At 57.2% G+C, this 55,651-nt stretch carries 54 protein-coding genes (2 of these 54 running past the window's edge); 27 read left to right on the forward strand and 27 right to left on the reverse strand.

What is annotated here, in order from left to right; genetic code table 11:
* Window positions 1-345, forward strand: the 3' portion of a protein-coding gene (locus KGD89_RS04660) for an FKBP-type peptidyl-prolyl cis-trans isomerase (RefSeq protein ID WP_025258650.1). Its footprint begins 141 nt before the window's first position; the window shows 345 of its 486 coding nt (coding positions 142-486); its start codon lies off the left edge, out of view; it ends in the stop codon at window positions 343-345.
* Between the two features lie 125 nt (window positions 346-470).
* Window positions 471-953 (forward strand): glutathione peroxidase, encoded by a 483-nt coding sequence (locus KGD89_RS04665; RefSeq protein WP_025258651.1) that lies wholly within the window; start codon window positions 471-473, stop codon window positions 951-953.
* A 36-nt stretch (window positions 954-989) separates the two neighbouring features.
* Here the strand turns inward: KGD89_RS04665 and KGD89_RS04670 are convergent, their stop codons facing one another.
* The 3 genes from KGD89_RS04670 to cysZ form a co-directional block, all read right to left on the reverse strand.
* A complete protein-coding gene (locus KGD89_RS04670) occupies window positions 990-2,165 on the reverse strand; it encodes a glycosyltransferase family 4 protein (protein WP_025258652.1) in 1,176 nt (391 codons plus the stop codon).
* Between the two features lie 365 nt (window positions 2,166-2,530).
* A complete protein-coding gene (locus tag KGD89_RS04675; protein ID WP_025258653.1) occupies window positions 2,531-2,854 on the reverse strand; it encodes a hypothetical protein in 324 nt (107 codons plus the stop codon).
* Window positions 2,855-3,144: 290 nt separating this feature from the next.
* Window positions 3,145-3,870: a sulfate transporter CysZ gene (cysZ, locus tag KGD89_RS04680; RefSeq protein WP_025258654.1), complete on the reverse strand. Its 726-nt coding sequence runs from the start codon at window positions 3,868-3,870 to the stop codon at window positions 3,145-3,147.
* A 396-nt stretch (window positions 3,871-4,266) separates the two neighbouring features.
* On the opposite strand from cysZ, the gene trxB reads away from it, so the two are divergent.
* Window positions 4,267-5,229, forward strand: a complete 963-nt coding sequence (gene trxB, locus KGD89_RS04685; protein ID WP_025258655.1) for a thioredoxin-disulfide reductase — start codon at window positions 4,267-4,269, stop codon at window positions 5,227-5,229.
* A 74-nt stretch (window positions 5,230-5,303) separates the two neighbouring features.
* Here trxB and KGD89_RS04690 read toward each other — a convergent pair whose 3' ends face one another.
* The 5 genes from KGD89_RS04690 to KGD89_RS04710 form a co-directional block, all read right to left on the reverse strand.
* Window positions 5,304-5,645, reverse strand: coding sequence for a HopJ type III effector protein (locus KGD89_RS04690; protein ID WP_025258656.1), 342 nt, complete (start codon window positions 5,643-5,645; stop codon window positions 5,304-5,306).
* Complete coding sequence (locus KGD89_RS04695; RefSeq protein ID WP_025258657.1) at window positions 5,638-5,934, reverse strand: DUF1244 domain-containing protein; 297 nt, start codon at window positions 5,932-5,934, stop codon at window positions 5,638-5,640. Before KGD89_RS04695 ends, KGD89_RS04690 begins: the two co-directional genes overlap by 8 nt.
* Window positions 5,935-5,974: 40 nt before the next feature.
* Window positions 5,975-6,673 carry a dihydromonapterin reductase gene (folM, locus tag KGD89_RS04700; RefSeq protein WP_025258658.1) on the reverse strand — a complete coding sequence of 233 codons (699 nt, stop codon included), beginning with the start codon at window positions 6,671-6,673 and terminating at the stop codon, window positions 5,975-5,977.
* Window positions 6,674-6,788: 115 nt separating this feature from the next.
* Window positions 6,789-7,358, reverse strand: coding sequence for an antibiotic biosynthesis monooxygenase (locus KGD89_RS04705; protein ID WP_025258659.1), 570 nt, complete (start codon window positions 7,356-7,358; stop codon window positions 6,789-6,791).
* Between the two features lie 149 nt (window positions 7,359-7,507).
* Window positions 7,508-8,113 (reverse strand): hypothetical protein, encoded by a 606-nt coding sequence (locus tag KGD89_RS04710; protein ID WP_025258660.1) that lies wholly within the window; start codon window positions 8,111-8,113, stop codon window positions 7,508-7,510.
* A 204-nt stretch (window positions 8,114-8,317) separates the two neighbouring features.
* Here KGD89_RS04710 and KGD89_RS04715 point away from each other — a divergent pair, with 204 nt between their 5' ends.
* Both KGD89_RS04715 and KGD89_RS04720 read left to right on the forward strand, forming a co-directional pair.
* Window positions 8,318-8,770, forward strand: coding sequence for a flavodoxin (locus KGD89_RS04715; RefSeq protein ID WP_025258661.1), 453 nt, complete (start codon window positions 8,318-8,320; stop codon window positions 8,768-8,770).
* A gap of 198 nt (window positions 8,771-8,968) precedes the next feature.
* Window positions 8,969-9,529 (forward strand): hypothetical protein, encoded by a 561-nt coding sequence (locus tag KGD89_RS04720; RefSeq protein WP_038399752.1) that lies wholly within the window; start codon window positions 8,969-8,971, stop codon window positions 9,527-9,529.
* 18 nt (window positions 9,530-9,547) lie between these two features.
* Here KGD89_RS04720 and KGD89_RS04725 read toward each other — a convergent pair whose 3' ends face one another.
* Complete coding sequence (locus KGD89_RS04725) at window positions 9,548-10,351, reverse strand: SirB1 family protein (protein ID WP_025258663.1); 804 nt, start codon at window positions 10,349-10,351, stop codon at window positions 9,548-9,550.
* Between the two features lie 167 nt (window positions 10,352-10,518).
* Between KGD89_RS04725 and KGD89_RS04730 the strand changes: the two genes are divergently transcribed.
* From KGD89_RS04730 to KGD89_RS04745, 4 genes are all read left to right on the forward strand, one after another.
* Window positions 10,519-11,541, forward strand: a complete 1,023-nt coding sequence (locus tag KGD89_RS04730; RefSeq protein WP_025258664.1) for a Leu/Phe/Val dehydrogenase — start codon at window positions 10,519-10,521, stop codon at window positions 11,539-11,541.
* 94 nt (window positions 11,542-11,635) lie between these two features.
* Entirely contained in the window at window positions 11,636-12,733 is a 1,098-nt protein-coding gene (gene pdhA, locus KGD89_RS04735; RefSeq protein WP_025258665.1) for a pyruvate dehydrogenase (acetyl-transferring) E1 component subunit alpha, read from the forward strand.
* On the forward strand, window positions 12,723-13,709 hold the full coding sequence (locus KGD89_RS04740) for an alpha-ketoacid dehydrogenase subunit beta (RefSeq protein ID WP_025258666.1): 987 nt from the start codon (window positions 12,723-12,725) through the stop codon (window positions 13,707-13,709). Before pdhA ends, KGD89_RS04740 begins: the two co-directional genes overlap by 11 nt.
* An 18-nt stretch (window positions 13,710-13,727) precedes the next feature.
* Window positions 13,728-14,831: a dihydrolipoamide acetyltransferase family protein gene (locus KGD89_RS04745; protein WP_025258667.1), complete on the forward strand. Its 1,104-nt coding sequence runs from the start codon at window positions 13,728-13,730 to the stop codon at window positions 14,829-14,831.
* Window positions 14,832-14,905: 74 nt separating this feature from the next.
* Here KGD89_RS04745 and KGD89_RS04750 read toward each other — a convergent pair whose 3' ends face one another.
* Window positions 14,906-15,175, reverse strand: coding sequence for a YebG family protein (locus KGD89_RS04750; RefSeq protein ID WP_025258668.1), 270 nt, complete (start codon window positions 15,173-15,175; stop codon window positions 14,906-14,908).
* A 258-nt stretch (window positions 15,176-15,433) separates the two neighbouring features.
* Between KGD89_RS04750 and KGD89_RS04755 the strand changes: the two genes are divergently transcribed.
* The 4 genes from KGD89_RS04755 to KGD89_RS04770 all read left to right on the forward strand — a co-directional run bounded on the left by KGD89_RS04755 (window position 15,434) and on the right by KGD89_RS04770 (window position 18,857).
* Entirely contained in the window at window positions 15,434-15,922 is a 489-nt protein-coding gene (locus KGD89_RS04755; protein ID WP_025258669.1) for a phosphate-starvation-inducible protein PsiE, read from the forward strand.
* Between the two features lie 510 nt (window positions 15,923-16,432).
* Window positions 16,433-17,191 carry an HNH endonuclease gene (locus tag KGD89_RS04760; RefSeq protein WP_025258670.1) on the forward strand — a complete coding sequence of 253 codons (759 nt, stop codon included), beginning with the start codon at window positions 16,433-16,435 and terminating at the stop codon, window positions 17,189-17,191.
* A 29-nt stretch (window positions 17,192-17,220) separates the two neighbouring features.
* Window positions 17,221-17,691, forward strand: coding sequence for a hypothetical protein (locus KGD89_RS04765; protein ID WP_025258671.1), 471 nt, complete (start codon window positions 17,221-17,223; stop codon window positions 17,689-17,691).
* A gap of 176 nt (window positions 17,692-17,867) precedes the next feature.
* Window positions 17,868-18,857 carry a DUF2971 domain-containing protein gene (locus tag KGD89_RS04770; RefSeq protein ID WP_025258672.1) on the forward strand — a complete coding sequence of 330 codons (990 nt, stop codon included), beginning with the start codon at window positions 17,868-17,870 and terminating at the stop codon, window positions 18,855-18,857.
* Window positions 18,858-18,998: 141 nt separating this feature from the next.
* Here KGD89_RS04770 and KGD89_RS04775 read toward each other — a convergent pair whose 3' ends face one another.
* Together KGD89_RS04775 and KGD89_RS04780 are read right to left on the reverse strand one after the other, a co-directional pair.
* Window positions 18,999-20,897 (reverse strand): UvrD-helicase domain-containing protein, encoded by a 1,899-nt coding sequence (locus tag KGD89_RS04775; RefSeq protein WP_025258673.1) that lies wholly within the window; start codon window positions 20,895-20,897, stop codon window positions 18,999-19,001.
* On the reverse strand, window positions 20,894-23,230 hold the full coding sequence (locus KGD89_RS04780; RefSeq protein WP_025258674.1) for an ATP-dependent nuclease: 2,337 nt from the start codon (window positions 23,228-23,230) through the stop codon (window positions 20,894-20,896). The genes KGD89_RS04775 and KGD89_RS04780 overlap by 4 nt, the downstream gene beginning before the upstream one ends.
* 688 nt (window positions 23,231-23,918) lie before the next feature.
* Between KGD89_RS04780 and KGD89_RS04785 the strand changes: the two genes are divergently transcribed.
* A complete protein-coding gene (locus tag KGD89_RS04785; RefSeq protein WP_025258675.1) occupies window positions 23,919-24,956 on the forward strand; it encodes a nucleoside hydrolase in 1,038 nt (345 codons plus the stop codon).
* 354 nt (window positions 24,957-25,310) lie between these two features.
* Here KGD89_RS04785 and KGD89_RS04790 read toward each other — a convergent pair whose 3' ends face one another.
* Together KGD89_RS04790 and KGD89_RS04795 are read right to left on the reverse strand one after the other, a co-directional pair.
* Window positions 25,311-25,523, reverse strand: a complete 213-nt coding sequence (locus KGD89_RS04790) for a DUF6124 family protein (RefSeq protein ID WP_025258676.1) — start codon at window positions 25,521-25,523, stop codon at window positions 25,311-25,313.
* 333 nt (window positions 25,524-25,856) lie between these two features.
* Window positions 25,857-26,189, reverse strand: coding sequence for a DUF3509 domain-containing protein (locus KGD89_RS04795; protein ID WP_025258677.1), 333 nt, complete (start codon window positions 26,187-26,189; stop codon window positions 25,857-25,859).
* Window positions 26,190-26,352: 163 nt separating this feature from the next.
* Here KGD89_RS04795 and KGD89_RS04800 point away from each other — a divergent pair, with 163 nt between their 5' ends.
* Window positions 26,353-26,901: a sigma-70 family RNA polymerase sigma factor gene (locus KGD89_RS04800; RefSeq protein ID WP_025258678.1), complete on the forward strand. Its 549-nt coding sequence runs from the start codon at window positions 26,353-26,355 to the stop codon at window positions 26,899-26,901.
* Window positions 26,898-27,857: a FecR family protein gene (locus tag KGD89_RS04805; RefSeq protein ID WP_025258679.1), complete on the forward strand. Its 960-nt coding sequence runs from the start codon at window positions 26,898-26,900 to the stop codon at window positions 27,855-27,857. The genes KGD89_RS04800 and KGD89_RS04805 overlap by 4 nt, the downstream gene beginning before the upstream one ends.
* A gap of 67 nt (window positions 27,858-27,924) precedes the next feature.
* Here KGD89_RS04805 and KGD89_RS04810 read toward each other — a convergent pair whose 3' ends face one another.
* From KGD89_RS04810 to KGD89_RS04825, 4 genes are all read right to left on the reverse strand, one after another.
* Window positions 27,925-28,353 (reverse strand): HPF/RaiA family ribosome-associated protein, encoded by a 429-nt coding sequence (locus KGD89_RS04810; protein WP_025258680.1) that lies wholly within the window; start codon window positions 28,351-28,353, stop codon window positions 27,925-27,927.
* A 301-nt stretch (window positions 28,354-28,654) separates the two neighbouring features.
* Entirely contained in the window at window positions 28,655-31,003 is a 2,349-nt protein-coding gene (gene fecA / locus KGD89_RS04815) for a TonB-dependent Fe(3+) dicitrate receptor FecA (protein WP_025258681.1), read from the reverse strand.
* A 204-nt stretch (window positions 31,004-31,207) separates the two neighbouring features.
* Window positions 31,208-32,185 (reverse strand): FecR domain-containing protein, encoded by a 978-nt coding sequence (locus KGD89_RS04820; RefSeq protein ID WP_025258682.1) that lies wholly within the window; start codon window positions 32,183-32,185, stop codon window positions 31,208-31,210.
* Complete coding sequence (locus tag KGD89_RS04825; protein ID WP_025258683.1) at window positions 32,182-32,685, reverse strand: sigma-70 family RNA polymerase sigma factor; 504 nt, start codon at window positions 32,683-32,685, stop codon at window positions 32,182-32,184. Before KGD89_RS04825 ends, KGD89_RS04820 begins: the two co-directional genes overlap by 4 nt.
* A gap of 200 nt (window positions 32,686-32,885) precedes the next feature.
* Here KGD89_RS04825 and KGD89_RS04830 point away from each other — a divergent pair, with 200 nt between their 5' ends.
* From KGD89_RS04830 to KGD89_RS04855, 6 genes are read left to right on the forward strand one after another with little or no spacing between them, the layout of a single operon-like run.
* A complete protein-coding gene (locus KGD89_RS04830) occupies window positions 32,886-33,224 on the forward strand; it encodes a DUF3649 domain-containing protein (protein WP_025258684.1) in 339 nt (112 codons plus the stop codon).
* A gap of 20 nt (window positions 33,225-33,244) precedes the next feature.
* Window positions 33,245-34,801 carry a PepSY-associated TM helix domain-containing protein gene (locus tag KGD89_RS04835; protein ID WP_025258685.1) on the forward strand — a complete coding sequence of 519 codons (1,557 nt, stop codon included), beginning with the start codon at window positions 33,245-33,247 and terminating at the stop codon, window positions 34,799-34,801.
* On the forward strand, window positions 34,801-35,133 hold the full coding sequence (locus KGD89_RS04840; protein ID WP_025258686.1) for a DUF3325 domain-containing protein: 333 nt from the start codon (window positions 34,801-34,803) through the stop codon (window positions 35,131-35,133). Before KGD89_RS04835 ends, KGD89_RS04840 begins: the two co-directional genes overlap by 1 nt.
* Window positions 35,134-35,145: 12 nt before the next feature.
* A complete protein-coding gene (locus tag KGD89_RS04845) occupies window positions 35,146-35,739 on the forward strand; it encodes an RNA polymerase sigma factor (RefSeq protein ID WP_074569143.1) in 594 nt (197 codons plus the stop codon).
* Window positions 35,736-36,728 carry a FecR family protein gene (locus tag KGD89_RS04850; RefSeq protein WP_025258688.1) on the forward strand — a complete coding sequence of 331 codons (993 nt, stop codon included), beginning with the start codon at window positions 35,736-35,738 and terminating at the stop codon, window positions 36,726-36,728. The genes KGD89_RS04845 and KGD89_RS04850 overlap by 4 nt, the downstream gene beginning before the upstream one ends.
* Window positions 36,729-36,788: 60 nt before the next feature.
* Entirely contained in the window at window positions 36,789-39,170 is a 2,382-nt protein-coding gene (locus KGD89_RS04855; protein WP_236250104.1) for a TonB-dependent siderophore receptor, read from the forward strand.
* Between the two features lie 58 nt (window positions 39,171-39,228).
* Here the strand turns inward: KGD89_RS04855 and KGD89_RS04860 are convergent, their stop codons facing one another.
* Window positions 39,229-40,104, reverse strand: a complete 876-nt coding sequence (locus KGD89_RS04860; protein WP_025258690.1) for a helix-turn-helix domain-containing protein — start codon at window positions 40,102-40,104, stop codon at window positions 39,229-39,231.
* A gap of 134 nt (window positions 40,105-40,238) precedes the next feature.
* Between KGD89_RS04860 and KGD89_RS04865 the strand changes: the two genes are divergently transcribed.
* Window positions 40,239-41,159: a DMT family transporter gene (locus KGD89_RS04865; protein WP_025258691.1), complete on the forward strand. Its 921-nt coding sequence runs from the start codon at window positions 40,239-40,241 to the stop codon at window positions 41,157-41,159.
* A 43-nt stretch (window positions 41,160-41,202) separates the two neighbouring features.
* On the opposite strand, the gene KGD89_RS04870 is transcribed toward KGD89_RS04865, so the two are convergent.
* Together KGD89_RS04870 and KGD89_RS04875 are read right to left on the reverse strand one after the other, a co-directional pair.
* Window positions 41,203-42,177, reverse strand: coding sequence for a 2-hydroxyacid dehydrogenase (locus tag KGD89_RS04870; protein ID WP_025258692.1), 975 nt, complete (start codon window positions 42,175-42,177; stop codon window positions 41,203-41,205).
* A gap of 68 nt (window positions 42,178-42,245) precedes the next feature.
* Window positions 42,246-43,193 carry a LysR family transcriptional regulator gene (locus tag KGD89_RS04875; protein ID WP_025258693.1) on the reverse strand — a complete coding sequence of 316 codons (948 nt, stop codon included), beginning with the start codon at window positions 43,191-43,193 and terminating at the stop codon, window positions 42,246-42,248.
* A gap of 175 nt (window positions 43,194-43,368) precedes the next feature.
* Between KGD89_RS04875 and KGD89_RS04880 the strand changes: the two genes are divergently transcribed.
* The 4 genes from KGD89_RS04880 (at window position 43,369) to KGD89_RS04895 (ending at window position 48,144) form a co-directional block, all read left to right on the forward strand.
* Entirely contained in the window at window positions 43,369-44,811 is a 1,443-nt protein-coding gene (locus KGD89_RS04880) for an efflux transporter outer membrane subunit (RefSeq protein ID WP_038399753.1), read from the forward strand.
* A gap of 100 nt (window positions 44,812-44,911) precedes the next feature.
* The gene (locus KGD89_RS04885) at window positions 44,912-47,074 is read left to right on the forward strand and encodes an FUSC family protein (RefSeq protein WP_025258694.1); all 2,163 of its coding nucleotides are present in this window, start codon (window positions 44,912-44,914) and stop codon (window positions 47,072-47,074) included.
* A complete protein-coding gene (locus KGD89_RS04890) occupies window positions 47,064-47,264 on the forward strand; it encodes a DUF1656 domain-containing protein (RefSeq protein WP_025258695.1) in 201 nt (66 codons plus the stop codon). The genes KGD89_RS04885 and KGD89_RS04890 overlap by 11 nt, the downstream gene beginning before the upstream one ends.
* Window positions 47,265-47,286: 22 nt before the next feature.
* Window positions 47,287-48,144 carry an efflux RND transporter periplasmic adaptor subunit gene (locus tag KGD89_RS04895; RefSeq protein ID WP_025258696.1) on the forward strand — a complete coding sequence of 286 codons (858 nt, stop codon included), beginning with the start codon at window positions 47,287-47,289 and terminating at the stop codon, window positions 48,142-48,144.
* 87 nt (window positions 48,145-48,231) lie between these two features.
* On the opposite strand, the gene KGD89_RS04900 is transcribed toward KGD89_RS04895, so the two are convergent.
* The 6 genes from KGD89_RS04900 to KGD89_RS04925 form a co-directional block, all read right to left on the reverse strand.
* Window positions 48,232-48,954, reverse strand: a complete 723-nt coding sequence (locus tag KGD89_RS04900) for a DUF6708 domain-containing protein (RefSeq protein ID WP_319025682.1) — start codon at window positions 48,952-48,954, stop codon at window positions 48,232-48,234.
* Window positions 48,955-49,316: 362 nt separating this feature from the next.
* Window positions 49,317-50,852 (reverse strand): IS66 family transposase, encoded by a 1,536-nt coding sequence (tnpC, locus tag KGD89_RS04905; RefSeq protein ID WP_025258071.1) that lies wholly within the window; start codon window positions 50,850-50,852, stop codon window positions 49,317-49,319.
* Window positions 50,853-50,913: 61 nt separating this feature from the next.
* The gene (tnpB, locus tag KGD89_RS25945; RefSeq protein ID WP_244165752.1) at window positions 50,914-51,303 is read right to left on the reverse strand and encodes an IS66 family insertion sequence element accessory protein TnpB; all 390 of its coding nucleotides are present in this window, start codon (window positions 51,301-51,303) and stop codon (window positions 50,914-50,916) included.
* Complete coding sequence (gene tnpA / locus KGD89_RS04915; protein ID WP_081741908.1) at window positions 51,246-51,569, reverse strand: IS66-like element accessory protein TnpA; 324 nt, start codon at window positions 51,567-51,569, stop codon at window positions 51,246-51,248. Before tnpA ends, tnpB begins: the two co-directional genes overlap by 58 nt.
* 281 nt (window positions 51,570-51,850) lie before the next feature.
* Window positions 51,851-52,945 (reverse strand): DUF6708 domain-containing protein, encoded by a 1,095-nt coding sequence (locus KGD89_RS04920; RefSeq protein WP_319025683.1) that lies wholly within the window; start codon window positions 52,943-52,945, stop codon window positions 51,851-51,853.
* A gap of 32 nt (window positions 52,946-52,977) precedes the next feature.
* Window positions 52,978-55,651, reverse strand: the 3' portion of a protein-coding gene (locus KGD89_RS04925; protein ID WP_025258699.1) for a toxin VasX. Its footprint extends 647 nt past the window's final position; the window shows 2,674 of its 3,321 coding nt (coding positions 648-3,321); its start codon lies off the right edge, out of view; the stop codon is at window positions 52,978-52,980.

Here is a 55,651-nt window from a genome sequence, read left to right on the forward strand (position 1 = left end):
GCACTGGTCGGCAAAGACGTCGGTGACGAGCTGAAAGTTGCCATCGAGCCTGAAGATGCCTACGGCGAATACTCCGCCGAGCTGGTCAGCACCCTGAACCGCAGCATGTTCGAAGGTGTCGACGAACTGGAAGTCGGCATGCAGTTCCACGCTTCCGGCCCGGACGGCAGCATGCAGATCGTGACCATTCGCGACCTGGATGGCGACGATGTCACCGTCGACGGCAACCACCCACTGGCGGGTCAGCGCCTGAACTTCGAAGTCAAGATCGTGAACATTCGCGATGCCAGCCAAGAAGAAATGGCTCATGGCCACATTCATGGTGAAGGCGGTCATCAGCACTGATTTGTGCTGCTAAGCTCAGGTAACTGACAAAGGCGCCCTGGCTGTTCTGCGATGACGACTTTCGTTACGCGGGTCTGCCACGGCGCCTTTTTGGTTCGCTCGGGCTTCAAGGGGGAGAGGATTTCATGAGTGCTTTTCACGACATTACATTGAAGGCGCTGAACGGGCAGGAGCTGCCTCTGGCGCCTTTGAAGAACACAGTGGTCCTGGTCGTCAACGTGGCCTCCAAATGCGGGCTCACGCCACAATATGCAGCGCTTGAAAGCCTTTACCAGCAGTACAAGGACAAGGGCTTCAGCGTTCTGGGGCTGCCGTGCAATCAGTTTGCCGGACAGGAGCCTGGTTCCGAGCAGGAAATCCAGGAGTTCTGCAAACTCAATTATGGCGTGACCTTCGCACTGGGCGAAAAGCTCGAGGTCAACGGAGCGCAACGCCATCCGCTGTATCGTCTGCTGGCCGGAGAGGGCGCCGAGTTTCCTGGCGATATCACCTGGAACTTCGAGAAGTTTCTGGTCGGTCGCAACGGTGCCGTGATTGCCCGATTCTCGCCACGCATGGCGCCGGATGATCCTGTGGTTATCCAGGCCATCGAAAAGGCCCTGGCCTGACGCCGTCTGCCGGGTGGCCTTGCGCTTGCCCGGCAATCAGCCTGAAACGGGTTTGACGCTCCGTTCCCTGGCCTCGCTGTCGTTGACGCTCAACAACTGCTGCTCGAACTGATCGATAATCGTCGTCCAGCCCTGACGACTGGCATGCTTGCGGGCATTGAGCCTTACCCTGCGCAGGGCTTCACTGTCTTCCACCAGCCAGCGTGCAGCATCAATGAATGCCTCTTCGTCACCGGGCATGGCCAGCGCGCCATTGTGACCGTGACGAATATGCTGCCCGGCAGCCGCTTCATCATAGGCCACCACGCCAAGCCCTGAGGCCAGAGCCTCAAGCACGACATTGCCGAATGTCTCGGTCAGGCTTGGAAAAAGAAACAGATCGCCGGATGCGTAATGCGCTGCCAGTGCCTCGCCGCGCTGCGTCCCGCAGAAAATCGCATCGGGTATCTGCTGTTCCAGAGGGGCACGTTGCGGCCCGTCTCCGACCACAATCAGTTTCAGAGTGCGCCGTGGATAGCTCGCTTTCAGCGTTTCAAAGCACGTTTTGAGCAAGCCCAGGTTCTTTTCCGGTGCCAGCCTGCCGACATGCAGGATGGCGGTATCACCCACCTGCAACCCCCAATTTTCGCGTAGTGCCTGCGAGCGTCTTGAAGGGTGAAACAACTGGCTGTCCACGCCGCGAGACAACAACTCGATCCGCTCGAAACCACGCCGTTCCAGCTCCATCTTCTGGCTGATACTGGGGACAAGCGTCATGCGCGAGCGATTGTGGAACCAGCGCAGGTAATGAGTCAGCAAGCGAGTAATGAACCCCATGCCGTATTGCTGGGTGTACTGCGGGAAATTGGTATGAAAGCCACTGATCACCGCAATCCCCAGCCGTCTGGCCGCTCGCAACGCAGAAAGCCCCAACGGCCCTTCGGTCGCGATATACAACACATCCGGACGTCGCCGCTGCCAACGACGCAACAGCTTGTGCATCGAAGATTGACCCCATTGCAAACCCGGATAACCCGGTATCGGCCACCCACGGCACAGCATCAAGTCGTCGGCAGCAAAACCTGCCTCCTCACCCTGACGCGGCCGAATCAACTCGACCTGATGCCCGCGCAAACGCAACCCGTCACACAGCCGCCCCAACGTATTGGCGACGCCATTGATCTCGGGAGTGAAGGTTTCAGTGATAAGCGTGACATGCAGAATTTTGCTCATGGGAGCAGTCTCGACCTGTTGCATGTCGGTTATGTGGCTGTTGGGTGATGGATTTGTGACGGGTCCCATAAAGCTGGATCTGCGTGTAGGACCGGATTTATCCGGGAAGAGGCCCGCCCATTCATTACATCTTTCTTGGTAGATATAACGCCTTCCCGGATAAATCCGGTCCTACATGAGTAGCGTTTTATATAAGTTCTGTGGAGAGCAAATTACCAATGGGCCATGTCTTTGAACTTCTGAGGAAGACAGTCATTGAAATCCAGGGTTTGCGCAGTCGCCATTGTTTTTGATCGCGGCCCCAGGCTTGTGACATTGATAAATGGTGAATCGGTATGAGTGTGCATTTTTCGACTCCATTCAGACTAAACAGCATCGTGCGTGAGTTGACGGCTCTGCGGGCTAGCCACTCTTTCCAGCGCTGCTGGCCTGGGCTCGAAGTCTTTGTCGTTGACGGCGGACTTCCTTTGTTCCGGGGTCATGCTTTGCAGGAAGAAGGTGGATCGTGGCTGTACCAGACGGGTCAGCGTTGCGGCTGCCGGGATGATTGCGGTGCCGGGGCCTGATGCCGCTTTTTTAGCGTTACTGAAAATCTGGGCAAAACGGCTGGAGCGCGGTTCAGGAATTCTTTCCAGTGCGGCAGGTTTGTAAGCGGTTTGTGCAGCGGCAGTTTTTGTTTTGACTTCCATGGTGTTGCATCCTGTGGGTTTATTGCAGGAGAGCAAAGAGGGTGCCAGCTTTTATAATTTGTTTTTAACGGAAGGTGATGCTTAGTGTTTAAGGGGTTTTAACAAGTGTCCTACATGAAGATCCTACAGCTTGTTTTGTTTTGATATCACTGCAAGGTTTTGCCCGTGCCGGTAATGTATTGCCAGTGTTTTTAAGTTGTTTTATAGAGGCGTAAAAGAGTGCTCTTTTTGTTGCGTGGGATGTTTCTTTTTATAAGTTTCAGGAGCGCCTCCATGCGCTCCTGTAAAAATCAGCGTTCTCTCACCCAGAACAACGTCGCACCGGCCACCGCCGCTGGCATCATCAGGATATTGAGCATCGGCACCAGCAACGCCAGATAAACGATGCCGCCGAAGCTTAGGCTTTGCCAGCGTTTGCTTTTCAGCCAGTCGAGCATTTCGTTCCAGCCCAGCTTGTGGTTGTCCGCCGGGTAGTCGATGTACTGGATAGCCATCATCCAGATCCCGAACAGCAGCCAGAGCGGGGCGGCGATCAGGTTGACCACAGGGATAAACGACAGAATGAAAAGCCCGAGCATGCGCGGCAGCATGTAACCCAGTTTGCGGGCCTCGCGTGCCAGGGTTCGGGGGATCATGGCGGCGAGCTCTGACCAACTGAAGTCAGGCGATTCATCCTTGCCCCGAATCACGGCTTCGACTTTCTCGGACAGAAAGCCATTGAAGGGCGCAGCGATGATATTGGCCAGCATGGTGAAGGTGAAAAACACCATCAGCAGCACCAGCGTCACGAACAGTGGCCAGAGAATGTAGTTCAGAAAGCTCAGCCAGTGCGGCAACGTCGGCATGAAGGCATCGACCCAGATACCGAACTGATGCAGGGCCAGATAGATCAGGCCACCGAACAGCACCAGGTTGATGCTCAGCGGCAGCAGGACGAACAGACGCAGGCTGGGACTGAGGATCAGTTTCAGGCCTTCTTTCAGGTATTGCGGGCCTGTCAGGGCAGGGGCGGGCATGGCAGCCTCCGAAAAATGGAAAACGCCCGACCTTACCGACTTTGCCGGGCGCTTGAAAGAGCTGTCATCGGCTCATGATGAGGGGCGTTGTGCATAGAAGTGGCCTATTAGGTGGATTGTGAATCGATATTTCCTTACCCTTCTTCACCCCGATAGGCTTTGCACCAATTTCATGACCTATCCTTTTCAACTTTCGATGGAGTCATCAATGAGTGTACTGGTAAAAAGGCATGACGGCTGACGCCTTGAGCGTGTAATGCATTGTTGCGGCACGAGTCGCAGCTCCAGAACTTTCAGGATTGTCGAGTTACAAAGCACTTCCCCAAGTGTTTCGGCAGTCCTTTTTTATCCAGCCGTTCCGACCGCGGCAAACCGGTCGGTCGATAGGAGTGTGTCATGTCCGACGTACGTCATTCCCGAGTGATTATTCTCGGCTCCGGCCCTGCCGGTTACAGCGCTGCGGTGTATGCCGCACGCGCCAACCTCAAGCCTTTGCTGATCACCGGCATGCAGGCTGGCGGTCAATTGACCACCACTACCGAAGTCGATAACTGGCCGGGCGACCCCCATGGCCTGACCGGTCCTGCGCTGATGGAGCGTATGCGCGAGCATGCCGAGCGTTTCGAAACCGAAATCGTGTTCGACCACATCAACTCCGTGGATCTGGCCGGCAAGCCATTCAGCCTCACCGGCGACAGCGCCGTTTACACCTGTGATGCCCTGATCATTGCCACTGGCGCCAGCGCTCGCTACCTGGGTCTGCCTTCTGAAGAAGCGTTCATGGGCAAGGGCGTTTCCGCTTGTGCCACCTGCGATGGTTTCTTCTACCGCAACCGTGAAGTGGCTGTGGTGGGTGGTGGCAACACCGCTGTGGAAGAGGCGCTGTATCTGGCCAATATCGCCAGCAAGGTGACTCTGGTTCACCGCCGCGAGACGTTCCGCGCCGAGAAGATCCTGATCGACAAGCTTCACGCACGTGTGGCCGAAGGCAAGATCGAGCTCAAGCTGAACGCGACCCTGGATGAGGTGCTGGGCGACGACATGGGTGTGACCGGTGCTCGCCTGAAGAACAACGACGGCACCAGCGATGAGCTGAAAGTCGACGGCGTGTTCATCGCGATCGGCCATACCCCGAACACTTCGCTGTTTGAAGGTCAACTGGCCTTGAAAGACGGCTACATGGTTGTGCACGGTGGTCGTGAAGGCAATGCCACTGCGACCAGCGTGGAAGGTGTGTTTGCAGCGGGCGATGTGGCTGACCACGTTTACCGTCAGGCCATCACCTCTGCCGGTGCGGGCTGCATGGCGGCACTGGATGTCGAGCGTTACCTGGACGGTCTGGCGAACGCTTCGTTCTGATCTGCAAACCCCCTGGGAACGTATTCATTCGCGAAGACTTCACGGATGAATCCGTTCCCACGGGGGTATGCGTTTCAACCCTTGCGCTTAAGCGGCTCACCTTCAAACTTCACACCGGCCAGGCCATGGGCGATCAGTGCCCGGATATTGCCGTGGTCCGTACCTTCTGGCGTGGCTTGTACCGAGCGGTAATGCTCGCCGAAAGCCAGCAGGGCTTCTTCGTCGCTCAAGCCTTCCAGCAAAGCCAGGCCCAGTGTCTTGCACGAGCCTTCGTTCTGACCGGCTGCGTTTTCGACGCTACCGTTCTTGAACGCTTGAGGCTGATAGTCATAGCCTGCCGCAATGAATGCCAGGGTGTCGGCAAAGGCGTGTTCGCCGCTCTTGAGGCTGGTACGCAGGGTATTCAGATCAGTCATGCTTGGTTTCCTTGGCGAACGCCGCTTTCTGTTCGGCGCTGGCTTCTTTCTGGTATTGGGCTTTCCACTCGTTGTACGGCATGCCGTAAACCACTTCGCGTGCCTCGTCGAGGCTGACATCGATCTGCTTCTCGTCGGCTGCGGCCTTGTACCATTTGGACAGGCAATTGCGGCAGAAGCCTGAGAGGTTCATCAGGTCGATGTTCTGGACGTCCTTGCGGCTGTCCAGGTGCGCGACCAGGCGGCGGAAGGCGGCTGCTTCAAGTTCGAGGCGTTGTTGCTCGGTCATGATGGGCTCTGTTGGCTAGGGATTGAGGGGAGGCAATGAATCATTCACCGGATCTCCCTTTCTTCAGGTGTCGACCACCATTGATGACGACACTGCTTCCTGTGGTGTAGCGGGCTTCCAGCAGATAGAAGACGGCTTCGATCAAGGGCTCTGCGCCAGGCTCGAATTGCAGCAGCGCCTTTTTCAGCGTCTGGCGGCGATAGTCTTCGTCGCTGTCCGGCTTGAGGATCAGCAGCCCCGGCAGGATCGCGTTCACGCGAATGTCGGGTGCATATTTCTCGGCGAACGACAGCACCATGTTCTGCAGGGCGGCCTTGGTGGCTGCATAGGCGATGTGGCTCTTGCTGCCGCGAGACGAGGTGTCATCGCAGATATGAATGATGTCGGTTTTTTCCGGCCCGGCCAGCAACTCACCCAGTGCCAGGTTCAAATGGTAAGGCGCTTCGACATGGAGCCTGAACATGATGTTCAGGTTTTCCAGACTGTCGTCCAGCCACAACGAAGCGTTGTGGATGATTGCACGCAGGCCATCGTAGTTGGAGGTGATGTAGTCGATCAGCGCCAGGCGATCCTGCTCCACGCCCAGATCAGCCTGAAATTGCACGATATTGGGGTGAGGCGAATTCTCTAGCAGGGTGCGGCTGACACTGATGACGTTATAGCCTGCCTGTGCCAACTGGATGGCCAGTTCCAGGCCGACTCGCTGGCTGGCGCCGGTTACAAGGATTGTCTTATTCATTCGGTGCAGTTGGCTTCAAGGTTTTTCGAGCATGAGACCTGCCCGACTCAAAGGCTCCAGCATAACTGAAGTTGTGCCGAGAGTGCGGGCAAGCTCTTGAAACCGCTGTTTTACATCAATTGCCGCCGACCGATTTACCTGCTGCTTCAGGCTCGCACGGCAACTTGTTCAACCAGTCGGCCAGCAGGTATGTGGACAGTGGAATGAACCAGTAAACCATCAGCGGCGTGAGAATCAGGGTGCTGATCATGATGCGCGGGACCAGCTCCAGATGACTGAGCAACGGCCCCAGCAGGAAATTGAATATCAGCGAGACAGGAAAGAACGCCAGCCAGATGGCCGCCGCTTGTTTCCAGCGGGGCGGGCGTTGATTGGCCGCTCCAAACCAGCCATCGATGCCGCTGACCCGGCGCTCTTGTGGCTGGGCAAAAAGTCCGCTGCCGCGCACCAACCATGAGCGTCGAGAGGCCGAATGCTCCCAGGCGTGCATGGTTTCAGAGTCGGCGAAGCGAAAAATGATCTGGAATTCATCATCTCCCGGCGGAGGCGCCAGGACACCGGAGCCCAGATATCCGGGAAAATCGGTAGCAAGTTGTTCGCCTTCGTGCAGCCAGGTCATGAGTTCCTGGTAACGACCATGGGCAACGCGGCGTGCAACCATCAAGGTGACGGGAGGGGTAGACATTGTGTATCTCCGATAGACGAGTGAGATTCCCGGATAGGGAAGTCACATGACACGGCTCCGGGGTGGTGGGGCGGTGTCAGCTTCGCTTTGAAACAAGCAAGGATTGTTCCTGAAAACGCGGCGAGAAGCTATCGGTGCAGTGCGAGGTCTTAACGGTGCATGGCGGGGTGCAGGCGTTGATGTTGTTTGTGCAGGTAGCGCAGCAAGCGTTCGGAGTCTTCCTTGCTGTCCTGATTCAATCGATAAGCGCCAAAGCCATTGGTGGTCATGCGCACCAGTGTTCCTTTCAGGGGGATCGGAGTGTTGCCAGACGGGCTGAACCAGGCGCTGAACTGCCTGGGCGGTTTTTTCGGTTTGCGGTATTCGAGCAGCACACCCTTGGACGAAACCTCATGAACCCAAAGCGAGGTCAGTGCGCCTTTTTCGGTCTCCAGCGCAATGGGCTCGGGCAGTATCAGGCGCCAGGGGCGAACCTGCGGGCCTTCTTCAAAAATGGTCGGGGTGCCCAGTTCCAGATGCAGAGCATGAAATTCATCCTCGACCAGATGCAGAGGGAAATTCATCTGCTGATCTTCAAACTGGGCGTGGAGCGTCACTTGTTCATGGGCTGCCAGGCGAGTCAGCAGGTTCTGTATCTGCACGCCACCATTCACAATCAGGCTGCGCGTGCTGTCACGCACGTTGAGCCTGGGGTTGTGCTGCATGCTCTGGATAAAATCCAGCTCAGCCTGGGTGAGGATTGAGTCGGGTTGCATGATGAACTCGAACGGAACAGTGGACGATAAGAAAAAAGACCGTAAATTCCTTTTTCTGTTCTGACCGTTCGTCAGTTTCTTCAGAATCGCTCCCGAAAATTTTGCAGGAGACCTGGGGATAGACTACCGCTGCAAAATGCAAAGTCAGTCGCAGGATCGATAAGGCATAATGTCCGACTCTTTTACTCTGCCACAGGATTTGTCATGAGAGTCGCTATCATTTCCGGCTCGGTCTATGGATCGGCCGAAGAGGTTGCCCGTCATGCTGGCGCGCTTCTGCGCAATGCGGGTCATGAAACCGTGTACAACTCGCGCATCACACTGGCCGAGTTGCAGGCCTTCGAGCCCCAGGCCTTGCTGGCCGTGACCTCGACCACAGGAATGGGCGAACTGCCTGACAATCTCCTGCCTCTTTATTCACAGCTTCGCGATGTCCTGCCGGCCTTCCTGAGAGGCTTGCCCGCCGGTGTAATTGCCTTGGGCGATGCCAGTTATGGCGATACTTTCTGTGGCGGCGGCGAACAGATACGCGAGTTGTTCGCCGAGCTGGGCGCAGTTGAGGTGCAGGAAATGCTGCGGCTGGATGCGAGCGAAAGCGTTACGCCGGAAAGCGATGCCGAGCCCTGGCTGGCAGAGTTCATCAAGCACCTGGGGTAAACCGTTGTATTGAATAGGGCGCTGGAGTGCTCATGCATTTCAGTGTCTTTTATAGTGCAAGAGAGGTTTTTTCTTTTTAATTTGTAAGATAGAGGTATTCAATAAGTAGGATGTGGATGGATTTTTATCCGGCTATTAATTGATTCTCCTCTGCTCCGATATTCAAAGAGTGCCCACTCGATGAATAAGGAGTATCAAATGCCAAAGTCTATTGTTGGCAACTTGCCACAGTTTTCTATAAAAGCGCCTCCCAAGAAAGAAGCCGCCAAGATAAACGCGCCCCAGATCAGCCAGATACTGCAAGAGGCCAGCAGCACTAATTTTGGTGCCATCAGCCTGCTGGTGATGGAAAAAAGAAGCATGAAGCCGCTCTTCAAGGGCTTTAATCCGGAGCAGATCACGCCCAAGGAACTGACCAGAGCGGGCATGCGGCTTTATAACGGCGGGTTTATCGATAATCACACGGCAGAACTCTTGAGCCGTACCGGAGACGAGTTCGACAAGAAGGGCAAAGCTGTAAACCCGGACAAGCAAATAAATGCCCTGGAGTTTTTCGCCGAGCGAATTGCCGAGATGAAAAACAAGGCTTTGATGGGCGACCCTTATGCGAAGATTCTATTGCCCGATTACGTCAAGGCCATTCATGTCATCCAGAACCTGTACACCTTTGCTACCACCGGCACCAGCATGGAGATGATGAAAATCAAGGAAGCAGAGAAAACCGGAAGGCCTCCCTTGATTCCGAGGCCTGACAAGTAAAAATATCAGACTCTGCCGTCAATGAAATGCACTGCTGGGCGGTAACTGACTCAGCCTCTCCACCACCTTGAGGCGTTGTACAGGGTCGTTACTCAGCAGCAGTGCATGTTCCAGATCGAAGCGTTCTGCCTGCGGGCATTCGAGGGTTTGATACAGGCTGGCGCGGGCCAGGTGATCGTGACTGGTGGCCTGGCCCAGTTCGACGATCCGGTCGGCATCCTTGAGTGATGCCATGAAGTCGTCATTGACCAGATGCAGATGCCGCAGGTTGCGTGACATGCGCTGCAACATACCCAGTGGCGTGGCCTTTACCATGTGCTCGACTTGCAATTGCATGTCTGGCCCGAATTGGCGCACCAGCAGTTCGCGGCAATCCTTGGGGTACAGCCGACGTCCACTGCAAGGGTCCAGCAGGTGATCGGCGCCGGGTACGCGCAGCAGGAAATGCCCGGGGAAGTTGACGCCTTCCAGTGTGATGCCCAGGCGCCTGGCCAGTTCCATGGCGATCAATGCAATGCCCAGCGGCTGGCCCTGGCGACGTTGCAGGATCCTGTGCAGCAGGGCCGACTCCGGTTTGGGAGGGTTCCAGTCGTCCTGCTTGAAACCCAGACTGTTGAGCTGGCGCAGCAAGGGCTGAGCCAGTTCACTGGCAGGCAAGACCGGCAGCGCCGTATTGAGTTGGCGCTGCAACTGATCGACCTCTTCTGTTACCTGATGAGGCAGAAACCGTGAGTCATGTTCGGCCGAAATCCATAACGCGGCCTCGAACACCGAGGGCGGTGTACGCTGCAGGCACGCCAGGCAGTTCTGTCGTGGAGTCATTGGCCACTCCGTGTGGGCTCGTTCGTCTTAAACACTCACAACCATGATTCTTTTAAACCTGGCTGCGGGTTTCGTCCAGCGGTGCTTGCATATGCCTGAATGGTCAGTTGCTTTCCTCGGTAGCGCCTATACTCGCTTTATTAACAAGAACCGGGGAGCACTATTCAATGTTTGCTCTCATGCAACGGTCACGTACCGAAGCTCTTCATCTGGTCTGCGATCCGCAGACAGGTCTCAAGGCTGTCATCGCGATTCATAGCAGCCGCCTGGGGCCAGCTCTGGGTGGATGTCGTTATATGGCCTATCCAGATGAAGATAGCGCCATCGAAGATGCTATTCATTTGGCAAGAAGTATGAGCTACAAGGCGGTTCTTGCCGGTTTGCCGCTGGGGGGCGGCAAGGCGGTGATCATGCGGCCTTCACACATTTACAGCCGCGCTGCCATCTTTGAATCCTTTGGCCGTTTTATTGAAACCCTGGATGGTCGCTATATCACGGCAGTGGATAGCGGCACTTCCAGCGAAGACATGGATTGCGTGGCCATGCACACCCGGCATGTCACCAGCACCAGCGAATCCGGAGATCCATCACCCTATACCGCCATGGGCGTTTTCGCCGGTATTCGCACCACGGCCATGGCGCGTCTGGGCAGCGACAATCTTGAAGGCCTGCGCGTGGCGATTCAGGGCCTGGGCCATGTGGGTTATGCGCTGGCGGAAATGCTGCATGCAGCAGGTGCCGATCTGCTGGTCAGCGATATGGACAGCGGCAAGGTGCAACTGGCCATGGAACAGTTCGGTGCCCATCCCATCGCGTGCGAGGCCTTGATGAGCACGCCTTGCGACATTCTGGCGCCTTGCGCCCTTGGCAACGCTCTCAATTGCCAGAGTGTGCCGCAACTGCGCTGCGCGGCAGTGGCTGGTGCCGCCAATAACCAATTGAGCAGCTTGCAGGTCGCCGAGCAACTGGAAGCTCGCGGCATTCTTTATGCGCCGGACTATGTCATCAACTCCGGCGGCCTCATTTATGTAGCCCTCAAACATAAAGGAGAAAATCAGAACGCTATCACCGCGCATCTTTTACGAATCGGGCTACGATTGACGGAGGTGTATGCCCATTCACAGGCCGAAAAACGCTCACCCGCGTGTATCGCCGATGCGTTGGCAGAGCGCCTGCTGAATGTCGAATGATGGCCCACCATCCCGGAGCCGTTCGACCTGATCTTCGCCGCCAAAAGCAGCGATTCATGATCACCACGCATACCCCGCGTGACTGGAGTAGCGAATGTCTAACAAGATCAAGCTTGCGTATACCCGTTACCTGGCCCCCGACGGTCGCTTGACCGGAGAGCTTCCCCCTTGGGCCGATGACTTCAACCTGCTGACACGCCTTTATCGGCAAATGGTCCTTACCCGTCTGTTCGACCAGAAAGCCGTCGCCCTGCAACGCACCGGCCGTATCGGCACTTACGCGCCGACCCTTGGCCAGGAAGCCATCGGTGTCGCCATTGGCAGCCTGATGCATCCCGAAGACGTACTGGTTCCCTATTACCGTGACACCGCCGTACAACTGATGCGTGGCGTGCGCATGGAAGAAATCCTTCTTTACTGGGGCGGAGACGAGCGAGGCAGTGCCTATGCCGAGCCTGCTGTGGCCCAGGACTTTCCCCTGTGCGTGCCGATTGCGACCCAGGCCCTGCATGCCTGCGGCGTGGCCAGCGCGTTCAAGATCCGGGGCGAGCATCGCGTGGCCGTCACCACCTGTGGCGATGGCGCGACCAGCAAGGGCGACTTTCTCGAAGCCCTCAATGTCGCGGGCGCCTGGCAATTGCCGGTGGTGTTTGTCGTCAACAATAACCAATGGGCGATTTCCGTTCCCCGGCGCATCCAGTGCGGCGCGCCGACCCTGGCTCAGAAGGCCATCGGAGCGGGTTTCCATGGCGAACAAGTCGACGGCAACGACATAGTCGCTGTCTACGACCGCATGCAGATTGCCCTCGAACGGGCACGCAAAGGTAAAGGTCCGGTGTTGCTCGAATGCCTGAGCTATCGACTGGGCGACCACACCACCGCCGACGATGCGACTCGCTACCGTTCCGGCGAAGAGGTCAAGCAGGCCTGGCTGGAAGAGCCCGTCAAACGGCTGCAATCCTATATGGTCAGCCAGGGTGTGTGGGATGAAGGACGCGAGCAGACGCTGATCAGCGAGTGCCAGGGCCTGGTGCAAATCGCGGTGGACGTGTTTGAAAGCACCGGCACTCAGTCTCCCGAGTCCGTCATGCAACATGTCTACGCCAAATGGCCTGACGCGCTGGCGGAGCAGCATGAGTGGTTCATGGAGCGTGCTGCACGTCGTGCCGGAGGTGATCATCATGGCCAATGAAAAAGTCAGCTTGCTGGAAGCCGTGAACCTGGCGATGCACCGGGCCATGGCCGAAGACGAAAACGTCGTGGTGCTGGGCGAAGACGTCGGCGTGAATGGCGGTGTGTTCCGCGCGACTCAGGGGCTGCGTGACAGCTTCGGCTTCAAGCGGGTGATCGATTCGCCTCTGGCGGAAACCATGCTCGGCGGTCTGGTGGTCGGCATGGCGGCACAGGGTTTGAAGCCAGTGGTGGAAATCCAGTTCATGGGTTTCATCTATGCTGCCATGGAGCATCTGGTTTCCCATGCCAGCCGCATCCGCAATCGCACCCGTGGGCGCCTTTCCTGCCCGATGGTGCTGCGCACGCCCATGGGCGCGGGGATTCGTGCTCCCGAGCATCACAGCGAAAGCACCGAAGCCATGTTCGCTCACGTACCAGGCTTGCGAGTCGTCATCCCTTCCTCACCCGCCCGCGCCTATGGATTGTTGCTGGCGGCCATCGACGATCCCGATCCGGTGATCTTCCTGGAGCCGACCCGGCTCTATCGCATGAATCCGCAACCCTTGATCGACGACGGCAAGCGTTTGCCGCTCGATAGCTGTTTCACCTTGCGTGAAGGCAGCGACATTACCCTGATCAGTTGGGGCGCCAGTGTGCATGAAACCCTGCAGGCAGCCAGTGCGCTGGCCGAGCGCGGTGTTTCGGCAGAAGTCATCGATGTGGCCTGCGTCAAACCCCTGGACCTCGACACCCTTGAAGCCTCCGTACGCAAGACCGGGCGCTGCGTGATCATCCACGAAGCACCGCGTTCATGTGCCGTCGGTTCTGAAATCGCCGCCAGCCTTTATGAGCGGGCCTTCATGGATCTGCAGGCACCCATCCAGCGTGTCACCGCCCCGGATATTCCACCGCCGTTGTACCGGCTGGAGCAGCTCTATATCCCGGCAGTGGAAGACATTCTGCATGCCTGCGACACCGTGCTCGATTTCGCCTGACGCCCAAGGAGGCTTGCGATGAAATATTTCAAACTGCCCGATCTGGGCGAAGGTCTGCAAGAAGCGGAAGTGGTCCAGTGGCACGTCAAGGAAGGTGACACCGTGCGTGCCGATCAACTGGTGGTTTCGGTCGAAACCGCCAAGGCCATCGTCGATATCCCCGCACCTTATGACGGCGTGGTCGCCAAACTGTTTGGCGGCGACGGCGATGTCCTGCATGTGGGCGAACCCCTGATGGCCTTTGAAGGCGAGGGCGATGCCGGCACTGTAGTCGGACGCCTTGAAGGTGGCGGCAGCCAGGATGATCAGTTCTGTGTCGGTGCAGCGCCTTCGACCCGTGAACACCTGTCCATAAAAGCCACGCCTGCTGTGCGCCAACTGGCCCGGCAACTGGGTGTGGAATTGAACGCTCTGGCGGGCTCAGGCAATAACGGCCTGATCACTCGCGCCGATGTCGAGCGGGCGGCACAGATCGAGCGCGACCGTTTTGGCGGCCAGCGCTTGCGCGGTGTGCGGCGCAGCATGGCGCTGAACATGGCCAAGTCCCATGCTGAAGTGGTGCCGGTAACAATCTTTGGTGATGCCGACTTGCATCGCTGGGCGCAGGCCCGTGATCCATTGATTCGTCTGGGCAAGGCCATGGCCGAAGCCTGCAAGGTGGAGCCGGTGCTCAATAGCTGGTTCGACGGCAAATCCCTGTCGATCAAGCAGCATGAAACCCTCAACCTGGGCATCGCCGTCGACACGCCGGATGGCTTGTTCGTACCGGTGCTGCGTGATGTGGGCAACCGAACGGCGGCTGACCTGAAAGAAGGCATGAGTCGCTTGCGCGCCGACGTCAAAGCCCGCTCCATCCCGCCGCAGGAAATGATGGGCGCAACCATCACCCTGTCCAACTTCGGCACCTTGTTCGGGCGTTACGCCAACCCGATTGTCGTACCGCCGCAAGTGGCAATCATTGGTGCAGGAGGGATTCGTGAAGAGCCTGTGGCCATGAATGGAGAGGTGGTTATTCACCCGATCCTGCCGCTGTCACTGACCTTCGATCATCGAGCTGTAACGGGAGGCGAAGCAGCGCGATTCTTCAAGGCGCTGGTGGATGAGCTGGAGAAGCCGGAATGATGGAGGTGTAACAGGTTGCATCTTTCGCGAATGAATTCGCTCCCACGGAGCGAATTCATTCGCGAACCCCCGATTCACTCGGTTTCAGCTTCGGTTTCACTCAACAACTCATTCAAGGCATCCGGCTGGCTCTTGAAGGCGCGGGCGAAGATGTCGCGATTTTTTGCCATGTAAATCCCGGCTTCTTCAACCTGGGCTTCCGTCAGCGACGGCACGGCCTTGTTCAACACTGTTGCCAGCAACTCGGCGAGTTCAAGCATCTTGTCATGACGATCAGCTTCGGCTTTATCCATGAACAAACGCTCCAGATCTCGGCTGCTGCGGTATACCACTTCGACGGCCATTCACTACCTCACATGCCCTTGCGATAAATTTAATGAATACTGTATTTTTGTACAGTGTTTAGCATAAGCCAATCCGCTTCCCTTGAATAGTGGCCTGAAAACACATTTTTTGTCTGCCCGGTGTGCCTTGCGACAACCCGTCGCGCTCTCAACCATAGCCTATGGCCCTGTTCCTGCTTTAAAAAGCAGCAGTGCAGAGTGTCATGTGCATACAGCATCATCCGGTTGGTAAAAATTCAGGTTTAGAGGTAGAGCGTCATGGGAAACAAATGGGCAGAAAAGATGCGGCAAAAAGTGCATTCGCAGGCCGAATCGCTGGGGAATCTCTGTGTGGAGAGCTTCCACTTTCTGGCACTGTTCGCCATCGGCGCCATCACTGCCTGGGCATCGGTCGTCGCCTTTCTGGGCATGGTCGAAAAAGGCAACATCACGGTCGATGACATCCTGCTGCTGTTCATCTACCTGGAACTGGGTGCGATGACGGGGATTTACTTCAAGACCAACCACATGCCCGTCCGCTTCCTGATCTACGTCGCCATCACGGCACTGACCCGGTTGCTGATCTCGGACGTCTCCCACCACAACCCGCCAAGTATCGGGATCATCTACCTGTGCGGCGGCATCCTGCTGCTGGCGATTTCGATTCTGGTGGTGCGTTATGCGTCGTACAAATACCCGTCGGCGAAGATTCCGGACCCGTTCAGTAATGTGAAAGGGGCGGTGACGGAGGAGAAGGGCGAGGTTTGATGGTTTGGGGCCGGAGCGGGTGCTCCGGCTTTACTGGGTTTGGTGTGTTTCAGCTTTTGGCCGTTCTCTGCCCGTCGCCAGACGGCAGAAAACGGCCGATTCTGTTGAAAAAGTCGACCTTGGTTTCCACGGCAGAAAAGTACGCGTCTGAGATTGAAATCCTTACTTTTGACTGAGGCTTCCGGGCTCAGATTTCACGTAGCAACGTGCAAAAGTTGCATTTTCCCCGGTCAATATACGGGCAGTTTGAGCGGAGCGACTTTTTCAACACAATCGGCCAGAAGCAGACGTAGGCATCAGCTCCGCATTTGACGGCTGGCAGCCGCCTTCCCTCATTTTCACTTTTTTAGATCTTCGTGCCATAGGTACTGTGCAGCAATTGCTCGCTTTTTCAATCTCCGACTAGCGGCCCAAGCAGCTAAATCCCACCAACCTCGACCACAGGCCTTTACAAGGTACTCTGCAATGTTGATATCGTTGCATATCGATTCTGCGCGAAGGACTGCTCACATGTCTTCCATTACTGCTCTTGATGCTCAGGGCCAGCGGCTGTTGGCGCTCCTAGTAGCCAAACTACCCTCTGCAAGGCCTACAAACCCGCAAACCTTCATCGGTTACAAGGAAGCGCACGACCGTCTCGGCCTACCTCAGCTGCGAGAAAAATTTGGCGAGAGCCTCAAGGCGCAAGGACTCCATTCTCTTGCTGAGTGGACGCATGAAACTGGCAAACCAGCGATCACCGGCTTGGTGATTGATCGCAACTCATTGATGCCGGGCAAAGGCTACTTTGAGTTGTTTGGCCGACAGCCAGAGGACTTTGCCTGGTGGAGGGAGGAAATCGAAAAATCGAAAAGCTTCGATTGGTTGCCATTTCTCCCGCAGGAGACTGTTCCAAAGTCGCCTGCGGCCGTTGATATTGAAGGTTCAACTGATCGCGCAGAAGTAACAACTTATCGGATCATTCGCGACACATTGCTGGCGCGGCGAGTCAAGCAACTACACAACTACCAATGCCAGCTCTGCGGTCACACGATCGTACTACCTGATGGGAGCCGGTACGCTGAAGCCCATCATGTTCAGCCACTGGGAGCCCCCCATAACGGACCGGACATATTGGAGAACATCGTCTGCGTGTGCCCGAATCACCACGCCGAGCTTGATTACGGCGCACGCACTCTCAACCAAGCCGACCTCCGACCAGTAGAGGGACACTCCCTTGGCGGCCGCTATGTGGCATACCACAATACGAACGTCCACAAGGTGCCTTAGGCACCCGCAAACAGCGAGGACTCCGTAACATGACCACGCCTACCGAATTGGATCGCCTTGCCTTTTCGTTTTTTCGCGAATTCGCACGCTGCGAGTATTGCCTCAAGACTGTTGGGCTTCTGGAGGGTTCCCCAAGCAAACCACAGGCCGACTGGGGCACCTTTGCAGCACAGGTGATCGCAGTTTTTGACGTGCCACCGAATGCCGAAACTGAAGGAGCGATCCAGTACTACCTTACTCATCCCCCTAAAAAACAAGTGCTTTTAGACGGAGTCCTCAGTTGGTCGACGACGCTTCCCAGTCATCAGAGCCAAGCAGAACTTGTTCTGCGCCTCGTATGCAGAGTGAGGAACAACTTGTTCCATGGGGGGAAATTCAACGGCCATTGGTTTGAGCCACAAAGGAGCAAGGAATTACTTCATCGAGGGCTGGTAATCCTACGAGCGGTAGTCTCAGGCCACTCCAAGGTTCGCGAAGCCTATGCGAATCGGGCTTACTGATCGGCTCTGATGACCGTCCACTCTTGGCCGAAGACAATCAGTCGGCGTCTACGGATACACCTAGGCTTGCCTGAACGGCTTTTTTTGGAGAGTTTTAAAAACTCGGCAATATCGGGCATTTTATTCGACCAACAAGCAGCACACGCCCCCAACCAAACCCCACAACCAAGAGACATATGAATAGATTCCTATACAAATACATGCCTTTAAGACCGGACTTCTTTAAAAATCCAATGATCCGGGCAACTCCGGCCTTGGATCTGAACGATCCTTTTGAAGGACACTTCAACAAAAACCAAGTGCGCGACGCAGATCGAAACCAAAGAGAATATTACAAAAAAAATGGTAAAGAGGTCTACGAAATTGACGACGCAGCAATCAATGACAGCATGGGAGTAATCCAAAGCGAGCTATTCGACCTAGGCATTCTTTCTTTTACTGAAGACTACAACAACCCACTCATGTGGGCTCACTATGCCGACAACCATAAAGGAGTAGTAGTCGAGTTCGACTTTAGCGTTCCATTTTTCACGGACTCGCTGAAAGAGGTTAATGGCCGCAAGAGTCGATTCGGAGAAAGCTATCTTGCTGACTTCTTTGAGTTCCCAGAGAAAGTTGATTATCGCAGAGAAATGCCAAGCTTTGAGAGATCGGAGCTTTCAGCACCGGATTCAATGAATGAATTCCACTGGAATAAATTCAATCGCACGATATTATTCACCAAAGCAAATGATTGGATTTACGAGAAAGAACAGCGATCTATTGTCCAGCTAAAAGACGCCGATTCAATAATATGCAACGACAACCCGTACATTAGAAAACAATGCACTCTCGATCCTAGCATTGAGCTGGTAGAATTAGGGAATAACAAAATACAAATAATCTACCCTAACGAGTACGAGATGCACGAAGAAATGGGGGATCAAAGCATAAAAACTGAGATTCATTTTTTAGCCACAGACTACAAGGAGCCAGCCATTCATTTGTTTAGAATTAACCCTATAGCCATTAGCGGAGTGTATTTCGGGTGCAACGCCACTGAGTCTCTATCTTTGGAAAATATAGAAAAAAACTCATCCCTGAAGCATCTCACCAATATTTATAAAATGCGCATCAATGACACGCAGTACCAGTTAAACCCCTCCAAACTAATAAAAAATATCTAGGCGACACCTACGGCGCACCTGATTTTGGCGATGGCAGACTGACTGCCTAGGGGCGACATGAATCAGTCGCCGTAGGCGGCAGTCTACCGATACCAGTCAGTCATGAAAGGAAGAAGCAGTGAACGCGGAAATATGCCAGCGCTAAGTTAGAGCGGCTTCCAAAGCCTCCTCATCCACAATGTCGTCAGACTCGAAGATGCCGGTCTCGGCAATTTTTTCTCGAGCGTTTTCGATGTCCTGCACGAACATGACCACAGCGAGATCCCTAGTCGCTCGGGAGCAACACACGTAGAAAAGCCTTCTGGTGCGATCCATCACGCTATCCTTGCCCTGTGCAAGGTTTTCCAGATCAGTATCTGAGGGCTCCACAATGCCGAAGTATTTTTCGTAGGAGAACTGCCTTTGTCCTCTACCTTCTTCGTCATCTATGAGCACCAAAACGCGTTCGAATTCCGCCCCCTTCACTCCCTGCTGGGTCGCAAACGGTGAAAGATCTTCGAGGTAGTGACGATAGCCAGCCAATTCACCGACACCGCAACGTAGGAAAGCCGACACGGCGGGGATCTCAGGATCATCATCGTCGGCTGTGCGGTCTGGGCCCAAGTATTTTGTCCACGCTTCGTCCAGTTGTAGCAGACCTGCTGCCTGGGAGTGAACGAGCACGTCCTGCAGCAATGCATCGCTCGAAAAAATGAGTCTGGCCAACTCTGTTGTGGATGCTTGCAATGCCCGAAGCACCGCTACCGGATCGCTACCGACCAGAGCCGTTGGCTGCAGTAACGGACATTCCGAACGCAGAAAAGTCATGACGTCGAGCTTTCGGTTTTCTGAAACCGCCGTTGCCAAGGGGAGCAAGTAATTCAGAAACGGCCGCAGCGGCCATGCGGTGCCGTCCTTAAGGCCCTCCTTGATGGACGGTGGTGCATCGTTGTCATTCAAAGCAGCGTAAAGATTCGGAAAGCCGAGCCTCGCTGCCGCCATCCGATGCACGACAACCAAAACCCTGAAGTCAGCGGCAGGATCATCACTCACCCAATGATCGTCATCGTTCGTACGCCGCATCCATTCACGAACTTTAGCTAGCTTCATAGAGCGATGGTCATCTGCTCTCAGTAGGAAGAATCGAACAGATCCCATAACAGGTTCAGGATTGCCGTCGACCCAGTTCATCCGGCCTCGTGTTTGAGACAAACCGTCATCGGGCTCCCGGATAGCATTCACTACCTGGAGCACTCGCTGCGGACACCTGAAATTTTCTGGCTTGGTGATTTGCTCCCAGCCTGCGGCCGTCTCAATGACTCCAGCACCTTCAAGGTAGATTTTTTGCATCGGATCGCCAAAAAATCCGAGGCAGAACTCCACAGGAGTCGTCTCGGCGATCCTTCTAAATGCAGCCACTACTTCCGGACGCGTGTCTTGGCTTTCATCAATGAAAAGGACTGGATACCTGCTGGCGATGACATCACGAAGCAACTGGCTCTGCTCGATTAGCTCGACCGCCGCCGAAATAACGTCGAAGTGCCCGAGTACACCTCGCCCGAAATCGCTTCCGGCACCGTAGTTAAAATGAGTCAAATGCCTTACGGCCTCAAGGTGACGCTGGTAACGCGCGATATCTTTCACGAGCCGCTCACGAGTTGCTGCCCGAGTCCTAGGCTTGTCGTGATGCTGCTGCGCCTCGGCGATTTTCTCGTGGATCCTTGCGATGACCCAAGCCTTCAAGTTCACTTGGAATGGCCTGATTGCCGTCCACAGAAAACTATGAATCGTCGAGACATGGAACAGCGGATCGTTACCTACGTCCCCCCAGATCTCCTTGACCGCTACTTCAGTGTAGGTAATGCAAGCGACTCTCTGACCACGCATGTTGAGCTTTAGTCTTCGCGTCTGGCCGAGGTGCGCAAGGGCCTTTACCAGCGACGTCGTCTTCCCAGAACCCGCGCCAGCAACCATGACAAAGCTGCGTTGAGGACGCTGGTCCAAGCACAACCTTAGTTCGATATCTGCTTGAGTATCCGGCTGACCGATACGCGCAGTCATACCTCACCCCCGTTGAGAGGCGCCTCCGCCTCAGCTACTGCGGGCGGTGGCGGGGCGACCAGATCCTCCAACCAACGAAGACCGTCCGAAATGTAATTTGGCACCGTCCATGCCGACGGCTCTTGAGCCAGCAGCCCGAGAGCGAAATCAGTTTTACGAAAACTTGAGCTTTTGACCTTACGGTAAAGGCGCTCCGCAATACCTGCGATTTCCAGATTGTTGGAACCCTTGATACGTAGGCCGAGATCCTTGCGGTCCAGATGCTGCGTCCAGGTTAGATTTTGCAGTGCAAACGCTTCCTCCAACGTCCTGCCTGTCCTCACCTGAGTCGCTCCGCCCCACACCACCGCTACTGGTGTCTGGTAAGCAACGCGTACAAGGGCGCCGCCTTCTTCGTCTCGGAGTTGAGTGCGCTGTTCGGCAGTCGCAGCCAGCAGATCGTCAATCGTGGTGTGCCCAGGCAGCCACTTGATCAACGTCTGGTTTGAAGTAAGAGCCCCGGCTTCATGAACCATGCACGCCTTGCGCCCTTTACGTCTCGCTTCAGCCTCCTCCGCGTCCTCATTGTCGTCAGGCTCTGCATCCGCTGGATCCTCATCAACCGGCAACTCGCCGTTTGCGGCTAAAGCGCCCGCTGCAGGCGGAGAAACACTGTCAATGTCGGTCACGATCAGAGAAGTGAGCCCCAAGAAATCAATGAGGCCTTTGAATCGATGTCCGAACGCGCCACCCACATCTAAAACGCTCAAATAGTTCGACTGAAGTCGAGGTGCAGCTTTAGCAATCATTTGCGGCATCAGCAGCCGCTCGACGTTCCCTTCAACCAAAATGGCCGCATCAGCGAAGAACATGTCGCAGTGCGTTAGCCTGAGATATCGCTCAAGAAAATCCCTAGTGCGGTCATTTGGGTCGTTAGGATCTACGGCCGCCTCATAAAAAGCTGCCATGCTGAGCACTTGAGATTGCTGTATGCCGGCATCCGCTACTCGCCGAAAATATCGAATAGGTTTAAAGCCTCGCTCGTAAAGGACGTGAGGCGAGTGCGTCGAGACTACAAGCTGGCTGGTGCAATATGGGCTGTCTTCCTCGGGCACGGCGAGGATGTCTAACACTTTCCGAATGAAAACCTGCTGCAACTGAGCATGAAGATGCGCCTCCGGCTCTTCTATGAATATCAGGTGGAGCGGTGGGCGGTTTTCCTCAATGTCCAACCATCGACCGTGAACATCGAGCAGTTCAACAACCATATAAATCAGGTTCTTGAAACCTAGGCCGTTGTACCTATCAGGCAAGGTTGCCGTGACCTCTGCTGCTCCGAGAGCGCCGAGCGCGTAGTGCACACGTGCCCCTTCATGGCTACTCAGAATGGTCGCAGGGTTCAATGCAGTCTTGATCAGCAGCCGAGGATTGTTGACCCCGGGATAGCCCAGATCGGCCAAACGCTCCAAAGTGGGACCGAAGACACGTTCCAGGTGGTCATTCAGCAGACTCTCGGACTGGTATAGTGCGCGCTGAGCGTCATAATCCTCGCCGCGCTTCTCAAGGTTCCGTTCATAGAAACGACTCAAACAGCGGGAGAGATCTTCGGATCGAGATCCAGCATTGGAGTCGGACAGGTGACGCTGGGCATGTAAACAGTCGACCTTTACCAAGCTACCCAGCACATCCCTGCCACTGCGACCCTTATCAGGAACCAAGCGTAGAGGCACGTAACCATCAAGCTGTTTAAACTCAGTGTCAAATCCGGCGCTATCGAGTATGTAGTACCGCAATTCGAAATCACGCCGTAGTCTGTCACCTACGGTGTCTGCAATGAAGTCACAAAGGTCACGCGGTCGCGGGTTGTACCCGTCTTGCGCAATGGCTGGCTCCATGTCTTCCTGTGCCACGCCTTCCCCTGCAGGCTGCAACTGAGCATGCCGTGCGCTGGCCCGTGCTTCTTGGAAACTGCTTCTCAGAAGGCCGGCATCTGCTGCTGCGAGCTCCACTCGAATACCAACCCGGCTACCTTGCCAATCTAGGCTAGGTAGCAGATCTACAACTCGATGCAGATCGGCTGGCGTGACGCAAAACCAGATGTCGAGGGAGATGGTTGGCAGTTCGACTCCGTCCGCCCCTTCTCCGAAAGCGTTGATGGCATCCCAGCACTCTGAGCTGAAATCATGGAGGGTAAATCGATCCTTCGAAGCTGAGGTAAAAAGCTGCAAAGCGTGCGCCGCAGATGTTTTACCGCTGTTGTTGGCCCCGACGAATATTGAAATATCGGACGCCAGATCGATGCGAGTGTCCTTCAGACGACGGAAATTACGCACCCAAACGGTCTCAATATGCATATCACTTCGTTCCCTGAAAATAGTTTTTGAATACTGAATGAGTCGCTTCCACTTTCCCAGACACGCCAAGTAATTTAGTTGGGTGCACAGGCCCTCTGAACAATGTCCGCTTCTGGCCGATTCTGTTGAAAAAGTCGACCTTGGTTTCCACGGCAGAAAAGTACGCGTCTGAGATTGAAATCCTTACTTTTGGCTGAGGCTTCCGGGCTCAGATTTCACGTAGCAACGTGCAAAAGTTGCATTTTCCCCGGTCAATATACGGGCAGTTTGAGCGGAGCGACTTTTTCAACAGAATCGGCCGATTGGAGCCTTTCGCGACAGGCAGGAATCGGTCGATTTTGTTGAAAAAGTAGCTCCCCGAAACTATTGATGTCGCCGCAATTCGCGGTGGCTGTTTTCAAACCAAGCGGCATTCGTCTTTTTTGCAAAGCATGGAGCATTGTGGCCCGGGTTTTGCGGTTTTCTTGTATGGACGTTTGGAACGTTTCGGGACGCTCAAACCACAGGGCTACTGTGTCGCAGTCGTTGCTGCTGGTGACCGAGCTGCGGTAAATCGTTCACTGGCCGATATTAAACAGGCGTTTATTCAGGGCGATGTTACTGTTACATTTGTACCTGCGGCGGGAGGCGACCGCTGACGGAAATTTATATCGGACGTAAACTCTTCATTAGCCAGGAGGCTAGCAATATGTCGGCACAACCCCTCACGCACCTGCTTATAGATACCGATGTCGATTTCGACGACTACATGGCCATCTCGTATTTGCTCAAGCATCATGCGGTAAAGGTCGAAGGCATCACAGTGACAGGGGTGGGCGCTGTTCACTTGAGTCACGGTGTTGAAAACGTCAGTAACTTCCTCACGCTGTTCGATGACCCAGAGATAGAGCGCATCCCCGTTGTCACTGGTTTTCAGCGGCCCATGGTGTACAGCAATACCTTTCCTTTTGAAACACGCCAGGCATCGGATCAACATTACGACGCTCCGTTTCCGCGGAAAAACCTGAATCCCACACGGACCGATGCGGTCGCGTTCTTAAGGGATACATTGAAAAACGCCGAGCATAAATTTACCGTATTAATGATCGGTGGCGGCACGACCTGGGGGCATATGTTTCAGCAGGCTCAAAACGATAACGCATTACAAGATTTGTTGCGTAGCAAAATAGATCGCATCGTGATGATGGGGGGTAATTTGTTGCCGCAATACGTCCAGCCTGGCGCGGGCGGTAATATTATCGACGCCTTGGGCGACACGCCCTACTACACCAATAAAGTTGCCGAATGGAACATCTTCCTGGATCCGCTTGCTAGCCAATATGTCTTTAATGGCGGGATTCCAGTGCAATTGGTTGCGCTGAACGCTTGTAACCAGATCCTCATTGATCGGGATTTCCTGCGAGGGCTTTCCAGCATTCACGACCCGGTTGCTCAATTCCTCACAAACGTGCTGCAAAGCTCGACCATAGCCCCCGGTATAGGCACCTATCTGTATTTTTGGGACCCCTTGGCGGCCATTGCGATAACCGACCCTCGGTTTCTCCAATTTACCCGCTATGGCCTGTTGGTCGAGCAAGATCTGAACGAAGAACAGGATACCAGCGGGAAGTTGATTCCGGATGACTCTGGCGCTCCAGTCGACGTAGCCCTAGGAACGTCACCAGGGTTCGTCTTGTCGCTTTATCTGGACACCCTTGCCGGGAAGTCGGCCGAGGCCACGGCTTAAAATGTGGTCAATGCAACGGGGAGGACGGTCGATGAGTAGAGTGTTCTGTGTTCTTGCAACGGGCTTGGTCTTCCTGGCGGGTTTTACGTAGCGACGCGGGTTTCAAAACGGGGGAAATGCACTCTGGCCCCTGGCAGACCGCTATGGGCCGATTTCTGCCGATCACAACTACCAAAGTATCAGCCAAATGCTCTCGCCAACAGCCGATCAAGCAATTGTAGTCACACCGCAAGAGAAAAGAAAAATTGATTGTTCCGTGAGACTGGATAGAAGCCCGTATATCCACAACATTATGTCGTCGGACCGGATAATGCAGAGCATCACCCAATCCGGCCCTACGCTGTAACTACAGCGTCAACGCACCTCCACCCGCTCCAACGACCGATCCAGCTCACTCCTGGCCATGCCAATCAGATGCACAACAGAAAAAGCCAGATCACGTTTCGGGCCATTGAGGCTGTCGCCGGATTCGTAGGCGGTGGCGGCTGCGCAGCGCAGCAGGTCGGAGACGTATAGCAGGGATTCTTCGAGAGAAGACGGCGGTGGGTCGGGCGTTACTTTTTTCATGGCTAAGTCCTCGTAAGGCCACCTGCAAATCGCTGCTAAACGATTGAGGGTGGCGACTTTGACGCGGGTTAGCAGACCGGGACTTAGCCAAAACCGGCGCACCCGAAGGTGCCCCACGCAAAGCCGCCATAGACGAGGCTCTTGCGTGACTAAGCTCTCAGGCTGCTAAACCCGATCACTGATGAGCAGTGACCGGCACAGCCTAGAGAGCCAAAAACGCCCACGCAAGGGGATAGGATTTTCTAGGAAACTTCACGCGGATGAAAGGGATAGGTCCGTAAGAAATGCCCTGCAATCAGGGCATTTTCGTTAGCGTAAGTAACACAGAGGACCTTAAATGCCCGCCGTCTGCTCATGGCGATCTGGTCGCCAGTGACCGCCCGTAAGAATCGGCAACTGGCTGAGGGTGACGCCATCGGTCATGGCGGTGAGGATTTTCAGGGCGCTGTCGCCTCGCTCGATGGCGATGCCGAATTGCACGCTTTCGATGAGGCGGCGCAGGCGTTCGGGGTCGTTGCGTTGGGCGGCGCTGATCAGGCGCTTGGCGACTACGCCCTTTTCGTTCGACAGTGTCAGCATGATGCTGCCATCCAGTCCCTGGATGCTCAGATTCACCCGGTAATCGGGATGAAAGGTATCGGTGATCATCTGAAAAGGATTATCCATATCGTCTACCTGTCTATGTGAACTGCATAAATTGACCGGGTATTAGTCCCTTTAGTTCTCAGTGGCTGACCATCGGCAAGTTTCTCTGGTGCTTGCTGATAGCAGGTTTTGCTGTCATCTTTCGCGTTAATGATAATTTTTCGTGTTTGAGAAGCATTGACGCATGCGCGACTTTTCCGCAGCTGATGACGACCTTGTGCCTGATCGTCGGCAGCAAATGACCGAGCTCTACAGTGACCACCATCTGTGGCTGCAAAACTGGCTGCGAAAAAAGATTGGGTGCTCGCAACGTGCTGCGGATCTGGCCCAGGACGCTTTCGTGCGTATCCTGATGCTGGCCGAACCGCTCAATCTCAAGGAGCCTCGGGCGTTTCTTGCCACCACTGCGACGCGCTTGCTGATCGATGGCACCCGGCGTCGCAAGATCGAGCGCGCCTACCTGGATGCGCTGACGCTGCATGCCGACGAGGCTTGTACGCCGAATCCCGAAGCCATTCATGTCGCGCTGCAGATGCTGGAGCGAATCGCGCAGATGCTTGACGGCTTGCCTCCCAGGCCGCGTCAGGCATTTTTGCTGCACCGCCTTGAGGGGATGACTTACAGCGAAATAGCCATTCAATTGGATGTGTCCTCCAGCATGGTCAAACAATACATGGCCAGCGTGATGGTGCATTGCTACAAGACACTGCACGGTTCGGGCCATCTCTCGTGAGCGATGTGCACGAACCCGGCGAGCGGATGATCAGCGAAGCGGCCTCCTGGCTTGCATTGATGAATGACGATGCGGTGAGCGCGGCTGATCGTGAGGCCTTTGACAGGTGGCGCGAGGCGGACCCGCGACACGCTCTGGCGCTGTCACGCATGGAGTCCTTGTGGGGCAGTTTTGATGAATTACCGGGCAAGCCGGCTCGGGTGGCATTGCGTCAGACATTCCCGCATTCGGGGGTAAAAACCTCTTATCGAGGGTTACAGGTTCTCTCGCTGTTGGGCGTTTTGATCGGCGGCTGGATGAGTGTCGAGCACCTGCCGATCTGGATGGCCGATCAGCACACGGCCATCGGTGAGCGCCGCGAATTTCTGCTTTCCGATGGCAGCGAAGTTCAGCTCAACAGCAATTCGGCGCTGGATATAAAATTCGACGGACGGCAACGCGAGGTGGAATTGTTGCGCGGCGAATTGTGGGTTCAGGTTGCAAAGGATGCACAGCGCCCATTTGTGGTGCGCACCGATCAGGGCACCATCACGGCATTGGGGACGCGCTTTGTGGTGCGCCGTGGCCCGCAAGGGACAACGGTCAGTGTGCTGGAATCTGCCATTGCGGCCAAGGCCGATAGCGCGGATGTTGTGAAAGTTGCAACCGGCCAGCAGGCCTTGCTCAAGGACGGTCTGGTTCAGATGCCGAAGCCGATAGGCAACGGCGACCCATCGGCATGGACCCGTGGCGTGCTCAAGGTCGATGACCGGCCTCTCGGCGAAGTGCTGCAAACACTGGCCGATTATCGACATGGCTTGTTGCGTTTCGATTCCAGGGCTCTGGAAGGGATACGGGTTTCGGGGCTGTTCCGCCTTGATGACACCGACGCTGCGCTTGCAGCCTTGAGCGATAACCTGCCTATCCGCGTCGAGCGCTTTACTGACCTGCTGATCGTGGTCAAACCGCTGCCCTGAAAACAGGAAGGGCGGCTCTTTTCAGGGCCGCCCTCGGTTACGCGATCAATGTGTCAGAGAGTGGAAATCAGCCCAGTCGAGCGACTTCCTTTTCCAGTTCTTTCTCAAGAAATTCTTCCTCCAGCAGGGCGTCCGGACTGACCGAATCTTCATCCTGATCTTGGGGCAGTGGTGCGCCGCCACGTTTGCTGCGCAGTTTGCCCAACAGGTGCTCAAGGGCGTGATCGAGTTTTGCGGCTGCGCCATCAACGGCCTGGTCGACGGTATCGGCCTTTTGAGTGACGGAAATCGGTTGGTGGCCTTTTGGACGTGCCTCTATCTGGCAGCGGATGTCATGTGGACCCGGCTTTTCGCCGTTTTCATCACTGAGGTGAACTTCGACGCGGGTTACATATTCGTCGTAGCGTTCGAGCGTGCTTTCAATGGTGGTACGAACCCACTCCTCCAGTCGGATACTGCTTTCGATGTGATTATCGCTATTGACCTGGATTTGCATAGTTAATCCTTATTAGGGCTTGCTCGTGTGAGGCTCATTGATCGATTTCTTGCGGAGCTCGATTTCGTTTGCGCTCAAGCACAGTGTTGGCGCCAATGAGCCAACAATTCAACCCCTAAATGGAAGAAATATTTCGCAGCAAAAATATTGTTTGAATGCAATGGATTCTCATCCAGCATCGGCCTCTTGTATGACGGTGAACATTCGCGAGGGAAGCATGAATGCTTCTGACCTTTTCGCGACTGAAGTCGCTCCGAGGTGGGGTCCCGGGAGCGACTTCATTCGCGAATGCGTTCAGCCTTTAGAATGCGACGGACGTCTGCAGATACACGGTGCGCGGTTCACCCACGTACTTGCCGCGGTTGTTGTCATCGAACGAGCGGGTGAAGTATTCGCGGTTGAAGATGTTCTTCACGCCTACCGCCACGTTCAGGTCTGACAATTGCGGGCCGAAATCATAGGCAGCGCGGGTGCTGAACAGCATGTAGCCGGGGATTTTGCCGTTGTTGCCGCTGGCGCTTTCGGCCACGGTGTTGGCATTGTCGGCGAACTGGTCGCTCTGGAACGAGCTGTCCAGGTTCAGCTTCCATGGGCCTTCGGTGTATCGCACGCCCAGAGTGCCTTTGTGTCTGGACGAGAAGGGCACACGATTGCCTTTGTTCGGGCCATCTTCGCGGATGGTTGCATCCACAAACGCATAGCTGGCGTAAACCTCGTAGGCATCCAGTGCCGGGTTCAGGTCGCTCAAGGCATAGTTGATGCTGCTCTCGATCCCCTGATGACGGGTTTCGCCGCGAGCGATGATCCGGTTGTCGGTCTGGTTGGTGTCGTACTGGTTATCGAAGTTGATCAGGAAAGCACCGATCTCTGCGCGCAGCACGCCGTCGTCATAGCGGGTGCCCAGTTCCCAGGTACGCGCCTTTTCAGGTTGGACTTCGCCGCCGTTGACGCGGTTGGGCATCTGGCTGTATTGCACGCTGCCGAACGAACCTTCGGTGTTGGCGTACAGGTTCCAGGTGTCCGTCACGTGGTAGAGCACGTTCAAGGCTGGCAGCGCGGTGTTGTAGTCGCCCTGGTATTTGACGTTGGTCTGGTTGTTGGACTGCGCCGTGTCGATCATCTCGTAGCGAATGCCGGGCGTGATGGTCCACTTGCCGATATCGATGCGGTCATCGATGTAGAACGCTTTGGCATCGGTGTAGCCACGGGTATCGCGATCTTGCGTGCTCGACGTGCTGGGCATGATTTGCGAAGCGGTGGTTTCGTTGTAGCGCACTTCGTGGCCGGATTCGTTGATGTAGCGATAGCCGATGCCCACTTCATGCCAGCTTTCGCCCAGTGCGAAACCTTGGGAGAAGCGGGTTTCAAAACCGCGTACCCAGTATTCGCGCGGTGACAGGGTGACGATGTTGCCCTGTTCCAGATAACCACTGCGCAGGGTCTTGGTGAAGAAGGTATTGGCGGTGAAAACCCGGGCGTCCTGCTCGTAGCGATAGCCGAAGTTGGCCAGCGTGCGACGGCCCCAGAACTTGTCTTTCAGGCGCGTCGATTGATACGGGTCGGCATCGTAATCCGCGACACTCAGGCCGCCGGGCATCTCGGCTTCGCCTTCGTAATACTGCGCCATGGCGTTGAGGCTGTTGGCGTCGTCGATCTGGTATTTGCCCTTGAGAATCAGGTCGTCGATCTGGGTATCGCTGTGTTCGCGCCAGTCGCTGCCGCGCACGCCGGAATACAGAATCGCGCCGCCCAGGCCATTTTCCGCCGTGCCGCCCAGCAACAGGTTGCCGGTTTTCTTGAAGCCATCTTGGGTGGAAGACGGGCTGATCTCGGTCTGCACGGAGCCCTTCATGGTGGGCTCGTCCGGGATGGCGCGGGTCACGAAGTTGACGATACCGCCGACGTTCTGCGGGCCGTAACGCACGGCACCGCCGCCACGCACGACGTCCACGGCGTCCATGTTGCCCAGGCTGATCGGCGCAAGAGACAACTGAGGCTGGCCATAAGGTGCGAATGGCACCGGAATGCCATCCATCAGGACCGTGGAGCGCGAAGCCAGGCGCGGGTTGAGGCCGCGAATGCCGAAGTTCAGCGCCATGTCGTGGCTGCCGGTGCCGTTGTTTTCCGGTGCGTTGACGCCCGGGATACGGTTGAGCACTTCGCGGGCATTGGTGGAGCCGTTACGCTCGAACTCTTCACGACGAATCACGTCACGGGCACCGGGGTGTTCGAAGACGTTGGTCTGCTGAGCTTCACCCAGCCAGTCACCGACAATGGTCGATGCGCCCAGCTCCACGGGACCGCTACCTGCCGTGCTCACCGGTTGCAGGGAGAAGCCTTGATTGCCGTCGGCCACAGCTTGCAGACCTGTGCCTTCCAGCAAGGCAGTCAGGCCTTGCTCGGGCGTGTACTGACCTTCCAGCCCACGGCTTTTCAGGCCGCTGGTGACTTGCGATCCATAGGAAATCATCACGCCGGCTTCCCGGCCAAACTGGTTCAGCGCGGTTTCGAGTTCGCTTGGGGCAATGTGATAGGCCTTGGCATCGGCAGCATGCGCCAGCGAAAGACCGCCCAACGACAGGCTCGCGCCGAAAATGATATGCCGCAGGGTGCGAACCAGAGGTGACAATTGGGGCGATCGGGTCGACATGCAGGAGTCCTTTGATCTGGAGGATTAAGAGGTGCTTTCCCTGTCTGTCACGCGAGCGCTTGAAAACGGCTCACCGGATTTGAAAAAAGTTTTGTGATAACTCACTTTGTGGGAGGCAGCTTGCTGGCGACTTCACGTACAGACGCAGAATATCTGTCGGCTTCGAGCCTTTTTCGCCAGCAAGCTGCCTCCCACAAGTGTTGTTCACACCCGAGCCTGAACACTCACCCAATACCGGGTAAAGCGCTGCACCCGGACGGGCAGGGTGACTTCCAGCATGTCGAGGATGCGTTCGCTGTCCGCCAGCGGGTAACTGCCGGAAATCAGCAGGTTGGCGACCTTGGCATCGCAGTTGAGTCGCCCGCGACGGTAGCGGCCCAGTTCGGCCAGGAAATCCGTCAGCTTCATGTGCGAGGCGACCAGCATGCCTTCGGCCCAGGCTCCGGTGCTGGCGTCTGTCGGGCGTACCGAGTCCCAGGCGTCGCGGCTGAAGGTCACTTGCTGTCTGGCCTGTAACCGCAATGGCGGACCGACATGGGCGTCGGGGCTGATTTCGAGTGAGCCGTCCAGCACGGCCAGTTGCGTGCGGCCGTCCAGTTGCCGCAGGTTGAAACGACTGGCCGCGGTCGAGGCGTGTACGGTGCCTTGGGCGGTCAGCAGGTTCAGTGGGCGTGAGTCGGCAACTGCCGTCATCAGGATTTCGCCTTGCAGCAACTTGATAAACCGCTGCCCGGCATCGAAGCGCACATCCAGGGCGCTGGCGGTATTGAGTTGCACCTGTGTGCCGTCGCTCAGTGTTTCCTTGCGTTGTTCGCCCACGCCGCTGCGCAGGTCGGCCAGCAAGGGTTGCAAGGCGATCTGATCACGCAATCCCCAGCCTGCCGCCGAACCAGCGCCCAACAGAAGCAAGAGCTTGAGTGCCTGACGGCGACCGGCGGAGGACGGTGCATTGAGCGCCGCATGGGCCAGGGGCGAGGACAACCCGCTCAAGCGTTGGTTGACCCGCTGGATGTGCGCCCAGGCACGCTGGTGTTCGCTATTGCCATTGAGCCACTGCTGCCAGGCATGCTGGCGACGGGAATCCAGGCCGCCTTCCTGCATTTCGATCATCCAGCTCACTGCCTGCCTGGCCACGGCTGGGGAAATGTCTGACTTGTTCAGGGATTCGGTATTCAGGTTCATAGGGCGAAGTAGCAGCGCAGCGCGGCCTTGTTCAGATGACGCTTGACCGTCGCGATGGAGATGCCCAGTTGCGAGGCGATTTCGCCATGGCTCAGGCCATCGACCTGAGAAAGCAGGAAGGCACGTTTGACCGCACTCGGCAGGCCGTCCAGCAACTGGTCCAGTTCCACCAGAGTTTGCAGGATGATCGCCCGGTCTTCCTCGGAAGGTGCCACGCATTCCGGCAGCTCGGCCAGGGCCTGGTAATAGGCGCGCTCCAGATCCTGGCGTCTGTAGTGATTGCACAGCACCCGCTTGGCGATGGTGGTCAGAAAGGCCCGAGGCTCGATGATCTGGGTCGTATCGCGGGCCAGTATCACTTTGACGAAGGTGTCCTGAGCCAGATCCGCCGCACTGTGCGGGCAGCCGAGCCTGCGCCGCAGCCAGGTCGTTAGCCAGGAATGGTGATCCTGGTACAGACCTTCGACGGTATGACTGAGAGCGGGCTGGGCGGTGTGCATCACGTAGAAAAATCCACGGGGACTCATTGAGGGCGTCGATTCTGTCAGACTCTTTTGCATATGAGAATATTTATCATTAATATTGCGCTTTATTCTTGTGCCTGGGTGCGAACTTTCTGCCCGGCGGTCTGGTGACAGGGTCCTTGTCATGCCAGCTCACGCTTTTTCATTGCCTTTCAAGATCGGGTAAAGGTTCTCGGATGCACGGTTCAGCCCTCAATAGCCCAGCGGTCAATAAACGTCCTGCGAAAAATACCGGTGTCTCGGTTTCCTACCGGCTGGCGGTGGCTTCCCGCGCGCTGGCGGCGATCTTTGCAGGCTATCTGCTGGCTTCCGTGACCAGCATCTGTGTCGCCCAGTGGTTGCCGGTCCCTCGGGCCGAAGCCGTTATCACGGGCATGATGCTTTCGTTTCTGGTGTATCTGGTGGCCGTGCTCTGGTGCTTTGCCTGCCGCACGGCCATGCAGGCGTGGGTGGGCGTGTTATTGCCCTGCGCAATTCTGGGCGTCGCCTATGCCTGTGGCCGGTGGTTGTCATGAAGGAGGGTTTTCGTCAGGCCATGGCCTGGCTGCACACCTGGGTCGGGCTGGTGTTCGGCTGGCTGCTGTTCGCGATTTTCCTGACCGGGACGCTTTCCTACTTCAAGGATGAGATCACCCAATGGATGCAGCCCGAGATTGCTGCCCGTCCTGTGAATGCCGAGGCCAATATCCGGCTGGCGCAAAGCTACCTGCAACAACACGCGGCGGGCGCCACGCGCTGGTTCATCAATATGCCGGACGAGCGCTCGCCGGGTCTGATGGTGGGCTGGCTGCCGGAAGGCAAGCCCGGTCAGCGCAACAACTTTGTCCGCAAGGTTCTGGACACTCAGACCGGCGCTCCGGTGCAGGCGCGGGAAACACGGGGCGGCGACTTCTTCTATCGCTTCCATTACCAGTTGCAGATGCCGCACCCCTGGGGCCGCTGGCTGGCGACCATTGCGGCGATGGTGATGTTCGTGACGCTGGTGACCGGCATCATCGTGCACAAGAAGATCTTCAAGGAGTTCTTCACCTTCCGGCCACGCAAGGGCCAGCGTTCCTGGCTGGATGGCCATAACGCTCTGGGCGTGCTGGTGCTGCCGTTTCATCTGATGATTACCTACAGCAGTCTGGTGATCTTCATGTCGATGGTGATGCCCGCCAGCATCCTGACCAGCTACGGCACTGTGCAGGCTTTCTACAACGAAGTATTCCCCGGTTCGAACATGCCAGGGCCTGACGGCAAACCTGCCGAGTTGCTGCCCCTTGCTCCGCTTCTGGCCTCGGCCAGCGAGCGCTGGAATGGCGATCAGGTGGGGCGCGTGGTGGTCAACAATCCTGGCGACAGCAATGCTTCGGTGCTGCTAACCCGTGACGACAAAGGCAGCATCACGCCGGATCGCGGTGGCGCGCTGACCTTCAATGGCGTGAGCGGTGCCCTGCAGAACGAAACCCCGTCACGGCCCGTGCCGATGCTGATTTCCAGCGGCATGTATGGCCTGCACGTCGGTCACTTTGCCGGGCCGACCCTGCGCTGGCTGTACTTCATTTTCGGCGTGGCCGGGACCGCGATGATCGGCACCGGGCTGGTCATGTGGCTGGGCAAGCGCCGCCTCAAACATGCCAAGGCCGGCGTGCTGCCTTTCGAGTTGCGTCTGGTCGAGGTGCTGAACATCGCCAGCATGTCGGGCCTGATGCTCGCGGTGGCGGCGTTCTTCTGGGCCAATCGCGTTCTGCCGGTCGGGTTGGCCGGGCGTGCAGGATGGGAAGTGAATGTGTTCTTTATCGTCTGGGGCCTGTCGATGCTGCATGCCGTGCTGCGCAACGGCCAGAGCGCCTGGCGCGAGCAACTGGGGCTGGGTGCACTGATGTTCATCGGCTTGCCGGTGCTCGATCTGCTGACCGACGGCCATTACCTGATGGCCGCGTTGCAACAGGGAAGCTGGGTGCTGCCGGCCTTTGACCTGACGGCGCTGGGTACCGGCCTGTTTCTCGGCTGGGCCGCGCTGAAGTTCAGGGCTGAGCGTGCCGATAAGCCGGTGCGCAAGAGCGCTGGCGCTTCGGCCATTGCGGTCAGCCATCAGGAGGCCAGTTGATGTTGCTGGCGGCGGTGTTCTGCTACATCGGTTTCACGGCCTTGTGCCTGTCCATGTCCCGGCATTACGGCGAGTTGCTGAGCGGTCCTCTGACCCCTCGGCGCAGTCGGTTGCTCAAGCTTGCTGGCTGGTTGTTTCTGGCGGTTTCTTCAGCCGTTGCAGTCAATGATGCCGGTTGGGGTGTAGGCTTGGCGCAGTGGTTTGCAGTATTGATGGGCAGCGCGGTGCTGCTGGTTTTTCTGATGCCTTTCAAGCCTCGCTGGGTCGTGAAGCTGGCCGGTTTCGGGCTGGTGCTTTGCCCTTTTGCTGCTTTTGATCTGTTGCCCGTTTAAGTGATCGTGATGATGCCCCCTGAACCCGACCTGCCCGATACAGGCCCTGACGCCGAGCCCTTGGCGGCGAAGGGTGGGCGTGCGCATTTTCTGCAGGTGTTTTTGTCCCAGCGTCCCCAGATGGAGGCGCTGGTCAGCCGTCGCGTGGGCTGCCGGGCAACAGCTGCGGATCTGGTGCAAGACCTGTTCGTGCGTTTCTGGCGTCGTCCTCTGGTGCAGGTCGAAGAGCTGAGCACTTATCTGCTGCGCTGTGCAGGCAATATCGCCATCGACCATCTGCGCAGCGAAGGCGTGCGTAGCCGCATCAGCGAAAGCCTTGAAACCGGGCCGGACGAAAGCAGCAACGACCCTCGCGCCGCGCTGGAGGCGAACAACGATTTGCGCCACGTCGAGGCTGCCTTGCGCGGCTTGCCCGAGCGGACTCGACAGATTTTCCTTCTCAACCGCATTCACGGTCGCAAGTACGCAGAGATTGCCAAAGCCATGGAGCTTTCCCAAAGCGCTGTGGAAAAACATATGATGCGCGCTTTGCAAGCCTGCAAGGCGAGCCTGGAACAGGACTCGGCAGGCACCGCCCGAACGAAGCCTGGAGACGCTCGTCGATGAAAGCGCCGCCCGCCGTGCAGAATGCCACGACCCCGGAAGAAGCCGCACTGGCCTGGTTAAGTGTGTTGCACGATCAGCCCGATTACGCCGACCAACTGGCGTTCAGCCAATGGCTGCAAGCCGACCCGGCCCATGTGCAAGCCTATGGCAAGGCCCAGGTGTTGTGGGAGTTGAGCGAAGCGCCGGCGGCCCGGCTTGCCAGTGAAGACGCCGTTGCGCTGTACGCCTTGTTGCGGGCGATGGATGCACCGCCGCCGCGTCGTAACCTGCAACGCTGGTCGGTGGGGCTGGCGATGGCCGCTTGCCTGACGTTGATGATTGCCATGGGCGCAGGCTGGCAGCCGCAGCGCTGGGCCGATGATTTCGGCGCGGATTACGTGTCGGCTCCCGGCCAGGTCCGCACCGTGACGCTGGCCGATAATTCCCAGGTCACGCTGGATGCCGACAGTGCCATTGCCGTAAATTTCAGCCGTGGCGAACGTCATGTGCAGCTACGACGCGGCGCTGCTTTTTTCAAGGTGACTCACACCGGCGAGCCGTTCGTGGTTGATGCCCATACCGGCGAAACCCGCGTGCTGGGCACCCAGTTTGAAGTCCGGCTGGAACCGGAAGGCGCGCAGGTGACGGTGTTGTCCGGGCGTGTCGGAGTCAAGGCGGCAGGTGGGCTTGAGCAGCGGATTCTGGAAGCGGGTCAGCAAGTGGCCTACGACCAGACGACCACCTCGGCCCCCAAAGGCATCGACAGTGAAAGCCTGCTGGCGTGGCGACAAGGCTGGCTGAATTACTACCGGACACCTCTGGCCGAGGTCATCGACGACCTGAGTCGTTATTACCCCGGCCGCATTGTGCTGCTCAACGATCAACTGGCCGCCAAGCGCATCAGCGGCAGCTTCCCCAGCAAGGACCCGCAGGCTGTCCTGAACGCTTTGCAGTCGGTGGTGGGGTTCGAGACTTACAGCATGCTGGACCGGGTCATTGTTCTGCGCTGAGTCGATGGCAGACAGGCGATCCTCCATGGAGCGAATTTCATGGCGGCGAGGCGCACGGCAATGAGCGGCTGGCTGAGTAGAACGCTGTTCGTGGTGGTGGGCGTCTGTGTTCAAAGCGCAGTCTGTGCCGCGCAACAGACTTTCGATTTCTCTATCCCGGCCAAGCCCTTGCCGCAGGCCTTGAGCGAGTTCAGTCGCGTCACCGGCCTGAGCGTGATCTACACCCAGGATGCGCCTTACCGCATCGACGCCCCAACACTTCGCGGACGCTTCAGTGCCGAACAGGCATTGGGCACTTTGCTGCGCGATTCCGGCCTGGCCTGGCGCCGGGCCAGCGAGCAGGCGTTTACCCTGGAAACCCTGAAGCCCGAAGCGGGCACCCTCAGCCTGGCGGCCACCCACATCGATTCCCGGCTGGCGGAGCGCGGTCTTTATCAGCCGCCCTCCAGTAGCTCGGTGCTGCGCTCGTCGGCCCCTTTACTGGAGACACCCCAGAGCATCGACATCGTCCCGCAACAGGTGCTGCGCGATCAGGCGCCGCGCAACCTTGATGATGCCTTGAGCGCCATCAGCGGCGTTACCCAGGGCAACACACTGGGCAGCACTCAGGACACACTGATGAAGCGCGGTTTTGGCGACAACCGCGACGGTTCGATCATGCGCAACAGCATGCCGGTGGTGCAGGGCCGTAACCTGAACGCTACCGCTGAACGTGTAGAAATCCTCAAGGGCCCGGCGAGCCTGCTCTACGGAATCCAGGACCCCGGCGGCGTCATCAACGTGGTCAGCAAACAGCCGCAATTACAGGCCGCCAATAGCCTGACAGCTCGTGGCTCCAGCTATGGCTCGGGCAAAAACGGCAGTGGCGTGACGCTGGACAGTACCGGCCCCGTGGGTGATTCGGCGCTGGCCTGGCGGATGATTGTCGATCATCAGGACGAGGATTACTGGCGCAATTTCGGCACCCATCGCGAGTCGCTGGTCGCGCCGTCACTGGCCTGGTACGGCGAAGACACTCAATGGGTGGCGGCTTATGAACATCGGGAATTTCTCTATCCATTCGATCGCGGTACTGCCATCGACCCGGTGACCAATCATCCTCTGGACATTCCGGCCACACGTCGCCTGGACGAGCCGTTCAACAACATGGAAGGGCGCTCGGACCTTTATCGCTTCGAGGCCGATCATGATTTCAACGAGCGCTGGAAAGGACACCTCGGCTACAGCTACAACCGCGAAACCTACGATGCCAGCCAGGTGCGGGTCACGGCAGTCAATGCAGCCAATGGCACCCTGACTCGCTCCATGGACGGCACCTCCGGCGCGCTGGCCACCGACCGCTACACCGTCCTGACCCTCGCGGGCGATGTGCAGTGGGCGGGCCTGCGCCATGAACTGCTCATGGGCCTGGATGACGAGTACCGCAAGGTCTATCGCTCGGATCTGATCCGTCAGCGCAGCCTGACCACTTTCAGTTACCTCAACCCGGTTTACGGGCAGGAAGTTGAAGGCACTGCGGTCAGTGAGCCGGACAGTGCCCAGAGCGATATTCTGCGCAGCAACTCGCTGTTTCTGCAGGACTCGGTTCACCTGAACGAACAGTGGATTCTGGTGGCTGGCGCACGCTTCATGACCTTTGATCAGGTGGCGGGCAGGGGCCGGCCTTTCAGCGTCAACACCGACACCAACGGCAGTCAGTGGATACCTCGCGCCGGCCTGGTCTATCGCTACACCGATCAGTTGTCGTTTTATGGCAGCTACAGCGAATCCTTCAAACCCAACTCCAGCATCGCGCCGCTGACCGGTGGCTACGTGCTGGATTCCGGGACCTTGCCCGAGCAGGCCAAAGCCTGGGAGCTGGGTGCCAAATGGGATGTGCCGGGCGCCTTCAGCGCAACCGTGGCGCTCTACGACATCCAGAAGCGCAATGTGCTGGTGGCCAACTACGATGCGGTCACTGCCAGCACCGTGTACAGCTCGGCGGGGGAAGTTCGTTCGCGTGGGCTGGAGCTGGACCTGAGCGGTCAGTTGAGCGAACGCTGGAGCCTGATCGGCGGGTATGCCTTTACCGATGCCCGCGTGCAGGAAGACCCGTTGCTCAAGGGTAAACACTTGCAGAATGTCGCCCGCCACAGCGGCTCGTTGTCGGCGGTTTATGACGTGGGCAGCGTACTGGGCGGCGACCGCTTGCGGCTGGGGGCCGGTGCGCATTATGTGGGGGAAAGGGCGGGCAACCCGCTCAACGATTTCAACCTGCCGGCCTACACCGTCGCCGATGCCTTCGCGACTTACGACACCCGGTTGGACGGGCAGAAAGTCAGGTTCCAGCTTAATGTCAAAAACCTGTTCGATCGTACTTACTACACTTCAAGCGTGAACCGCTATTTCGTCTCTATGGGGGATTCGCGGCAGGTGCAGATATCTACGACGCTGGAGTTTTAACACCTTCCCTAGGAGCGAATTCATTCGCGAAAATGGTTTTTCGCGAATGAATTCGCTCCTACGCGGTGAGGGCTTGTCGATATTCTCCGGGTGTTGCCCCGATGGCCTGGCGAAACCGGTTGCTGAAATGGCTGGCACTGGCAAAGCCGCAGGCCAGGGCAATGTCGCTCAGTGGCTGTGCGGTATGGCGCAGGAGGTGACGGGCATGGGACAAGCGGCGGGCCAGCAGGTATTGATGCGGCGGCAGGCCAAAGCTCTCCCGGAACATGCGGGCGAAATGGTATTCGGACAGCGCACAGAGCCCGGCCAGTTGCCCGAGGCTCAGCGGGTCGGCCAGATGCATCTCGATGAAGTCCACCAGTTGACGACGCAGATGCGGGGCCAGCCCGCCTTTGAGACGCAAACCCTCACGCAGCCCCACCTGACCGAGCAGTGCATGGCTGAGCATTTCATGGGCCAGGCTGCTGGTGAGCAAACGCTCGGCAGGCTCGGCCCAGTTCATCCTGATCAGTTTTTGAAAGCGCCCGGCCTGCTCGGCATCCTCGACAAAAGTTTTCTCTTGTAGCTGCATCTCCCGAGGCTCGCGATCAAGGAGGGTGATGCAACCCAGCGCGAACTGCTCCGGGCTGACATACAAATGCGCCAGGCGAATCTCGCCATTGATGACCCAGGCCGACTCATGTCCGGCTGGCAGTGTGCAGAGTTTGCCGGGTGAACCTTTCTGATCGGGTTTGTCACGACGGAAGGTGCCTGTGCCGTCAGCGATGTAACACGACAGCGTGTGGTGGGTGGGTGCGTGATATTCCTGTGAGTCGTGCCGGTTTTGCCACAGTGCAGCCGTCAATCCATCGCCCAGCACGGCACTCTGCTCCAGCCGGGCATGGGGCGAGCTGTTCAAGGCCTGAAAGACATGTATGGATTCAATGGGTGGCATGGCGACTCCTCCAAGCCTTGCATCCTACGCGTGTGCGATAAAGCTGCCATCACCTTGACGATCAAATGCGCAAGATTGTGCAAGCGAGGCTCAGGGCGTGGCAGCAGACTCAAGGCTCATTGAGGAGCTGCGTCATGAACATCTCGCTGTATCTGCTGACTGTCCTGATCTGGGGAACGACCTGGATTGCCCTGAAACTGCAACTGGGCGATGTCGCGATCCCGGTGTCGATTCTCTATCGCTTCGCACTGGCGGCCTTGATCCTGTTCGTGCTGCTCCTGCTCAGCGGGAAGCTGCAACCGGTCAACCGTCGCGGACAGTTGATCTGTCTGGTGCAAGGCTTGTGCCTGTTTTGCATCAACTTCATGTGTTTCTACACGGCCAGCCAATGGATCCCCAGCGGCCTGATCGCCGTGGTGTTCTCGACCGCGACCTTATGGAATGCGCTCAATGCTCGGATATTCTTCAAGCAGAAAGTGGCGCGTAACGTACTGGCTGGCGGTGCAATGGGTTTGACGGGGCTTGCGTGCCTGTTCTGGCCTGAGCTGTCGAACCACGATGCCAGTCGCGAAACCTTCATCGGTCTTGGTCTGGCGCTGCTGGGAACCCTGTGCTTTTCGGCGGGCAACATGCTGTCGAGCCTGCAACAGAAAGCCGGGTTGCGACCCTTGACCACCAATGCCTGGGGGATGCTCTACGGGGCGACAATACTGGGCGTGTATTGCCTGTTCATCGGTGCGCCGCTTGCCTTTGAATGGAACGCGCGCTACATCGGCTCGCTGCTGTATCTGGTCATACCCGGCTCGGTCATCGGTTTCACGGCCTACCTGACGCTGGTCGGGCGCATGGGGCCAGAGCGTGCGGCGTATTGCACCGTGCTGTTTCCGGTGGTGGCGTTGAATATTTCGGCGTGGGTCGAAGGCTACCAATGGACCTTGCCCGCATTGTTCGGGCTGGCATTGGTGATGCTGGGGAATGTGCTGGTGTTCAGGAAGCCGAAAGAGATTTCGCAAAAAGATTCATTGGTATACCCGAACGCCCCGCTTCGCGACTGAATTCGCTCCTACGGTAGGAGCGAATTCAGTCGCGAAAAGGGTATTAACCCTTCCAGACCTGCGGATTGACCAGATCCTGCGGACGCTCACCCAGCAGCGCGCTGCGCAGGTTGTTGTAAGCACGATCTGCCATGGCCTGACGGGTTTCGTGGGTCGCCGAGCCGATGTGCGGCAGGGTCACGGCATTGCTCAGGCTGAACAGCAGCGATTCGCTCAGCGGTTCTTTCTCGTACACATCCAGACCGGCACCGCGAATCGTGCCGTTCTGCAAGGCTTCGATCAGCGCCGGCTCATCAACGATAGGACCGCGTGCGATGTTGATGAGGATTGCACCTGGCTTCATCAGCGACAGTTCGCGACGGCCGATCAGGTGACGGGTCTTCTCGCTCAACGGCACCACCAGGCAGACGAAATCCGACTCGGCCAGCAATTGATCCAGCGTGCGAAATTGCGCGCCCAATTCCTGCTCGACCTGGCTCTTGCGGCTGTTGCCGCTGTACAGGATCGGCATGTTGAAACCCAGGCGACCACGACGGGCAATGGCTGCGCCGATATTGCCCATGCCGACGATACCCAGCGTCTTGCCATGCACATCGGTGCCGAAGTGAGGGGCTTCGATGCTGCGCTTCCAGTTGCCTGCCTTGGTCCAGGCATCCAGCTCCGCGACGCGGCGGGCGCTGCTCATGATCAGCGAAAAGCCCAGGTCCGCCGTGCTTTCGGTCAGCACGTCCGGGGTATTGGTGAGCAGGATGCCGCGCTCGCTCAGGTAGCCGACATCGTAGTTGTCGTAGCCCACCGAAATACTCGATACCACTTCCAGCTTCGTCGCCCCTTCAAGCTGCTCGCGCCCCAGCTTGCGGCCTGCGCCGATCATGCCGTGGGACGCTGGCAATGCTTCGTTGAACTGGGCATTGAGATCGCCCAGTTTCGGGTCGGGCACGATCACATTGAAGTCTTGCGACAGGCGTTCGGCCATTTCAGGGGAGACACGGCTAAAGGCGAGTACGGTTTTTTTCATTGTGGGAGTCACTCTTGAGCGGTTGAATGAGTAGCACGCTAACATTCTTGCCCGTCCTTGGGCACCCGTCAGGCCAGTGATTTCATCGAATGAATGTGCAGATCGGCTTCGTCGGCGGCGAGAATTTCAGGCAGTGAACCGCGCAGGTATTCGACCCAGGTCTTGATCTTCGCATCCAGATACTGACGTGACGGGTAGATGGCGTAGAGATTCAGCTCCTGGGAGCGGTAGTCGGGCAGGACCCGCATCAAGGTGCCGTTGCGCAGCCCGTCGATGGCCGAGTAGATCGGCAGGATGCCGATGCCCATGCCGCTGGAAATCGCGGTCTGCATGGCGTCTGCGGAATTGACCAGTAGCGGCGAGCTGTTGATGGTGACCGTTTCCTGGCCCTGGGGGCCGTCGAATGCCCATTTCTCCAGCGGGAACACCGGGCTGACCAGACGCAGGCAGGCATGGTTCAGCAAGTCGGCTGGGGTGTAGGCCATGCCGAAGTTCTTGATGTAGGCCGGCGAGGCGCAAACGATGCTGTAAGTGATGCCCAGGCGCTGCGACACGAAACCCGAATCCGGCAGCTCGCTGGCCAGCACGATGGACACGTCGTAACCGTCTTCGAGCAGGTCCGGCACGCGGCTGGTCAGGGTCAGGTCGAAGGACACATCCGGATGGCTCTGGCGATAGCGGGCGATGGCATCAATCACGTAATGCTGGCCGACACCGGGCATCGAATGCATTTTGAGCTGGCCGGTAGGCCGGGCATGGGCATCGCTGGCTTCGGCTTCCGCTTCTTCCACGGACGCCAGAATCTGTTCGCAGCGCAGCAGGTAGCGTTTGCCGGCTTCGGTCAGGGCGATACGGCGGGTCGTGCGGTTGAGCAGGCGTGTCTGCAGATGCGCCTCGAGGTTCGAGACGGCACGCGACACGTTGGCAGTCGTGGTGTCCAGTTGTGCTGCGGCCGCCGTAAAGCTGCCCGCTTGCGCCACACAACAGAAGGCGCGCATGTTTTGCAGAGTATCCATGGGCAGTTCTCGGAAGACATGGCAAATTGTGACATGAAGTTACTAGCACATGGCAAGGGATTATCCCCGTTTCTGTAATAAAGAATCACACTTTAGCCAGCTTATCGCCGTCCCGGCCGCCCCCTAGAATCGCGCCACTCAATAGCGCTTCATTTCCAGTCGGGAACTCGCAGCTGTGCCGCGTCGCATCATTTGGGGCTTCAGGCTCCTCAGTGTCTGGGTTGTATCGTTAACTATCAGCGGCTGTATCGGAACCGACGGAATCACCTCACAAGGCAGGGCATTGCCCCTCGACAGCCTGGCCACCGATCAGGCTATCCAGAGCGCTGCCATGGACGCCAACTGGCCTGACGCTCAGTGGTGGCGTGCCTATGGCGACCCCCAGTTGAACCGCTGGATAGCGCTGGCAACTCAGGGCAGTCCGAGCCTGGCGATGGCTGCCGCGCGCGTGCGTCAGGCAAAGGCGCTGGCCGGGATTGCCGAATCCGCCGAAGGTCTGCATGTCGACAGCAGTGCCAATCTGGCTCGTCATGACTGGCCGACCGATCAATTCTATGGGCCTGGCGAACTGGCCAATACTCGCACCTGGGACAACAATGCATCGCTGGGTTTGAGTTACGCCCTCGATCTTTGGGGCCGCGAAAGCAACGCCAGCGAACAAGCGCTTGACTTGGCGCACATGAGTGCGGCCGAGCAACGTCAGGCCCAACTTGAATTGCAGGAAAATATCGTCCGCGCCTATATCCAGCTGGCTCTGCACTACGCCCGGCTGGATATCGTCGAAGCCACGCTGGCCCAGCAGAAGCAGATTCTCGATCTGGCCCAGCGTCGTTTGAAAGGCGGCATCGGTACGCATTTCGAGGTCAGCCAGGCCGAAACACCTCTGCCGGAAACCCATCGGCAAATCGACGAGCTGGAAGAAGCCATTGCGCTGGAGCGTAATCAACTGGCCGTTCTGGCGGGCAAGGGGCCGGGTGAGGGCGCTGGGCTGCTACGCCCGAGCCTGTCGCTGCACACCGCACTCAAACTGCCTTCGGCATTGCCTGCGCAACTGCTGGGCCAGCGCCCGGATGTGGTTGCCAGCCGCTGGCGTGTCGAGGCGCAGGCGCGTGGAGTCGATGTGGCGCATGCGGGTTTCTATCCCAACGTCGATCTTGTCGGCAGCCTTGGCTATATGGCCACGGGCGGCGGGATGCTGGAGTTTCTGACCGGCAGCAAGCTCAGCTATAAAGCCGGCCCGGCAATCAGCCTGCCGATCTTCGACGGTGGACGCCTGCGAGCGGAGCTGGGCCAGGCCGTGGCGGGTTATGACCTGGCCGTGGCCCATTACAACCAGACACTGGTGATGGCCCTCAAAAGCATTTCCGATCAGTTGATCCGCCGTGCCTCCATGGACAAGCAGCAGGTGTTCGCCGCCGAGTCCGTCGCGGCAGCCCAGAAGACCTATGACATTGCCTTGATCGCCTATCAGCGCGGCCTGACCGACTACCTGAACGTGCTCAATGCCCAGACGCTGTTGTTTCGTCAGCAACAGATTCAGCAGCAGATCGAAGCCGCTCGCCTGAGTGTGTACGCCGGGCTGGTGGTGGCGCTGGGCGGCGGGCTTCCTGATGAATAAAACCTCACCTCGTGGGAGCGGATCGGGCGGCGCTCCGCTTATCTGCGAAGACAGTATTCCAGACGCTACATCTTCAGCAGGCTTACCGGGGCCTTCGCGAATGAATTCGCTCCTACGGCTTCTGGTGCGAGAGCTCAATAGTTGGGCGCGTAGCGACGGGGTCACCTGGATCTATATCTTCAAGGTGTTGATTGCCGCGTTCCTCACTTACTGGCTGGCGTTGCGCCTGGAGTTGCCTCAACCGCGCACGGCCATGATCACTGTGTTCATCGTCATGCAGCCACAGAGCGGGCATGTGTTTGCCAAGAGCTTCTACCGTCTGCTCGGCACGTTGGCGGGTTCGGCCATGATGGTGCTGCTGATGGCCTTGTTCGCACAGAACTCGGTGCCGTTTCTGGGGTGCCTGGCGCTGTGGGTCGGGATCTGTTCGGCAGGCGCGGCCCGTTATCGCAACTTTCGGGCATACGGTTTTGTGCTGGCGGGCTACACGGCGGCAATGGTCGGCCTGCCTGCGCTGGCTCACCCGGAAGGTTCGTTCATGGCAGCAGTCTGGCGGGTGCTGGAAATCGCCTTGGGCATTGTCTGCTCCACCGCTGTGACGGCGGCGATTCTGCCGCAGAGTTCCGGCGCTGCGATGCGCAACGCGCTGTACCAGCGCTTCGGTGTGTTCGCTCGCTTTGTCGCGGACGGCCTGCGCGGCGTCAGCGAGCGGACGGCCTTTGAAACCGGCAACGTGCGGTTTGTCGCTGAAGCCATCGGCCTGGAAGGGCTGCGCAGCGTGACGGTATTCGAGGACCCGCACATGCGGCGTCGCAACGGGCGACTCAATCGCCTGAACAGCGAGTTCATGGCAATCACTACCCGCTTCAATGCCCTGCATCAATTGCTTGAACGCCTGCGAGCCGATCCGCTGAATGGCGTCATGCCCCGTGTCGATCCCGGCCTCGATATGCTGGCCCGATTGCTCGATACCTTTGCCGACCGGTCCCTGACCATTGGCGATGCTGCGGTGCTGGTGCAGCAACTGGAAACCTTCAAGGCCGAACTGCCCGACCTGGTGCGCAGCCTGCGTGCCGAGCTTGAACAGAGCGGGCCGGATGAAGCCGGGCTGCTGGATTTTCATACGGCTTTCGAGCTGCTGTATCGCCTGGTCAACGATCTGCATGACTACGCCCAGACCCATGCCTCCCTGGCCGATCACAACCATGTGCGCGAGCAGTGGGAAGAGTCGTTTGTGCCGCGTACCAGCTGGATGACCGCGCTGGCAGCCGGTGTGCGGGCGAGCACTGTCGTGGCGTTGCTGAGTGCTTACTGGGTGCTCACGGCCTGGCCCAGCGGCGCGATCATGACCCTGGCGTCTGCTGCGACCGTTGCCTTGTCATCCACCACCAACAACCCGCGGCGCATGTCGTTCCAGATGGCATGCGGCACCTTGCTGGGCGCGATACTGGGGTTTGTCGAAACCTTCTTCATCTTCCCGCACATCGATGGCTTTCCATTGCTGTGCATGGTTCTGGCTCCGGTATTGGTGGTCGGCACCTTTCTGGCTTCACGCCCTCAATGGGCCGGCTACGGGCTGGGCCTGCTGATCTTTTTCAGTATCGGCTCGGTGCCGGACAACCTCACGCTCTACAACCCCTACACCTTTATCAACGACTACATCGCCATGGTCATCGGCATGCTGTTCTGTGCCGCCGCTGGCGCAATCATCCTGCCGCCCAACAGCCGCTGGATGTGGGAGCGCCTGGAAGATGCCTTGCGTCGCCAAGTGGTATTCGCCATCAGCGCGCCTCTGCCGCGCCTGGGTTCCAGCTTTGAAAGTCAGACCCGGGACCTGATGCATCAGGCCTATGGCCTGGCGATCGGCAGGCCCGAAGTGCAGCGTGAACTGCTGCACTGGATGTTCACGGTGCTGGAAATCGGTCACGCGATTATCGAGCTGCGCCGGGAGCAGGCCGTTCTGCCGATCCATCCCAGCTACGCCGAGTATCAGTCCTGGCGTATTGCGATCCGGGTCATGGGGCGAGCGTTGATACGCCTGTTCATCCAGCCCGATGCCAGCAATCTGCAGCGCTGTCTGATGGCTGTCGATCACGCCATCAGCCAAGTGCAACTGACCGATGAGCCTTTTGCCTCGCACTTCGACACCTCGGTGCTGCGTCGGGTCAAAAGCTACCTGCATTTCATCCGCACCTCGCTGCTGGACCCGCAGTCGCCACTGGCCGTGCATGGCCGTCCACAAGGAGTCGCCCATGCCTCGTGAAATCGCCTTTCACGGCCTGTACATGCCGACCATCACCCTGATGTTCCTGATTGCGTTGGTGCTGGCCTGGGCGCTGGACCGGTTGCTGGCCGGGTTCGACCTGTACCGACATTTCTGGCACCCGGCGCTGCTGCGCCTGAGTCTGTTCACCTGCATTTTCGGCGCCCTGGCGCTGCCTTTTTATCGCTGACACCCGGTTCGAGAACCTCTGGATGAAAAAGCTCTTCAGTCTGATCGCCACCTTGCTGGTCCTGGCACTGGCCATCTTCATCGGCCGCACCTTGTGGGTTCACTACATGGAAACACCCTGGACCCGCGATGGCCGGGTGCGCGCCGATATCATCAACGTTGCTGCCGAAGTGTCCGGCACCGTAATCGATGTACCGGTACGTGATAACCAGCAGGTGAAAAAGGGCGACCTGCTGATGCAGATCGACCCCGAGCACTACCGGATTGCCGTCAAGGAGGCACAAGCCTTACTGGCCTCGCGCAAGGCCACCTGGGAGATGCGCAAACTCAACGCCAAACGCCGCGCCGACATGGACAACCTGGTGGTATCCACCGAAAGCCGCGACGACGCCAGCAACATCGCCACCTCGGCCCTGGCCGATTACCAGTTGGCCCAGGCGCGTCTGGAAGCAGCCGAACTTAACCTGTCCCGCACCCGCGTGCTGGCGTCCGTGGACGGATACGTCACCAACCTAAACGTCCATCGCGGCGACTACGCCCGTGCGGGCGAAGCGAAAATGGCCGTGGTCGACATGCACTCGTTCTGGGTCTACGGCTTCTTTGAAGAAACCAAATTGCCCCATGTGCATATGAATGACCCGGCCGAAATGCAATTGATGAGCGGCGAAGTGCTCAAGGGCCATGTCGAAAGCATCGCCCGCGGCATCTACGACCGCGACAACCCTCAAAGCCGCGAACTCATCGCCGACGTCAACCCGACCTTCAACTGGGTCCGCCTGGCCCAGCGCGTGCCGGTGCGAATCCATCTGGACCAGGTGCCTGATGGCCTGCTGCTGGCGGCGGGGATGACGTGTACGGTGGTTGTTGCGCCTGGGTTTTAGGAATTTGCGAAGAGTCGCGTCCAAAGTGGGAGGGGGCTTGCCCGCGACAGGGCCGTGAATATTTATCCACAGCCCTGGCGTTATTGCTCAGGCATTCTGTGATTCTTCTGCCTTTGACTCGCTCAGGTTGGCCTTGAAATACGTCATGAAGTCCTGCCCTTGAGCAAAGGCTTTTTCGAGGTCGGCACTTTGCTGTTTGAGGGCCGGGCTTGGTGTAGCACGCTGTTCAGGAGGCAGAGGTTTTGACCACTCGGCAATCGAGTCGGGCAGGGCTTTCATGCTGTAGCGCTGGTCCCATGCGGCGATCCAGTAGGGTAAACGCCACAGGGTGATGAAGTGGCTCAAGTACCACCAGCCGACGCCCAGTATGGAGCGTTCCTTGTGCTGGTATTCCTCGCGCATGTCTTCGCGTTCCTTGTCGAAGGTATGAGAGCCTTCGTGGGTAGCCTTGCCGGGGCAGAAATCCGGGCCTTTTTCCATGTAGACGCGAATGGCTTCCCACTTGGCCAGCCCATGAGTCGGTGTCATGACTACTTGCCTGAGAAAATGCACCTTGTCATTTTTCGGATCGTCGATAGCCATGCCAAAGGTGTAACTGCTCATCACGCCCACCCCGGTAAAACCGGTGCTAACCGACACCCAGGCGACGGTGTCTTCCCAGGGTTGAATGACTGGTTTATCGGAGCCGTCCGGGAAGTAACAGACTTCCCGGCGTTGACGGTTGAAGCGTATCGGGCGGGTGCGGGCTTTAGCGCGTGTGGTGCTGACAACGGCGTATATACCAATGAGTGCTACCGCACCTCCTCCCAAGAGTGAAATCCATAGTCCGAGGGCAAAGAAGTCACTGAAGTAATACCAAAACGTTCTGCCAAAGGGGTTGTTAAGTGTTAACAATCCCACTGAGGTGGGAAGTATGAGGACACTCATGATGATCACAAGCATGGGCATCATTACACACAATCGAGCCTGATAAGACTTGCCTTGATTGCTACTTCCCACGTCCAGATAGACATCGTTGACCTCAAGAAAGCTTCCCCCAAGATCCATTGGGGGTTGTCCGGTAGGCACGGGAAGTGGTGACATAAACACACTTTCGCCGGTAGCAAAACGACGTATTTCACCCGCCTTGGGGCGGTTGTGCGTAAGCGTACGGGGAACACGCCTTGCGCAAGTCAGCCCGGCATCCACTGATGCGGCAAAAGTTGGTCAATCTCACTGGCCTTGTGCGTCGGCAACCGGCTCAGCACATCCTTGAGATACGCATACGGATCATGCCCGTTCATGCGCGCCGACTGGATCAAGCTCATGATCGCCGCAGCCCGCTTACCACTGCGCAGCGATCCTGCGAACAACCAGTTAGATCGCCCCAAGGCCCATGGTCTTATCGTGTTCTCGACAGGATTGTTGTCGATGGGCACAGCCCCATCGTCCAGGTAGCGCGTCAGCGCTACCCAGCGTTTCAAGCTGTAGTCCAAAGCTTTGGCCGTAGCCGATCCTTCGGGCACAAGCTCGCGCTGAGCCAGCATCCATTCGTGCAACTTCTCAGCGATGGGCGTCGCTTTTTCCTGACGTAATCGCTTGCGATCTTCATCGCCCATTTCCTTGGCTTGCCGCTCAACCTCGTACAAACCGCCAATCGAGTGCAGTGCCTGTTCGGCCAACTGACTTTTATTCGCCACGTGCAGATCGAAGAACTTGCGGCGGGCGTGAGCCATACAGCCGATTTCGGTGATGCCCAGCTCGAAGCTGGCCTTGTAGCCTGCGAAGTCGTCGCACACCAGTTTGCCGTTCCAGGAGCCGAGGAAGTTGCGGGCATGTTCACCCGCGCGACTTGGGCTGAAGTCGTAGACCACCGCTTTAAGCGCCGAAAATGGCGTGGTGCAGTAAGCCCATACATAAGCGCGGTGAGTTTTCTTTTCGCCGGGTGCGAGCATCTGCACCGGCGTCTCGTCGGCATGGACAACTCGCTGCGCCAGTACTGCTTCTCGCAGCGCATCAACCAAAGGCTGAAGCTGCACGCCAGTTTGCCCGACCCATTGGGCTAGCGTTGAGCGCGCAATTGCCAAACCGGCGCGGCCGAAGATTTTCTCCTGACGGTATAGCGGTAAGTGGTCGGCGAACTTCGCCACCATCACGTGAGCGAGCAGGCCTGCAGTAGGTATGCCCTTGTCGATTACCTGGGCCGGCACCGGTGCCTGGATCAGCGTTTCGCACTGGCGGCAGGCCCACTTTCCACGCACATGCTGCTCTACCGTGAACACGCCCGGTGTGTAATCCAGCTTTTCGCTGATGTCCTCGCCGATGCGCTGAAGTTGGCAACCGCAAGCGCACTGAGTGTTTTCCGGCTCGTGGCGGATCACTGTGCGTGGAAACTGCGCAGGCAGCTGCGCACGTCTGGGTTTCTCACGAGGCTCGGCCGGTGCAGTTGGCGGATTGGCCGCCTTCAGCTCGGCTTCGATTGCTGCAAGGTCGGTGTCGAGCAGGTCGTCGAGGAGGCTGCCTTGGTCAGGGCTCAGTTGCTCACTGCGCTTGGCGAACTTGTGGCGTTTGAGGATCGCGATCTCATGGGCAAGCTGCTCATTGACCGTTTCGAGGCGTTGGATCTTCTGGCCCATCGAGTCGACCTGGGACAGCAACTGCAAGGCCTGCTCGGCCAAGGCGCGTAGCTGTTCTGGTGTCATCTGGTCGAGGCTGGGCGAGGAAGTCATGCCGCTGATTGTGCCAGAGCAGGCGATCAGCGGCGATAAACCGATGGGCTAATAGAAGGTGTTATAGCACTGTGATGGTGCCTCCCGCGCCGACTCGCTGCCAAGGCAAGCCCAGCACCAGCGCCTGGAGTTGCTCGCTGTCGAGTTGTACTTCCAGGCCACGATGGATGCCAGGCCAGTGAAACTTGCCTTGGTTCAATCGCCGCGCAGCAAGCCAGATGCCGACACCGTCGTGCACCAGGACTTTCATTCGGTTGGCCCGTCGATTGGCAAAGAGATAAGCGCAGTGCGGCTTCGCCGCACCAAATACCGCAATCACTCTGGCTAATGCTGTTTCCGTACCGGCGCGCATGTCCATAGGCTCAGTGGCGAGCCAGATGGCGTCGATGCGGATCACTGGGCAAGCCCACGGATAAAGCGGGCGCAACCATCTGGGTCTGAAGATGGCCATTTCACGGTGAGTATTTGCTGGCCGAAAGGAATCTCGAGGCTGATAGGTATTGGCTGATCTGGCTGGGCTGTGGGCGCGAGTTTCACTGGAACAAAAGCGGGCGGCGTCGGTGGCTGGCAATTGCGATACGCAGGAATCCATTTTCGAACCAGGTTAGCGTTGATGCCGTGACGCAGGGCAACGCTGGCCATTGATACGCCCGGTTGTAGGCATTCCTGGACGACTTGGGCTTTAAAGGGCTTGGGGTAAGAGGTTCTTTGGCGCATGGAAATCCTGACAAGAAGGGTGATGGTGTCCACGTATTTTTTAGGTGGACACCATCGCCCTTATGGCTGGGATCGGGTAGGTGAGTTCGCCGGACGATTACGGTTGTGCTTCAGGTCTATTTCGTCATGCTGTGTTTGGGATGAAGACATAGGAATCAACCAAAATATGCAGGCATTGTAGGAGCGAATTTATTCGCGAAGGGGCCGGTGCATCCAGCCCATCATCTGTGTCATACAGCCTTTCGCGAATAAATTCGCTCCTACAGTTTTGGCATTATTGCTCAGGCATTCTGTGATTCTTCTGCCTTTGCTTCGCTCAGGTTGGCCTTGAAATACGTCATGAAGTCCTGTCCCCGGGCAAAGGCTTTTTCGAGGTCGGCACTTTGCTGTTTGAGGGCCGGGCTTGGTGTGGCCTGTTGTTCAGGAGGCAGAGGTTTTGACCACTCGGCAATCGAGTCGGGCATGGATTTCATGCTGTAGCGTTGGTCCCATGCTGCGACCCAGTACGGGAAACGCCACCATGTGACGACATGGCTCAAGTACCACCAGCCGACGCCCAGTATCGAGCGTTCCTTGTGCTGGTATTCCTCGCGCATGTCTTCGCGTTCTTTGTCGAAGGTATGAGCGCCTTCGTGGGTGGCCTTGCCGGGGCAGAAATCCGGGCCTTTTTCCATGTAGACGCGAATGGCTTCCCACTTGGCCAGCCCATGAGTCGGTGTCATGACTACTTGCCTGAGAAAATGCACCTTGTCATTTTTCGGATCGTCGATAGCCATGCCAAAGGTGTAACTGCTCATCACGCCCACCCCGGTATAACCAGTGCTGACCGATACCCAGGCGACGGTGTCTTCCCAGGGCTGAATGACCGGTTCATTGGAACCGTCCGGGAAGAAACAGACTTCCCGGCGTTGACGGTTGAAGCGTATCGGGCGAGTGCGGGCTTTAGCGCGTGTGGTGCTGACAACGGCGTATATACCAATGAGTGCGGCCGCACTTCCTGCCCAAAGTGAACTCCATAGTCCGAACACAAAGAAATCACTGAAGTAATACCAGAACGTTCTTCCAAACGAGTTAAAGAATGTCCCAAAGCCCATTATTATGGGAAGAATTATAACGAACGCGATGATTGCCAACATAGGCAGCATTACGCACAGTCGAGCTTGATAAGACTTGCCTTGATTGCTGCTCCCCACGTCCAGATAGACGTCATTGACCTCAAGAAAGCTTCCTCCGAGATCCATTGGTGGTTGTCCGGTAGGCACGGGAAGTGGTGACATAAACACACTTTCGCCGGTAGCAAAACGACGTATTTCACCCGCCTTGGGGCGGTTGTGTTTGAGATCCAGTTCGTCGTTTTGATCGGGTTTGGAAGGCATAGATTCAACCAGAAAATAGGCAAGTGGGATGGCTATAGAATATCGCTGTTAACCAGTAGCCAAGGAGCATCAGTGGTGCGAGTCTTCAATACAGTAACCTCTGAAAGCAGCTTGTTATCTTTCCCACCCAGCGAGGTGGTTTCAAAGCGTTTCTCCCGTAAAGCCGTATCGCCGGGAACCGGGTGATACTTCAAGACAATAGCCAGACCATGCTGTGCATTGGCCTGGTTCTGGAATATTTCCAGACCTAACTTGAGCGGAGCATCGGGAGGGCTTAGCAGGTCGAGTCGATACAGCAAGGGCTCGCTCCAGGGTTCCCAGTCATTACGTTGACTGTTTTGCAAAAAGTAGGCGCTGATGCCAAAGCTGGCGTCGTTGAGTTCTCTGGCTGTTATACCGGGCAAGCGCACGATTAGCATGGGCTTGTTATCGATATGTTCTAGCGAGACCGTTGGCGAGGAGGTAATGTCGGCCAGCGAGAGACGCTCTTCAGTTAAGGTTCGATTTTTGCTCTGTTTACCCCAAGTGCTTTCCAGCAACCACTGATCAAGCTTGGTTTTATTGTTGCGGTTATACAGCCATTCTCCACCGAGCTGTAGGCCTGTGAGCACCAGGCCAATCAAGTTGGCACGGGCGGCGACGCTCAGCAGTTTTCCACCTGCAGTCACCCAAGCAAGCGCACGTGCCTGGGTAACACTTGTCATTGCTCCATAGGAATATTGGGCGGTTCTGGCAGCCGCCCAGCCATTGACAACCACTTGTCCGGAGTCGCCGGCTAGGGCCATGCTTGCGCCTGCCAATGTAGCGCCATTACCTGATCGCAATGCTTCTGACCAACGTGCGTAGGACCCTTTTTCACCGGCGATGCTGAAGCCGGCTGCGAAAAGCCCAAAACCATAAGCAGCAAAGCCCAAACCGCCAGTAAGTTTTCCTAACTTTGCCGACATTTTGATTTGCGCAGCCTTACTTGAGTAGTTTCCAATGGCAACGGTGAGGCTCGTGATTACAATACCTTGGGCAGCGGCAAAAATGCCTCCCATCATTGAAGCAAAAGCATTTATAAGCGCCAGTTTGTCGGAAGCGTCCACATCCTTTTTATTGAAATACTCGCTAGCCACCGTCGTAAAGTTAACAATCTGCAAAACCGCCGCCGCCGAAGCAAATAAATCGCCCCCGACAGGTGTGAAAACAGCCTTGCTGACTCCCTTGAATGGACGCTTGAGCCGATGGTCGTCCGCCATTCTATCGAACTCAAGCTGCTGAGCATTGTTAAGCCCGGCGATCTTGAAGCCCGCTTTGCCTGCTCCATCCCCGACGGGACTCATGGCCTGAGCAACGCTTCCTTCAAGAGGCAGAACAGCCTGTTGCAGGGCCTTGCGTTGAGCCGCCAGTGGTTTGTAGCTGCCTTTGGGAAGCTGGCCTTTATGTTCTTTGGCCAAGGTCTGTTTGATCTGATTTTTGAGTGATCGCATTTTCTGACGGAGCTCGGTCAGTTTTGCGACATCCTCATTGAATTTCTTGATCTGGCTGGCCGAGGAGAACTGAAGCGTTATTCCGTTTTTATTGAAGGCCTGCAAAATATTTATCCAGGAGGCCCCTGGAATATTGCGCAGCACCTTTGATGGATCGAATGGCTGACCACTGCGCAAACCCTGCATCGCATCATTGAGTGCGCCTGCCAGGCGTAGCTGTTTCGCTGGATCGTAAGCGGTGTCACGTAGCTGGCCGAGCATCATGTCGGTGTCGGTAAGCTGAAGGGAGTCTGGCAGATGCTGGGCCAGCAGATTGCCAAACTTGCCGCTAAGATCCTGTGTGCCGGCATAGTCTTTCTTGACCATGAGGGTGTCACGCAGTGACTTAATGAATGACATAAGCTTTGCATGCAGGTCTTTCTGGTCGGCCTGGCTCAAGGTTATAAAGGAGGAGATCGAAAGCCCTGGTTGTTTCTCAATCAGTTTGGCGAGTTTTTCTGTCGCGTCGTCGGTCCGGCAAATATCCTTGAGCGCTGCATATTCAGTTGCCAGAAGGGCATGCCGTTGTCCTTGAGGCTTTGGATCGAAATACCAGGCTGAGCGATGGAAGCGCTCCTCGGTCACCAGCTTGATGCGATCCTCGGTGATCAACTCCAGCCGTTTGTTCCAACGCACCAGATGGGCTTGTTGCTCCTTGATGAATGCTTCCATGGGCGTTCGGTTAACCAGGTCATTGATGCCCTGTTGACCCATCTTTGCGCCTTCAAGTGCCTCGTCGGTATTGCCATCAATGGTTTCGATCAGGTCCTGGTACTTGGGATAGAGCGCCCCCAGGCTTTCTCGCATCTGCATCTTTGCTCTGGCAACGCTTACCGGCGTTGACCATAAATTGGCAAACTTCTGTTGGTTTTTAAGGTTGACGTAATCCGCGATGCGTTGCCGTTGTTCGGCGTTCGTTTCATCCTTGAGCGTGGCAAAGCGTGGATCGCCCTGCGACGCTTTGAGAATGCTGTCGCCGGTCACGGTGTACAGGGTTTCGATGTAGCAACCCATGACATATTTCTTCTGCGTCTCCTCCGAATTACTCCAGTCACTGACCCAGCCCGCGACCAGATCCTGATGTTCGGCGAGATCGCGCAGCACGCCGATATCATCCTGTATGACCAGATACAGATGGTCCTGCTCATACTCGCCCTTGACCTGCTTTTTCAAGGCACCGAGTTGAGTTTTCTTG

The organism is Pseudomonas cichorii (assembly GCF_018343775.1).
GTDB classification, from domain to species: Bacteria; Pseudomonadota; Gammaproteobacteria; order Pseudomonadales; family Pseudomonadaceae; genus Aquipseudomonas; species Aquipseudomonas cichorii.

What these genes read in the sequence shown, in the direction of transcription:
- KGD89_RS04720 (WP_038399752.1), top strand. Translation starts at nt 8,969, where the DNA reads ATGCCAAAGTCTATTGTTGGCAACTTGCCACAGTTTTCTATAAAAGCG.
- KGD89_RS04895 (WP_025258696.1), top strand. Translation starts at nt 47,287, where the DNA reads ATGAAAAAGCTCTTCAGTCTGATCGCCACCTTGCTGGTCCTGGCACTG.
- tnpB (WP_244165752.1), bottom strand. Translation starts at nt 51,303, where the DNA reads ATGGCCATCTTCAGACCCAGATGGTTGCGCCCGCTTTATCCGTGGGCT.
- KGD89_RS04670 (WP_025258652.1), bottom strand. Translation starts at nt 2,165, where the DNA reads ATGAGCAAAATTCTGCATGTCACGCTTATCACTGAAACCTTCACTCCC.
- KGD89_RS04860 (WP_025258690.1), bottom strand. Translation starts at nt 40,104, where the DNA reads ATGCCACCCATTGAATCCATACATGTCTTTCAGGCCTTGAACAGCTCG.
- KGD89_RS04780 (WP_025258674.1), bottom strand. Translation starts at nt 23,230, where the DNA reads ATGCATATTGAGACCGTTTGGGTGCGTAATTTCCGTCGTCTGAAGGAC.
- KGD89_RS04835 (WP_025258685.1), top strand. Translation starts at nt 33,245, where the DNA reads ATGGCCTGGCTGCACACCTGGGTCGGGCTGGTGTTCGGCTGGCTGCTG.
- KGD89_RS04750 (WP_025258668.1), bottom strand. Translation starts at nt 15,175, where the DNA reads ATGGCCGTCGAAGTGGTATACCGCAGCAGCCGAGATCTGGAGCGTTTG.
- KGD89_RS04775 (WP_025258673.1), bottom strand. Translation starts at nt 20,897, where the DNA reads ATGACTGCGCGTATCGGTCAGCCGGATACTCAAGCAGATATCGAACTA.
- KGD89_RS04770 (WP_025258672.1), top strand. Translation starts at nt 17,868, where the DNA reads ATGAATAGATTCCTATACAAATACATGCCTTTAAGACCGGACTTCTTT.
- KGD89_RS04850 (WP_025258688.1), top strand. Translation starts at nt 35,736, where the DNA reads ATGAAAGCGCCGCCCGCCGTGCAGAATGCCACGACCCCGGAAGAAGCC.
- pdhA (WP_025258665.1), top strand. Translation starts at nt 11,636, where the DNA reads ATGTCTAACAAGATCAAGCTTGCGTATACCCGTTACCTGGCCCCCGAC.
- KGD89_RS04730 (WP_025258664.1), top strand. Translation starts at nt 10,519, where the DNA reads ATGTTTGCTCTCATGCAACGGTCACGTACCGAAGCTCTTCATCTGGTC.
- KGD89_RS04705 (WP_025258659.1), bottom strand. Translation starts at nt 7,358, where the DNA reads ATGTCTACCCCTCCCGTCACCTTGATGGTTGCACGCCGCGTTGCCCAT.
- KGD89_RS04800 (WP_025258678.1), top strand. Translation starts at nt 26,353, where the DNA reads ATGCGCGACTTTTCCGCAGCTGATGACGACCTTGTGCCTGATCGTCGG.
- KGD89_RS04830 (WP_025258684.1), top strand. Translation starts at nt 32,886, where the DNA reads ATGCACGGTTCAGCCCTCAATAGCCCAGCGGTCAATAAACGTCCTGCG.
- KGD89_RS04745 (WP_025258667.1), top strand. Translation starts at nt 13,728, where the DNA reads ATGAAATATTTCAAACTGCCCGATCTGGGCGAAGGTCTGCAAGAAGCG.
- KGD89_RS04740 (WP_025258666.1), top strand. Translation starts at nt 12,723, where the DNA reads ATGGCCAATGAAAAAGTCAGCTTGCTGGAAGCCGTGAACCTGGCGATG.
- KGD89_RS04810 (WP_025258680.1), bottom strand. Translation starts at nt 28,353, where the DNA reads ATGCAAATCCAGGTCAATAGCGATAATCACATCGAAAGCAGTATCCGA.
- KGD89_RS04665 (WP_025258651.1), top strand. Translation starts at nt 471, where the DNA reads ATGAGTGCTTTTCACGACATTACATTGAAGGCGCTGAACGGGCAGGAG.
- KGD89_RS04760 (WP_025258670.1), top strand. Translation starts at nt 16,433, where the DNA reads ATGTCTTCCATTACTGCTCTTGATGCTCAGGGCCAGCGGCTGTTGGCG.
- KGD89_RS04715 (WP_025258661.1), top strand. Translation starts at nt 8,318, where the DNA reads ATGAGAGTCGCTATCATTTCCGGCTCGGTCTATGGATCGGCCGAAGAG.
- KGD89_RS04755 (WP_025258669.1), top strand. Translation starts at nt 15,434, where the DNA reads ATGGGAAACAAATGGGCAGAAAAGATGCGGCAAAAAGTGCATTCGCAG.
- KGD89_RS04675 (WP_025258653.1), bottom strand. Translation starts at nt 2,854, where the DNA reads ATGGAAGTCAAAACAAAAACTGCCGCTGCACAAACCGCTTACAAACCT.
- KGD89_RS04690 (WP_025258656.1), bottom strand. Translation starts at nt 5,645, where the DNA reads ATGACTGATCTGAATACCCTGCGTACCAGCCTCAAGAGCGGCGAACAC.
- KGD89_RS04765 (WP_025258671.1), top strand. Translation starts at nt 17,221, where the DNA reads ATGACCACGCCTACCGAATTGGATCGCCTTGCCTTTTCGTTTTTTCGC.
- tnpC (WP_025258071.1), bottom strand. Translation starts at nt 50,852, where the DNA reads ATGACTTCCTCGCCCAGCCTCGACCAGATGACACCAGAACAGCTACGC.
- KGD89_RS04870 (WP_025258692.1), bottom strand. Translation starts at nt 42,177, where the DNA reads ATGAAAAAAACCGTACTCGCCTTTAGCCGTGTCTCCCCTGAAATGGCC.
- trxB (WP_025258655.1), top strand. Translation starts at nt 4,267, where the DNA reads ATGTCCGACGTACGTCATTCCCGAGTGATTATTCTCGGCTCCGGCCCT.
- KGD89_RS04855 (WP_236250104.1), top strand. Translation starts at nt 36,789, where the DNA reads ATGAGCGGCTGGCTGAGTAGAACGCTGTTCGTGGTGGTGGGCGTCTGT.
- KGD89_RS04795 (WP_025258677.1), bottom strand. Translation starts at nt 26,189, where the DNA reads ATGGATAATCCTTTTCAGATGATCACCGATACCTTTCATCCCGATTAC.
- KGD89_RS04790 (WP_025258676.1), bottom strand. Translation starts at nt 25,523, where the DNA reads ATGAAAAAAGTAACGCCCGACCCACCGCCGTCTTCTCTCGAAGAATCC.
- KGD89_RS04695 (WP_025258657.1), bottom strand. Translation starts at nt 5,934, where the DNA reads ATGACCGAGCAACAACGCCTCGAACTTGAAGCAGCCGCCTTCCGCCGC.
- KGD89_RS04840 (WP_025258686.1), top strand. Translation starts at nt 34,801, where the DNA reads ATGTTGCTGGCGGCGGTGTTCTGCTACATCGGTTTCACGGCCTTGTGC.
- fecA (WP_025258681.1), bottom strand. Translation starts at nt 31,003, where the DNA reads ATGTCGACCCGATCGCCCCAATTGTCACCTCTGGTTCGCACCCTGCGG.
- KGD89_RS04725 (WP_025258663.1), bottom strand. Translation starts at nt 10,351, where the DNA reads ATGACTCCACGACAGAACTGCCTGGCGTGCCTGCAGCGTACACCGCCC.
- KGD89_RS04875 (WP_025258693.1), bottom strand. Translation starts at nt 43,193, where the DNA reads ATGGATACTCTGCAAAACATGCGCGCCTTCTGTTGTGTGGCGCAAGCG.
- folM (WP_025258658.1), bottom strand. Translation starts at nt 6,673, where the DNA reads ATGAATAAGACAATCCTTGTAACCGGCGCCAGCCAGCGAGTCGGCCTG.
- tnpA (WP_081741908.1), bottom strand. Translation starts at nt 51,569, where the DNA reads ATGCGCCAAAGAACCTCTTACCCCAAGCCCTTTAAAGCCCAAGTCGTC.
- KGD89_RS04885 (WP_025258694.1), top strand. Translation starts at nt 44,912, where the DNA reads ATGAATTCGCTCCTACGGCTTCTGGTGCGAGAGCTCAATAGTTGGGCG.
- cysZ (WP_025258654.1), bottom strand. Translation starts at nt 3,870, where the DNA reads ATGCCCGCCCCTGCCCTGACAGGCCCGCAATACCTGAAAGAAGGCCTG.
- KGD89_RS04820 (WP_025258682.1), bottom strand. Translation starts at nt 32,185, where the DNA reads ATGAACCTGAATACCGAATCCCTGAACAAGTCAGACATTTCCCCAGCC.
- KGD89_RS04920 (WP_319025683.1), bottom strand. Translation starts at nt 52,945, where the DNA reads ATGCCTTCCAAACCCGATCAAAACGACGAACTGGATCTCAAACACAAC.
- KGD89_RS04865 (WP_025258691.1), top strand. Translation starts at nt 40,239, where the DNA reads ATGAACATCTCGCTGTATCTGCTGACTGTCCTGATCTGGGGAACGACC.
- KGD89_RS04710 (WP_025258660.1), bottom strand. Translation starts at nt 8,113, where the DNA reads ATGCAACCCGACTCAATCCTCACCCAGGCTGAGCTGGATTTTATCCAG.
- KGD89_RS04845 (WP_074569143.1), top strand. Translation starts at nt 35,146, where the DNA reads ATGCCCCCTGAACCCGACCTGCCCGATACAGGCCCTGACGCCGAGCCC.
- KGD89_RS04890 (WP_025258695.1), top strand. Translation starts at nt 47,064, where the DNA reads ATGCCTCGTGAAATCGCCTTTCACGGCCTGTACATGCCGACCATCACC.
- KGD89_RS04825 (WP_025258683.1), bottom strand. Translation starts at nt 32,685, where the DNA reads ATGCACACCGCCCAGCCCGCTCTCAGTCATACCGTCGAAGGTCTGTAC.
- KGD89_RS04785 (WP_025258675.1), top strand. Translation starts at nt 23,919, where the DNA reads ATGTCGGCACAACCCCTCACGCACCTGCTTATAGATACCGATGTCGAT.